This is a genomic window from Acinetobacter sp. AKBS16 (genome assembly GCF_002899995.1).
Lineage (GTDB): Bacteria > Pseudomonadota > Gammaproteobacteria > Pseudomonadales > Moraxellaceae > Acinetobacter > Acinetobacter baumannii.
In genome coordinates this window covers 57,672-115,342 of the sequence record NZ_POYH01000047.1, presented here as the reverse complement: position 1 = coordinate 115,342, position 57,671 = coordinate 57,672, and the positions used below count along the sequence as shown (strand labels likewise).

At 38.1% G+C, this 57,671-nt stretch carries 44 protein-coding genes, 1 tRNA gene and 2 pseudogenes (1 of these 47 only partly in view); 29 read left to right on the top strand and 18 right to left on the bottom strand.

The window, feature by feature from the left end; genetic code table 11:
* Nucleotides 1-2,332 carry the 3' portion of an RNA polymerase-associated protein RapA gene (rapA, locus tag C1642_RS08140; protein WP_025467756.1) on the top strand. The gene continues 506 nt to the left of window position 1, outside the view, so 2,332 of the gene's 2,838 nt are visible here — the last part of the coding sequence; its start codon lies beyond the left edge, outside the window; its stop codon occupies nt 2,330-2,332.
* 56 nt (nt 2,333-2,388) lie between these two features.
* On the opposite strand, the gene C1642_RS08135 is transcribed toward rapA, so the two are convergent.
* Together C1642_RS08135 and fabR are read right to left on the bottom strand one after the other, a co-directional pair.
* The gene (locus C1642_RS08135) at nt 2,389-3,405 is read right to left on the bottom strand and encodes an AI-2E family transporter (protein ID WP_001191208.1); all 1,017 of its coding nucleotides are present in this window, start codon (nt 3,403-3,405) and stop codon (nt 2,389-2,391) included.
* 166 nt (nt 3,406-3,571) lie between these two features.
* The gene (gene fabR / locus C1642_RS08130) at nt 3,572-4,267 is read right to left on the bottom strand and encodes an HTH-type transcriptional repressor FabR (RefSeq protein WP_021511048.1); all 696 of its coding nucleotides are present in this window, start codon (nt 4,265-4,267) and stop codon (nt 3,572-3,574) included.
* Between the two features lie 140 nt (nt 4,268-4,407).
* On the opposite strand from fabR, the gene C1642_RS08125 reads away from it, so the two are divergent.
* Both C1642_RS08125 and C1642_RS08120 read left to right on the top strand, forming a co-directional pair.
* Nucleotides 4,408-5,478 carry a ferredoxin reductase gene (locus C1642_RS08125; RefSeq protein WP_103236176.1) on the top strand — a complete coding sequence of 357 codons (1,071 nt, stop codon included), beginning with the start codon at nt 4,408-4,410 and terminating at the stop codon, nt 5,476-5,478.
* 12 nt (nt 5,479-5,490) lie between these two features.
* On the top strand, nt 5,491-6,585 hold the full coding sequence (locus tag C1642_RS08120) for a fatty acid desaturase family protein (RefSeq protein WP_001057073.1): 1,095 nt from the start codon (nt 5,491-5,493) through the stop codon (nt 6,583-6,585).
* A 32-nt stretch (nt 6,586-6,617) separates the two neighbouring features.
* Here the strand turns inward: C1642_RS08120 and C1642_RS08115 are convergent, their stop codons facing one another.
* Nucleotides 6,618-7,082 carry a hotdog fold domain-containing protein gene (locus C1642_RS08115; protein ID WP_000246245.1) on the bottom strand — a complete coding sequence of 155 codons (465 nt, stop codon included), beginning with the start codon at nt 7,080-7,082 and terminating at the stop codon, nt 6,618-6,620.
* 120 nt (nt 7,083-7,202) lie between these two features.
* On the opposite strand from C1642_RS08115, the gene C1642_RS08110 reads away from it, so the two are divergent.
* Nucleotides 7,203-7,835 (top strand): TetR/AcrR family transcriptional regulator, encoded by a 633-nt coding sequence (locus tag C1642_RS08110; protein WP_000253006.1) that lies wholly within the window; start codon nt 7,203-7,205, stop codon nt 7,833-7,835.
* A gap of 54 nt (nt 7,836-7,889) precedes the next feature.
* Here C1642_RS08110 and C1642_RS08105 read toward each other — a convergent pair whose 3' ends face one another.
* Nucleotides 7,890-8,591 (bottom strand): SIMPL domain-containing protein, encoded by a 702-nt coding sequence (locus C1642_RS08105; RefSeq protein WP_001259423.1) that lies wholly within the window; start codon nt 8,589-8,591, stop codon nt 7,890-7,892.
* Between the two features lie 467 nt (nt 8,592-9,058).
* On the opposite strand from C1642_RS08105, the gene C1642_RS08100 reads away from it, so the two are divergent.
* The 3 genes from C1642_RS08100 to C1642_RS08090 all read left to right on the top strand — a co-directional run bounded on the left by C1642_RS08100 (nt 9,059) and on the right by C1642_RS08090 (nt 13,674).
* Nucleotides 9,059-10,432, top strand: coding sequence for a diaminobutyrate--2-oxoglutarate transaminase (locus C1642_RS08100; protein WP_000117540.1), 1,374 nt, complete (start codon nt 9,059-9,061; stop codon nt 10,430-10,432).
* Between the two features lie 2 nt (nt 10,433-10,434).
* A complete protein-coding gene (locus C1642_RS08095; RefSeq protein ID WP_000227395.1) occupies nt 10,435-11,967 on the top strand; it encodes a pyridoxal phosphate-dependent decarboxylase family protein in 1,533 nt (510 codons plus the stop codon).
* 276 nt (nt 11,968-12,243) lie between these two features.
* Nucleotides 12,244-13,674: an aldehyde dehydrogenase family protein gene (locus C1642_RS08090; RefSeq protein WP_103236175.1), complete on the top strand. Its 1,431-nt coding sequence runs from the start codon at nt 12,244-12,246 to the stop codon at nt 13,672-13,674.
* Nucleotides 13,675-13,746: 72 nt separating this feature from the next.
* On the opposite strand, the gene C1642_RS08085 is transcribed toward C1642_RS08090, so the two are convergent.
* The gene (locus tag C1642_RS08085; protein WP_000357090.1) at nt 13,747-14,232 is read right to left on the bottom strand and encodes an Lrp/AsnC family transcriptional regulator; all 486 of its coding nucleotides are present in this window, start codon (nt 14,230-14,232) and stop codon (nt 13,747-13,749) included.
* Nucleotides 14,233-14,366: 134 nt separating this feature from the next.
* Between C1642_RS08085 and C1642_RS08080 the strand changes: the two genes are divergently transcribed.
* From C1642_RS08080 to blp2, 8 genes and pseudogenes are all read left to right on the top strand, one after another.
* Entirely contained in the window at nt 14,367-16,088 is a 1,722-nt protein-coding gene (locus C1642_RS08080; RefSeq protein ID WP_000469459.1) for an alpha-keto acid decarboxylase family protein, read from the top strand.
* A 140-nt stretch (nt 16,089-16,228) separates the two neighbouring features.
* Nucleotides 16,229-17,608 (top strand): amino acid permease, encoded by a 1,380-nt coding sequence (locus C1642_RS08075; protein WP_000339848.1) that lies wholly within the window; start codon nt 16,229-16,231, stop codon nt 17,606-17,608.
* A gap of 455 nt (nt 17,609-18,063) precedes the next feature.
* Complete coding sequence (locus C1642_RS08070) at nt 18,064-19,095, top strand: substrate-binding domain-containing protein (protein ID WP_001238909.1); 1,032 nt, start codon at nt 18,064-18,066, stop codon at nt 19,093-19,095.
* Nucleotides 19,096-19,195: 100 nt separating this feature from the next.
* A complete protein-coding gene (pstC, locus tag C1642_RS08065; RefSeq protein WP_001050725.1) occupies nt 19,196-20,575 on the top strand; it encodes a phosphate ABC transporter permease subunit PstC in 1,380 nt (459 codons plus the stop codon).
* On the top strand, nt 20,572-21,969 hold the full coding sequence (gene pstA / locus C1642_RS08060) for a phosphate ABC transporter permease PstA (protein ID WP_000107954.1): 1,398 nt from the start codon (nt 20,572-20,574) through the stop codon (nt 21,967-21,969). Before pstC ends, pstA begins: the two co-directional genes overlap by 4 nt.
* Before the next feature lie 13 nt (nt 21,970-21,982).
* Nucleotides 21,983-22,885, top strand: coding sequence for a phosphate ABC transporter ATP-binding protein PstB (pstB, locus tag C1642_RS08055; RefSeq protein ID WP_001091973.1), 903 nt, complete (start codon nt 21,983-21,985; stop codon nt 22,883-22,885).
* A 146-nt stretch (nt 22,886-23,031) separates the two neighbouring features.
* Nucleotides 23,032-23,990 (top strand): annotated as a pseudogene (sohB, locus tag C1642_RS08050) (protease SohB).
* Between the two features lie 275 nt (nt 23,991-24,265).
* On the top strand, nt 24,266-26,452 hold the full coding sequence (gene blp2, locus C1642_RS08045) for an Ig-like repeat protein Blp2 (RefSeq protein ID WP_103236174.1): 2,187 nt from the start codon (nt 24,266-24,268) through the stop codon (nt 26,450-26,452).
* 49 nt (nt 26,453-26,501) lie between these two features.
* On the opposite strand, the gene C1642_RS08040 is transcribed toward blp2, so the two are convergent.
* From C1642_RS08040 to C1642_RS08000, 9 genes are all read right to left on the bottom strand, one after another.
* Nucleotides 26,502-27,143, bottom strand: a complete 642-nt coding sequence (locus C1642_RS08040) for a DUF2238 domain-containing protein (protein WP_103236173.1) — start codon at nt 27,141-27,143, stop codon at nt 26,502-26,504.
* 82 nt (nt 27,144-27,225) lie between these two features.
* Nucleotides 27,226-28,614, bottom strand: coding sequence for an adenylosuccinate lyase (gene purB, locus C1642_RS08035; RefSeq protein WP_000993080.1), 1,389 nt, complete (start codon nt 28,612-28,614; stop codon nt 27,226-27,228).
* A 54-nt stretch (nt 28,615-28,668) separates the two neighbouring features.
* Nucleotides 28,669-29,403 (bottom strand): high frequency lysogenization protein HflD, encoded by a 735-nt coding sequence (hflD, locus tag C1642_RS08030; protein WP_000229973.1) that lies wholly within the window; start codon nt 29,401-29,403, stop codon nt 28,669-28,671.
* A 13-nt stretch (nt 29,404-29,416) separates the two neighbouring features.
* Nucleotides 29,417-30,550: a tRNA 2-thiouridine(34) synthase MnmA gene (gene mnmA / locus C1642_RS08025; protein ID WP_001187604.1), complete on the bottom strand. Its 1,134-nt coding sequence runs from the start codon at nt 30,548-30,550 to the stop codon at nt 29,417-29,419.
* Between the two features lie 4 nt (nt 30,551-30,554).
* Entirely contained in the window at nt 30,555-31,043 is a 489-nt protein-coding gene (locus C1642_RS08020) for an NUDIX hydrolase (protein ID WP_000741964.1), read from the bottom strand.
* A 119-nt stretch (nt 31,044-31,162) separates the two neighbouring features.
* On the bottom strand, nt 31,163-31,708 hold the full coding sequence (locus C1642_RS08015; RefSeq protein WP_001107197.1) for a gamma carbonic anhydrase family protein: 546 nt from the start codon (nt 31,706-31,708) through the stop codon (nt 31,163-31,165).
* Nucleotides 31,709-31,807: 99 nt separating this feature from the next.
* Nucleotides 31,808-32,956 carry a D-alanyl-D-alanine carboxypeptidase PBP5/6 gene (dacC, locus tag C1642_RS08010; protein WP_000197255.1) on the bottom strand — a complete coding sequence of 383 codons (1,149 nt, stop codon included), beginning with the start codon at nt 32,954-32,956 and terminating at the stop codon, nt 31,808-31,810.
* A gap of 126 nt (nt 32,957-33,082) precedes the next feature.
* Nucleotides 33,083-33,505: an MCR_0457 family protein gene (locus C1642_RS08005; RefSeq protein WP_000480886.1), complete on the bottom strand. Its 423-nt coding sequence runs from the start codon at nt 33,503-33,505 to the stop codon at nt 33,083-33,085.
* A 147-nt stretch (nt 33,506-33,652) separates the two neighbouring features.
* On the bottom strand, nt 33,653-34,024 hold the full coding sequence (locus C1642_RS08000; protein ID WP_000846418.1) for an MCR_0457 family protein: 372 nt from the start codon (nt 34,022-34,024) through the stop codon (nt 33,653-33,655).
* Between the two features lie 102 nt (nt 34,025-34,126).
* Between C1642_RS08000 and surE the strand changes: the two genes are divergently transcribed.
* From surE to C1642_RS07985, 3 genes are all read left to right on the top strand, one after another.
* Complete coding sequence (gene surE, locus C1642_RS07995) at nt 34,127-34,894, top strand: 5'/3'-nucleotidase SurE (RefSeq protein ID WP_001023216.1); 768 nt, start codon at nt 34,127-34,129, stop codon at nt 34,892-34,894.
* A gap of 114 nt (nt 34,895-35,008) precedes the next feature.
* Nucleotides 35,009-35,839, top strand: a complete 831-nt coding sequence (locus C1642_RS07990) for a peptidoglycan DD-metalloendopeptidase family protein (protein ID WP_000550750.1) — start codon at nt 35,009-35,011, stop codon at nt 35,837-35,839.
* A 101-nt stretch (nt 35,840-35,940) separates the two neighbouring features.
* Nucleotides 35,941-36,870 carry a LysR family transcriptional regulator gene (locus tag C1642_RS07985; protein ID WP_000886772.1) on the top strand — a complete coding sequence of 310 codons (930 nt, stop codon included), beginning with the start codon at nt 35,941-35,943 and terminating at the stop codon, nt 36,868-36,870.
* Between the two features lie 57 nt (nt 36,871-36,927).
* On the opposite strand, the gene C1642_RS07980 is transcribed toward C1642_RS07985, so the two are convergent.
* Nucleotides 36,928-39,546, bottom strand: coding sequence for a Lon protease family protein (locus C1642_RS07980; protein WP_000192286.1), 2,619 nt, complete (start codon nt 39,544-39,546; stop codon nt 36,928-36,930).
* A gap of 166 nt (nt 39,547-39,712) precedes the next feature.
* Here C1642_RS07980 and C1642_RS07975 point away from each other — a divergent pair, with 166 nt between their 5' ends.
* The 4 genes from C1642_RS07975 (at nt 39,713) to rpmE (ending at nt 43,829) form a co-directional block, all read left to right on the top strand.
* On the top strand, nt 39,713-41,902 hold the full coding sequence (locus tag C1642_RS07975; protein ID WP_103236172.1) for an AmpG family muropeptide MFS transporter: 2,190 nt from the start codon (nt 39,713-39,715) through the stop codon (nt 41,900-41,902).
* A gap of 2 nt (nt 41,903-41,904) precedes the next feature.
* Nucleotides 41,905-42,306, top strand: coding sequence for a lactoylglutathione lyase (gene gloA / locus C1642_RS07970; protein ID WP_001242511.1), 402 nt, complete (start codon nt 41,905-41,907; stop codon nt 42,304-42,306).
* Nucleotides 42,307-42,439: 133 nt separating this feature from the next.
* Nucleotides 42,440-43,411, top strand: coding sequence for a bile acid:sodium symporter family protein (locus C1642_RS07965; protein WP_001984712.1), 972 nt, complete (start codon nt 42,440-42,442; stop codon nt 43,409-43,411).
* 193 nt (nt 43,412-43,604) lie between these two features.
* Entirely contained in the window at nt 43,605-43,829 is a 225-nt protein-coding gene (rpmE, locus tag C1642_RS07960; RefSeq protein WP_001200845.1) for a 50S ribosomal protein L31, read from the top strand.
* 62 nt (nt 43,830-43,891) lie between these two features.
* Here rpmE and C1642_RS07955 read toward each other — a convergent pair whose 3' ends face one another.
* The 3 genes from C1642_RS07955 to epmB are packed head-to-tail and all read right to left on the bottom strand — an operon-like array spanning nt 43,892 to nt 48,774.
* Nucleotides 43,892-46,000, bottom strand: coding sequence for an EAL domain-containing protein (locus C1642_RS07955; protein ID WP_103236193.1), 2,109 nt, complete (start codon nt 45,998-46,000; stop codon nt 43,892-43,894).
* Nucleotides 45,997-47,742: a hypothetical protein gene (locus tag C1642_RS07950; RefSeq protein WP_000981543.1), complete on the bottom strand. Its 1,746-nt coding sequence runs from the start codon at nt 47,740-47,742 to the stop codon at nt 45,997-45,999. Before C1642_RS07950 ends, C1642_RS07955 begins: the two co-directional genes overlap by 4 nt.
* 15 nt (nt 47,743-47,757) lie before the next feature.
* A complete protein-coding gene (gene epmB, locus C1642_RS07945) occupies nt 47,758-48,774 on the bottom strand; it encodes an EF-P beta-lysylation protein EpmB (protein WP_017815815.1) in 1,017 nt (338 codons plus the stop codon).
* 73 nt (nt 48,775-48,847) lie between these two features.
* Between epmB and efp the strand changes: the two genes are divergently transcribed.
* From efp to C1642_RS07910, 7 genes and pseudogenes are all read left to right on the top strand, one after another.
* On the top strand, nt 48,848-49,417 hold the full coding sequence (gene efp, locus C1642_RS07940; RefSeq protein WP_000035083.1) for an elongation factor P: 570 nt from the start codon (nt 48,848-48,850) through the stop codon (nt 49,415-49,417).
* A 166-nt stretch (nt 49,418-49,583) separates the two neighbouring features.
* Nucleotides 49,584-51,676, top strand: a pseudogene (locus C1642_RS07935) (carbon starvation CstA family protein).
* Nucleotides 51,677-51,678: 2 nt separating this feature from the next.
* Entirely contained in the window at nt 51,679-51,981 is a 303-nt protein-coding gene (locus C1642_RS07930) for a YbdD/YjiX family protein (RefSeq protein ID WP_001009533.1), read from the top strand.
* A gap of 167 nt (nt 51,982-52,148) precedes the next feature.
* Nucleotides 52,149-52,225: transfer RNA gene (locus C1642_RS07925), tRNA-Val, on the top strand.
* A 401-nt stretch (nt 52,226-52,626) separates the two neighbouring features.
* Nucleotides 52,627-53,895, top strand: coding sequence for a HEPN domain-containing protein (locus C1642_RS07920; RefSeq protein ID WP_103236171.1), 1,269 nt, complete (start codon nt 52,627-52,629; stop codon nt 53,893-53,895).
* Nucleotides 53,896-53,948: 53 nt separating this feature from the next.
* Entirely contained in the window at nt 53,949-56,324 is a 2,376-nt protein-coding gene (locus tag C1642_RS07915; protein ID WP_103236170.1) for a DUF4238 domain-containing protein, read from the top strand.
* A gap of 83 nt (nt 56,325-56,407) precedes the next feature.
* Nucleotides 56,408-57,403 (top strand): hypothetical protein, encoded by a 996-nt coding sequence (locus C1642_RS07910; protein WP_103236169.1) that lies wholly within the window; start codon nt 56,408-56,410, stop codon nt 57,401-57,403.
* The last annotated feature ends 268 nt before the right edge of the window (nt 57,404-57,671 follow it).

Genomic DNA, 57,671 nt, shown 5'->3' with positions numbered 1-57,671 from the left:
TGAAGTCGGTAAACGTTTCGCACCGCGTGTTTTACTTGCTGATGAAGTAGGTTTAGGTAAAACAATTGAAGCTGGTTTAATTATCCACCAACAGCTTAAAACCGGCCGTTCTGAACGTATCCTGATTTTAGTCCCTGATTCTCTTCAGTATCAGTGGATGATTGAAATGCGACGCCGTTTCAATTTGCAATTTTCTCTGTTTGATTTAACCCGTACTGCATCTATCAAAGAACATGATCCAGAACTTAACCCGTTCTTAACTGAGCAATGCATTATTGCCAGCGTCGACTTGATGGTGGACCATGACGATTTGCGTGAGCAAGCATTAGAAGCTGGTTTCGATTTACTCGTCGTCGATGAAGCACATCACTTGATGTGGAGCGAAGAAGAGGGTGGTAACGATCGTTACGACTTGGTTGAAGAGCTTGCTGAAAATACGGCAGGTGTATTGTTGCTTACTGCAACGCCTGAACAGCTGGGTGTGGAAAGTCACTTTGCGCGTTTACGTTTGTTAGATCCACAGCGCTTTAGCAGTTTAGAGCGTTTCTTGGATGAAGAAGCTCAATATCAGCAAACTGCGCAAGTTGCAGAAGTGCTTATGTCGGATGAGCCTTTAACTCAAGAGCATTTATCTGCTTTAGAAGGTTTGTTAGGTCATTCAATTGAAGACCAACCTGAGCAACGTTTCAGAGCGATTCATGAGTTGTTAGACCGTCACGGTACAGGTCGTATTTTATTCCGTAATACGCGTGAAGCGATTCAAGGCTTCCCTGGCCGTGATTGCCAACCTGCGCCTTTACCTGCGCCAGCAGATTGGTCAAAAGACGGTAAATTACGCGAACAAATGTGGCCAGAAGAAGCACAAATTGATGGCTCATGGATGCAAAATGATCCGCGTGTACCGTGGTTAATGGAAATTCTACGTAAAGAACTTAAGCATAAAAAAGTTCTTTTAATTGCCCGTAGTGGTCCTGTTGTCGAGTCTTTAGAAAGTGCGCTTCGTTTGCATGCAGGTATTCGTACAGCCATGTTCCATGAAGGTATGAGTTTGCTTGAGCGTGACCAAGCGGCTGCTTACTTTGCAGAAGAAAGCTACGGTGCTCAAATCTTACTTTGTTCAGAAATTGGTTCAGAAGGCCGTAACTTCCAGTTTGCGAGTGATTTAATTTTATTTGATTTGCCTGCAAACCCTGACGTTTTAGAACAACGTATTGGTCGTTTAGACCGTATTGGTCAAGAAAACCGTATCCAGATTCATGTACCGTATTTAATGGGCACCGCTCAAGAGCGTATGTTCCGTTGGTATAATGAAGCATTAAATATTTTCAGCAATATTTCTCCAACGGCTCAAACGCTACAAGAAAACTTTATTGTTGAATTAAAAGATTGCTTGCTTGCCGACCAAGGTCAAACATTTGAAGATTTACTTGAAGAAGTTAATGTTCAACGCCAAGCTTTAGAAGCAGAGTTACAAGCTGGTCGAGATCGTCTGCTTGAGTACAATTCATGCCGTCCTATCGTTGCACAAGAAATTGTTCAAGCGTTAGAAGACTATGATGACAACACAACGCTGCCTATGTTTGTGAAGCGTTTCATGTCTTCAACTAATATTGACTTTGATGAGCAAAGTAACGGTACAGTCATTATTCGTCCAACCGACCAGATGCAAGTGCAAGGTTTGGCATTAGACGAAGAAGGTATGACTGCGACTTTCTATCGTGACCAAGCGCAAATGCGTGAAGACGCTCAGTATCTAACTTTGGAACATCCGTTTATTGAAAGTGTCATGGAAATGATCCGCACACAATCATTTGGTAGTACCAATGTTGCTGTGCTTAAGTCCAATGCATTAAAGCAAGGTTCGGTTTTACTTGAAGTCTGGTTTAAAGTTGATGTGGTGGCACCAAAATCCTTGAACTTGCCATCAAGCTTACCAAAACAACTTATTCGCGTATTGTTAAGTGAGAATGGTCAGGACTTATCTGAAAAGATTGATCCAACCATTTTAAAACCTTATTTGCATCACTTAGATGGCAATAGTTGCCGCCAAGTGGTTAAAGCCCGCCGTGAAGTGATTGAAGAGCGTTATAAACAAGCGCTTGATATTGCTAAAGAAGGTTTACCTCAGCTTCAACAGCAGGCAAAAGAGCATTATGGTAATAAATGGCAATATGAGATTGATCGTTTAACTTACTTAAAACAGTTCAACCCGAGCATTCGCCAAGACGAAATTGAGCGCTTACAGAAGTTGCAAAAAGAAGGTTTAAGCTTGCTTGATGGCTTAACCGTAACACCTGAAGCGATTCAAGTGCTTGTAGTAGTTAAACCATAAGCAATAAGTAATAAAAAAGCGCCACACAGGCGCTTTTTTTATTGAGTAAATTTAAGTTAAATCAATCTGGCATCTTTTAATTCTAGTTTTAAATAAGCATAGAAAATCGGTGCTGCAATTAAGCCACTTAAGCCAAAGATTGACTCGAAAATTAACATGGCCAATAAAATTTCCCATGCATTGGCATTAATTTTATGACCAATAATTTTGGCATTAATAAAGTATTCTAACTTGTGAACTAATACGAGGTAGAGTAGAGCAACACCTGCTAGACCGAGTGAAATTGTAAGAGCCGCAATAAAAGTTAAAGTATTTGAAATTAAATTCCCTAAAATTGGAATTAAGCCAAACATAAAGGTAAGAATGGTTAAGGTTTTGGCGAAAGGTAAGTGAACACCCCAGATCGGCAATAGTACAAAAGCAAATAATATAAAGAGTAGCGTATTAATCGCTGAAATTTTAATTTGTGCAAAAACTACATTTCTAAAAGAAATTGATAATTTTTGAATACGTTGGATCAGTAAGGATTTGAAAACAGGTTGGGGTGTACGTCGGTGAAAGCCGTGAATAGCAACCAATATACCGATAATAAGACCCATCACCATAGTCACTAGATTATGCAAAATATCGGAACTGGCATTTTTTAATGTAGTCACGTTATCTTTCATAAACGCGAATATTTCATCTTTCAGTTCTGTAACGCTATCTGGAATATAGCCCGGTAAATATTTCCCAATCTCCGCTTGTAAGTGCAGTAGTGTTTGGTCGACTTTACCGTTAATACTATGTAAACCGACTCCTTTTAAATCATAAACTACAAAGCTAATTAAACTTGTAATGAAAAAGGCAAGAAGAGAAATAGTAATAATACTTAATAAAATACTAATAAAAATGCGGGCTCTTTGACCATCAATATAACGTTCAACAATAGAGCTTAAACTAATAATAATTTCATAAATGAGAAAGCCTGCAAAAAAACTTGCTAAGAGATGCAAGGGGATAACCGAAAGCAAAAAAATGCCCATCAGAATATAGCTTGCAATCAGGCTTTGACGATTACTCAAACTTTGCATGTGAATCCCTGAATAACGTGGGGAAGTATTGATATGTATTGCTAGAATTATTTACTTATACTCTTGCATCTAAGCTGCTTCAATCTATGGTTTATATTTTTATTAATCAGCAGGCACAGGTGTATAAAAAATGGCTTGTAAAATCACAAACCATTTTATGTGGAATCTATCTTATTTTTGCTTCGTCTAGATGACGGGCACCTTCTAAAATCATTCTGATCATAACCATTGTTTGTTCTGCGACTTCCGCACGCTGATCAATAGGAAGGTCAATCACTTTGGCACCCATGTGAAAAACAAGTTGTGTAATTGCTTTTGCAACAAGTTCAGGATGGTATAGATGATTGTTATTGAGGCGTTCTAAGCGAATTAAATCTTCTTGTAGCTCTTGCTGAAAGAAGTTGAGCTGTCGATCTACAGCAGCTTTATAAGAAGCGGAACCTGTAAAACCTTCTCGCAACAATAAACTTAAATTACCTTCATCAGCATCCAGCTGTTGCAGAAAAATTTCTACAGAACTACGAATAATGCTGTCTTGCAAAGATGCACGAAGGCGAGCTTGACGAATAATTTTACGTAAAACGATACCGGCACGGTCAATGAGTGAAATAGCTAACTCATCAATATCTTTAAAGTGACGATAAAAACTGTTTGGGGCAATACCGGCTTCTCTTGCAACTTCTCGTAAGCTGAGTGAGGCAATACTTTTTTGTGGACCAATCAGGTTAAGAGCTGCCTGAAAAAGTTCTTCTTTCGTAATCGTCGCTTTTCTTCCAACAGAACGCGTTACTGTTTTTATTTCAATGACATCTTGTGATGAGGTTGTGTCATTTGGGCTCTGAGAAAGTGAGGTTTGGGTCATGTTTTTCAATATATTCTTAAACTGTCTGGATTATAGCGTTAGACAGGGAACTTGTGAAATTGTAATTAAAAGTACGAGTGTATATACAAATATATATACATGTGTATAATAATTAAAAAAGAGCGACAGAGCCCTCAGTTATGCAAGCAATCGAAAAGAGAAATTCTCTATTCAATTCATTAACACAAGCTGTATTTGACAAAAATATGGCGAACTTCTGGCTACAAAAAATAAATCCTTTATGGTCTGTGCAGCATGGACTAGTTCAAATTGTAAAAAAAGAATTCGTAGCTCATGACACTGTGAGCCTGACATTAAAATGCAACCGCTTGGTGAAAATGGGCGCAGCAGGTCAACATCATCCAGTGATTGTTGAAATCGCGGGCCGTCGCTATGAACGTACTTATAGCTTGACGCAAATTGATGCAGAGCACTTACGTTTAACAGTTAAAAAAGTTGCTGATGGTATTGTCAGTAACTGGTTTATTGCAGAAAGCAAAATTGGTGATGTTTTTGAGCTTGGGCAGCCTTATGGTGACATGCAACAAAACATCCAGACACCGAAATTAATTATGTTGGCTGCTGGTAGTGGTATTACACCAATGTTGAGCTTAATCACAGCAATTAAGCAAAGCCAACAGTTAGAAAAAACGCAGGTTCAGCTTTTATATTGGGTCAAACAACGTTCTGATGCTGCTTTTACAGAGTACTTTGAACAAGTGGCTGAACAAAACCCAAACTTTAGCTATCAGGTGTTTTACACACAAGAAACGCCAAATGATGAACGTTTAAATGCCGAACATCTTGCACTGGTTGAAGGTATTGAAAACAGCACAGTTTATGCATGTGGTCCATCGGGTTTTGTTTCAACTGTTGAACAGCTTTTTGAAAAAGCACTAACTGTACTTACTGAAGCATTTAGTTTAACTAATGAAAGTTCTGCGGATGACATTGGTTATGTGAATGTCACATTAACCCAGTCTAATAAAGTGATTGCAATTCCTAAAGGCCAATCCATTTTGGTCAGCCTTGAGCATGAAGGCCTTAAGCCGACACATGGCTGTCGTATGGGAATTTGTAATAAATGTGTTTGTAGTAAAACGCAAGGTTCTACACGTAATTTACTAAACGGTAGCCAAAATACGGAACCAAGCCAATTACTTAAAATTTGTGTGAACTCAGCACAATCCGATCTAGTTATTGATCTTTAAGAGAGAACTCTTATGAATATGCCAGTGAAAGTCGAATATTTTAAAAATCCTAAAAATCGAGATTTGACTCCAGCAGAACTTGAAGCATTTGCAAAAGAGCTTGATCAGATCAAACAAGAAGTATTGGATGATTTGGGTGAAAAAGACGCTAAATATATCCGCCGTGTCTATGCTGCTATTCGTTATAGTAGCTTTTTAGGCCGGGCTTGTTTATTTGCAGGTTGGTTCCCGCCAGCGTGGATTTTAGGTACGGGTTTATTAGGTTTCTCTAAAATTATGGAGAACATGGAGCTCGGCCATAATGTTATGCACGGTCAATATGACTGGATGAATGACCCGAAATTTAATGGTCAAACTTATGAATGGGATACTGTAGGTACCTCTGATAACTGGCGTCAAACCCATAACTATAAACATCATACTTATACCAATATTAAAGGTATTGATGATGACATTGGTTATGGCTTACTTCGCTTATTCCCTGAGCAACGTTGGAAGCCTGGGTTCTTATTGCAGCCTATTTACAGTATTCCATTTTGCTTATTGTTCCAGTGGGGCGTAGCAATTCAGAATCTTGAAATTGGGCGTGTACTTTACAAGCGTAAAACTAAGGCACAATTTTTAGAAGAGTTAAAACCAGTTAATAAAAAGATTGGCAAGCAACTCTTTAAAGATTATGTTTTCTTCCCTCTTATTGCAGGGCCGGCAGCATTACCAGTATTTACAGGTAACTTGGTCGCAAATGGTCTTCGTAATATCTGGACCTTTAGTATTATTTTCTGTGGTCATTTCACGAAAGATGCAGAAGTGTTTCCAAAATCTGTTTTACAAGAAGAAAGCCGTGGACACTGGTATATGCGCCAAATTCGTGGTTCTTCTAACTTAACAGGTTCAGAAGCATTCCATATTTTGTCTGGTCACTTAAGTCATCAAATTGAACATCACTTATTCCCAGATATTCCTGCTCGTCGTTATCGCCAAATGGCTCCAAAAGTTGAGGCGGTTTGTAAGAAATATGGCTTGAACTATAACAATGCCAGCTTTGTTAAGCAGTTTGGACAAGTGGTTGGACGTATTGTGAAATATGCGTTCCCATTTAAAAAATAAGATAAAAGAGCCCTGAGAATTCAGGGCTTTTTTTATTTCTTTTTAGAAATCCACATGGTAATTGTGGCTTGAAATACTTTATCTTTGTGAGTGTCGTAAATATCTACGTTGACTAAATATTCTCCAGCTTTTTCCCAGTTATAATCAGCTTCCACTGGTGTAGCAATTGCAATTAAGTCTGTTTCAGCTTTTTTTAAATATTCAACAGTCATTCCTTTTGGAATCCAGCGATGGGTAGATGGGACAGTAACTTCTGTCATTGTTCCACCCGCCAGTTCAGCCATATTACACATCGCAATCGCATGGACTGTTCCAATGTGGTTAAGCACAGAACGCTTCTTCTTAATAGAAATTTCGCAATAATTCGGTTTTAACTCAATAAAAAGAGGGGAAATACTGCCGAAATAAGGTGCTTTTAAGCACAGCATACGAGAGAAAGTCCACTTGCCTTTAGGAAAAGCAGTTACTTTATTCCAGAGCTCTAATGTGGTTGCCATAATTTGACTTCCTTTAATTTTAAAAATACAGAATATTATTCTGTTTAAGAATATAGTTCTGTTTACAAATATGCGTCAAGTCATTCAAAATATCTCCGATGACTGGTCAGAGAATACAAAATGGTATCTGCTCAAAATTTATTAGAACGCTTATATCCTGGAAGAAGAGCTGCTTTAAAACGACAAATATTATTAGATGCTTTAGATTGTTTTTTAGAGCAGGGCATTGAAACGACTAGTATTGAAATGATTCGTGCCAAATCAGAAAGTAGCGTTGGGGCGATTTATCATCATTTTAAAAATAAAGAGGGTATAGTTGCGGCCTTATTTTTTTCAGCTTTAGATGATCAAACAGCTCTGAGAGATGAATATTTAAAACAGTCCAAAACATTAAAAGATGTTGTAGAAGCTCTAATTTATAGTTATGTGGACTGGGTAAGTGAGCAACCGGAATTTGCAAAATTCTTAATTACTGCGCGTTTTAACATTATAGAGGGGGAGGAACAGCAACAACTTACACAAAAAAATAAGAGTAGAAACCAAAAGATATTTAGCTTGATTTCAAACTTTGAAGAATTTAAAGCATTTAGTTTAATTCCACATGAACTTTTGCTTTCATTAGTGATTGGTTCTACAGAGAGCTATTGTCGTGCTTGGTTATCACAACGTGTAAAAGCTGACCCCAAAGACTATAGAGAAATTCTGGCAAAAGCAGCTTGGAATTCATTACAGGATTTGCGTTTAGAACATTAATAGCGAGCAATAAAAAAACCGCATGAAGAATGCGGTTTTAGATTGAAAAATGAATTATTTAAACTGGATTGAACCGTTTGCATTTACAGTAATTTTAGACTCACCAGCAGCCATGTCTTGAGCTGGTGCCGCTTCAGCAGCAGCGAACTTAGCTAGGCTGGCACGCATTACAGGTTGAGGAAAATAATTATTCGTGTTCAGGTTTAGAGTGACCAAAGAATATTGGCTTTTATTCCATGCTTGAGTCAACATTTGCGCACGCTGTTGAAAGTTTTTAGATGCTTCTACCATCAATTCATTCTCAACTTTTTTACGTTGCTCATCTGAAACGCTAAAATTAATGGATTGAGTTTGAAAGCTTTGTTGTAACTCATTAATTAATTGGCTAGCAGCTTTAAAATCTTTACTTTCTAGACGAATTTCCGCGCGGCCACGCCATTCTTTTAATTTATTACTGTCATTGTCATAAATTGGATAAGTGCTTTGGGCACCAGTTTCCACTTTCACTTGTGGGTATTTACGCGAAGTTGCGAGTGCTTGGTTCATTAACTGGTTAATTTGGTTTGAAAGTTCTGCAGGCTGCTTATTGCTTTTTTCAATATATAAAGTTGCATGCATTTCATCGTTTGAAACTTGGCGAGAAGCTTCTGCTTGAACATTTACAATATTGTAGTGAAGGGCATTATCATCTTGGGCAAAAACCATAGGGCTGAGTACCGTACCAAGGAGAAGAGTAGATATTGCTAAAGTACGCATAAATTTATCCTTTAAAAATTAATATAAATTTAATTTTTTTCATTAAGAAATGTTAAACATAAGTTATGCATAACTTTTGCAGATTTTGTGGGGTATTTGTAATATTTAAATCAAGTTTTTTAATTTTTGGTAAGAATAAAATTCTTTAAAAATAAAAAACTTAGAATTAAAGTGTTTCAATGTAACTTAAAAAATCACACGAATATAAAAAAAGAATATTTTCTTTAGGTTGTCACATAGTATGATGATAATTCATCATAACTATTGGGATAATACAATTTTTCAATAAGATTAGATGAGTAAAGTACACAAAAGACGTTTTTTTTCTTGCAAAATTAGGTATCATCGCGCTCCTAGTTACAAGATATAAAATATGTGTCTTCGCTAGTTCTATAAAGCACCGAGTCAAAGGACCAAAAGTCACCAGACTTATTTCTTTCTACCCTTATCAGAGATGGTAATCCGATATGAGCGTTACTTCTGTCAACCCTGCCACTAATGCTACCAACGAATATTATTTGACTCGCCAAAGTCAAATGGAATCGAATGTTCGTAGCTATCCACGTAAATTACCGTTAGCGATAGCGAAAGCACAAGGTTGCTGGGTTACTGATGTTGAAGGTACACAGTACCTTGATTGTTTAGCTGGGGCAGGTACATTGGCTTTAGGTCATAATCATCCTGCGGTGATTCAAAGTATTCAAGACACATTGGCAAGTGGTTTGCCATTGCATACTTTAGACTTAACCACACCTTTAAAAGATGCGTTTACTGAAGCGTTGTTAGCATATTTACCAGGTGGTAAAGAAGAATATTGCTTACAGTTCTGTGGTCCTTCTGGTGCAGATGCGACTGAGGCAGCAATTAAACTTGCTAAAACTTACACTGGCCGTAGCTCAGTGATCAGTTTCTCTGGTGGTTACCATGGTATGACTCATGGTTCACTTGCAATGACTGGTAACTTAAGTGCAAAAAATGCAGTGAATGGCTTAATGCCAGGTGTACAATTCATGCCATATCCGCATGAATATCGCTGCCCACTTGGTCTAGGTGGTGAAGCTGGTGTTGACGCTTTAACTTACTATTTCGAAAACTTTATTGAAGATGTTGAAAGCGGTGTAACTAAGCCTGCTGCTGTTATTCTTGAAGCAATTCAAGGTGAAGGCGGTGTTGTTACAGCTCCAGTAAAATGGTTGCAAAAAATCCGTGAAGTGACTGAAAAGCACAACATCGTTTTAATTTTAGACGAAGTTCAAGCAGGCTTTGCTCGTTCAGGCAAAATGTTTGCATTTGAACATGCCGGTATTGAACCTGATGTCGTTGTAATGTCTAAAGCAGTAGGTGGTGGTTTACCACTTGCAGTATTAGGCATTAAGCGTAAATTTGATGCTTGGCAGCCTGCTGGCCACACTGGTACTTTCCGTGGTAACCAACTTGCTATGGGTACAGGTCTTGTTGTATTAGAAACGATCAAGGAACAAAACCTTGCTCAAAATGCACAAGAGCGTGGTGAATTCTTACAAGCTGAATTGAAAAAATTAGCTACTGAATTCCCATGTATCGGTAACGTACGTGGCCGCGGTTTAATGATTGGTGTTGAAATCGTTGACGAGCGTAAACCTGCTGACCGTATCGGTTCTCACCCTGCTGACTCTCAGTTAGCGGCTGCGATCCAGACTGCTTGCTTTAACAACAAGTTATTGCTTGAAAAAGGTGGTCGTAACGGTACAGTAATTCGTTTACTTTGCCCACTCATCATTACTCAAGAAGAGTGTGTAGAAGTAATTGCTCGCTTTAAGAAAGCAGTTGCAGAAGCATTGGTTGCAGTGCGAGGCGCGTAAGTATGGTGGATTTTGCAGAACATCGTAAAGCGTTACTCTGCAATGATGCACAATCCATTGCTGACTATGAGTCAGCAATGGGCGAAGCGGTAAAAGCCGTTTCAGCATGGTTGCAAAATGAAAAAATGTACACAGGCGGTAGCATTAAAGAGTTGCGTTCAGCAATTTCTTTCCAACCTTCAAAAGAAGGTATGGGTGTACAACAATCTCTTCAACGTATGATTGAGCTTTTCTTGAATAAAAGCTTGAAAGTACATCATCCACATTCATTAGCACATTTACACTGCCCAACCATGGTGATGAGCCAGATCGCGGAAGTGTTAATCAATGCAACTAACCAGTCTATGGACTCATGGGATCAAAGCCCGGCAGGTTCATTAATGGAAGTGCAGCTTATTGATTGGTTGCGTCAAAAAGTAGGTTACGGTTCTGGTCAGGCAGGTGTTTTCACTTCTGGCGGTACTCAATCTAACTTGATGGGTGTATTACTTGCTCGTGACTGGTGTATCTCGAAAAACTGGAAAGACGAAAATGGTAACCCATGGTCTGTACAGCGTGATGGTATTCCAGCTGAAGCAATGAAAAACGTCAAAGTCATCTGTTCTGAAAATGCGCATTTCTCTGTGCAAAAGAACATGGCAATGATGGGCATGGGCTTCCAGTCAGTTGTGACTGTTCCTGTGAATGAAAATGCACAGATGGATGTTGATGCTCTTGAAAAAACAATGGCGCATCTTCAAGCTGAAGGTAAAGTTGTTGCTTGTGTCGTTGCGACAGCAGGTACAACCGATGCTGGTGCAATTGATCCATTGAAAAAAATCCGTGAAATTACTAATAAGTATGGTTCATGGATGCATATCGATGCTGCGTGGGGCGGTGCACTGATCTTATCAAATGACTATCGTGCAATGCTTGATGGTATTGAGTTGTCTGATTCGATCACTCTCGACTTCCATAAGCATTACTTCCAAAGCATCAGTTGTGGCGCGTTCTTGTTAAAAGATGAAGCGAACTATCGTTTCATGCATTATGAAGCTGAGTACTTGAACTCTGCTTATGATGAAGAGCATGGCGTACCTAACCTTGTGTCTAAATCATTACAAACGACTCGTCGTTTTGATGCTTTAAAATTGTGGATGACCATTGAATCACTCGGCGAAGAGCTATATGGTTCAATGATTGACCATGGTGTAAAACTGACTCGTGAAGTTGCAGATTACATCAAGGTAACTGAAGGTTTAGAGCTTTTAGTTGAACCACAATTTGCTTCGGTATTGTTCCGTGTTGTTCCGGAAGGTTACCCAGTTGAGTTTATCGATAGCTTGAACCAAAACGTAGCAGATGAATTGTTTGCACGTGGTGAAGCAAATATTGGTGTAACAAAAGTTGGTAATGTACAGTCATTGAAGATGACAACATTAAGCCCTGTAGTAACTGTCGACAACGTTAAGAACCTTTTAGCTCAAGTATTGGCTGAAGCTGAACGCATTAAAGATGCGATTGCTTCTGGTAACTACGTACCACCAATCGACTAATTGAGTTGATACCCTAAAAAGCTCGGTTTATTGCCGGGCTTTTTTATTACATATTATTTTTATTAAAAGTGTGTATCACAAGAAGGGTATATGCACAAAACATGCATATTTTCAAAAAACAAAAATAATTATGCATGATTTATAGTGAGCAAATTTCTTATTGTATTGGTATGTTCCCGATTTTTTGGTCGCATTGATATATCAATACGGCACTTGCTTTAAACCATTTTGCATAAAGTAAGAAGTCGTAATTACAATTAAGACAAGGAAGAAGAAATGCAACAAGCGAATATGCTTAATGAATTTAAACTTATTATTGGCGGTCAACTTTGTTCAGGTGAACAAGGTGAACTGGAAATTATTAATCCTGCTACTGGCTTAACTGCGGCACATTGTGCAAAAGCATCAGTTGCACAAGTGAATCAAGCTGTTAGTGCAGCTAAACAGGCTTCTAAAGCTTGGCAGCTTGTCTCGCATGATGAGCGTAAATCAATTTTAAACAAGATTGCAGACGGTATTGAAAAGCACGCTGAAATGCTTGCAGAGCTGGTGGTGCTTGAACAAGGTAAACCACTAGCACTGGCACAAATGGAAGTGCAAGGTGCAATTGGCTGGACGCGTTATGCGGCTTCTATGGATTTACCGGTAGAAGTAATTGAAGACAGTGAAACTAAGCGTATTGAGCGCCATCGCCAACCACTGGGTGTAGTGGCTTCAATTACGCCATGGAACTGGCCACTCATGATTGCAGTTTGGCATATCATGCCTGCTTTACGTGCAGGTAACGTTGTCATTAGCAAACCTTCGGAATACACACCATTATCGACTTTACGTTTATGTGAAATCATTCAGCAAGAAGTTCCAGCAGGTGTGATCTCAATTGTGGTTGGTGCTGGTGAGATTGGTGAAGCATTATCTTCTCATCCAGATGTGCAAAAAGTCGTGTTTACGGGATCAACTCGAACAGGTCAGCACATTATGGCTGGTGCAGCACAGCAGCTAAAATACTTAACTTTAGAGCTTGGTGGTAATGATGCTGGTATTGTATTACCAGATGCAAATATCGATGAAATTGCTGCTAAGATTTTTAATATGGCGTTCTTGAATGCTGGTCAAACATGTGCGGCGTTAAAGCGTTTATATGTGCATGAAAGCCAATATGAAGCTTTATCTCAAAAGTTAGCTGATATTGCCAACGCTCAAGTTGTGGGGGATGGTATGGCATCTTCTACAACATTTGGACCAGTACAAAACCAAATGCAATATAACAAAGTGAAAGCTCTTATTGCTGAAGCGATTGCACAAGGTGCAAAAGCACTTTCTGGGCAACAACAAGTCCCAGAGCAGGGCTACTTTATTGCGCCAACTATTTTGACTGAAGTCTCTGACTCTTGCCGTGTGGTGCAAGAAGAGCAATTTGGTCCAGTGCTGCCTGTTTTAAAATATACCGATATCAACGATGCTATTGCTCGTGCCAATGACAGTGAGTTTGGTTTGGGTGGTTCAATCTGGTCTTCTGATCTTAAAGCCGCACAGACCTATGCTACACAGCTTCAATGCGGAACGGTCTGGATTAATACCCATGCAGAAGTACTGCCTCATGCACCTTTCGGCGGCTGGAAAATGTCTGGCTTAGGCGCTGAGTTTGGTTTGGAAGGTTTGCTTGAAAATACGATTGGACAAACGGTCCATATTAGTAAAATCTAAATATTAATTTTAAGGCGGATTTAGTATCCGCCTTTTTTATTTTCATTTTTAAGCGTGAAAAGCTGAGTTATTTTATTGAGAGTGATGATAGCTCATGCTTTTAGGCTTGATTAAAAAATGATTCTGTTCTTTAATTTTTTTCAGAACAATGTAAGACTTTATGTGCCCTATAAAATTATAAGAAAGCAATCTTTCAGTCACAAATTGAGAAAGCTGTTCTAAATTTTCAGCAACGACTTTTAAAATAAAATCTGCATCACCACTAATTGAAAATGCATCCTGAATGTTATCTTCAGCTTCAATCAGCTCTTGGAAAGCTTGCTGTGATTTCGCCTCGTGTGTTCTTAAGTTTATGTGAATCATCGCTGTAACTTCCAGCCCTAGCGCCTGTTGCTGGATGCGTGCCGTGTAGCCAAGAATCACGCCCTTTTGCTCAAGCAATTGACGTCGTCTTGAACATTGAGAAGCAGATAAACCGATTAAATCTCCAATTTCCTGATTGGTGAGTCGTCCATTCTTTTGTAGTGCCTGAATGATTTGCCAGTCGAACTTATCCATTGCATAAAATCCTTTTATGATACACAAATCATGTATTTTTATTAAAATGCGTTTTCATTATGCACGAAATCTAAAAGATAGATGAAATATTATTTTTCTATGGAATAAAAATTGGTCTCAAAGGATATAGAGCAATGTTCATAGAAATTGGTGAATTTTTAAATCTTCGTCTAAAACAAATGGGTATCCAACATCTTTTTGGTGTACCTGGTGATTTTAACCTCTCATATCTAGAACAAGTTGAAGCAGACCCACAACTCGAATTTATTGGAAATTGTAATGAATTAAATGCTGCCTATGCAGCAGACGGTTATGCACGAATTAACGGTTTTTCTGCCTTGGCAACCACTTATGGTGTAGGTGACTTAAGTGCTATTAATGGTATTGCGGGTGCCTATGCAGAAAATGTACCTCTTATTCATATCTCAGGTATTCCACCTTTACATGCAGTTCAAAAGGGTACTCTCATACATCATACGTTAGTTGATGGTAACTACGACAATATTATGAACTGTATGAAAGAGTTCACAGTTGCCCAAACTCGTTTAACTCCTGCAAATGCAGCTTCTGAAATTGACCGTGTATTGCGTCAGTGTTTCCTTGAACGCCGTCCTGTACATATCCAACTACCTGGTGATATTACTCACGTTAAAATTGAAGTGTCTGAGCGTCCGCTCGACCTAAGCTACCCAGCTGTTGAACCTGAATTATTGCAAAGTGTGGTAAGCAAACTTTGTGACATTATTGAGAATGCTCAAAGTCCAGCGCTTTTAATTGATAATGAAGCCTCAGTTTTTGGTGTAACTTCACTTTTAAATGATTTATCTCAAAAATGCTCAATTCCATTTGCAGGTATGAATACTGCAAAAAATATTATGGATGAAGGCTCACCTCGTTACATCGGAACTTATGTGGGTGGAGCAAGCCAACCGCATGTAAAAAATATCATTGAACAATCTGACTGTTTAATTGGTGTTGGCGCGCGCTTTACCGATGTAGGCTCAGCTGTATTTACGCATCAAATTGAGACCAAGAACTACATCGAAATTAAATCTTATGGCTTAAATATTTTTGGTCAGGATTTTCCGGGTATTGAAATTGGACAATTACTTGTCGAGCTAAATAAAAAAGTTGCGCCACGTAAATCGTCAATACCTCTTCTTGAAAAACAACCTCAGAAAGTAATTGAAGCGCCAGCTCAACAGAAGCTTAGCCAAGATGTGCTTTGGAACTACATTTCAGGGTTCTTAAAAGAAGATGATGTGATTATTGGTGAAGTAGGGACCTCAAACTCTGCTTTGTCAGGTATCAAACTTCCTGCTACAGCTAAATATATTGCTCAGCCGCTTTGGGGTTCTATTGGTTATACCTTGCCAGCTTTGCTTGGTAGTTTGTTAGCTGCTCCTGAGCGTCGTCAAATTTTGTTTATTGGTGACGGTTCATTCCAGCTTACGGTACAAGAGCTCTCTACGATTATCCGCCATGGTTTAAAACCAATTATTTTCTTGTTGAACAATGGCGGCTACACCATTGAACGTTTAATTATGGGTGAAAACGCTGCCTATAACGACGTGCAAAACTGGAAATACACTGAAATTCCAGCGGTATTTAACGGTAAAAAAGGCCATACAACTTATGTGGTTGAGACTGCTGGACAGCTGAAGAGTGTTTTAGACAACGTTCAGCAAAATGATCAATTAACCTTTATTGAATTGAAACTACCAGCAATGGATGCACCGGTGAGTTTGAAAAAATTTGCTTCTGTGATTGCACGTTTTGACTACGGTGATCGCGGCTACGAAATTTTAAAGGAGCGTTCCCAACCCGTTAAATGTAAGGATGCAATCTCTTTTTAAATAGAAGATAGGACACGTCTTCTCAAAAATTAAATGGACTCATACTAAAGCAACTTATGTCCGAAGGTCGGTTTCTGGTCTTCGGATATGGTGCTGAATAAAGGTGTACAGGAAGTGACACCAACATTGGAGATAATGTTATGGATGCAAACAATAAGCACGAGTTAAAACAAGGCTTATCCAATCGGCATATTCAACTCATCGCACTTGGAGGGGCGATCGGAACAGGGTTATTCTTAGGACTATCACAAACAATTAAACTGGCAGGTCCTTCAATTTTATTGGGATATGCAATTGCAGGAATTATTGCCTTTTTGATTATGCGTCATTTAGGTGAAATGGTTGTTGAAGAACCGGTAAGCGGCTCTTTTAGTTATTTTGCGAACAAATACTGGGGCAAAATGGCTGGTTTTATGTCTGGCTGGAACTACTGGGTTTTGTATGTACTGGTGAGTATGGCCGAACTGAGTGCGATTGGTACTTTTATTCAGTTTTGGTGGCCAGAAATTCCGACATGGCTGACCGCTCTATTTTTCTTTATTTTAATTAACGGCATTAACTTGGTAAATGTCCGCTTTTTTGGGGAATCGGAGTTCTTATTTTCCTGCATTAAAATTGTTGCGATTTTAAGTATGATTGGCTTCGGTGCTTATCTTTTACTTTCAGGCTCAGCAGGTCCGCAAGCGGGTGTTGCAAATTTATGGCAACACGGTGGTTTCTTCCCGCATGGTATTCATGGCTTTATTATGGCTTTGGCTGTCATTATGTTTGCATTCGGTGGTCTAGAACTTATCGGTATTGCTGCGGCTGAAACGAAAAAACCTGAAACAACAATTCCAAAGGCAGTAAACCAGATTGTTTATCGCATCCTGATTTTTTATATCGGTGCAATTGGTATTCTTTTATGTCTTTATCCATGGAATATGGTGGCAGAAGGCGGTAGCCCGTTTGTCTTAATTTTCCAGTCCCTCAATAGTAATGGTGTTGCGAATGTTCTAAACTTTGTGGTCTTGATTGCTGCTATTTCGGTTTATAACAGTTGTATCTATTGTAATAGTCGTATGTTGCATGGTTTGGCAGAGCAGGGTAATGCTCCGGCAATTTTGAAAAAAGTAAACAGCCGCGGTATTCCAGTTCCAGCAGCAGTTGTTTCTGCTTCAATTACAGCCGTCTGTGTAGTGGTCAACTATTTAATTCCAGGTCAAGCTTTTCAGCTCTTTATGATGTTGGTTGTGGCTGCGCTTGTTATTAACTGGCTTATGATCTCAGTCACACATTTGAAATTTACCAAAGCAATGAAATTGCAAAAGCGTCAAACCAAATTCCAAAGCATTATGAGCCCATGGAGTAATTATTTAACTATTAGTTTTGTATGTTTCATTCTCATTATTATGGCGATGACACCAGATATGAGACTCGCTGTTATTTTGGGGCCTATCTGGCTTGCTGTTTTAGCGATTATGTATTTCTTTAAGTATCGTAAAAAAATGGTCGCAATGCCGGAAGTACAATCAAACTAATAAGCTAAATTTACAGTGATATTGCGGTTATCTGACATAAGGCAGGTAACCGTTTTTGTTTTGTCATAATATTTTCATGTTCGGGCGAAATAATTTTTTAAAAATAAAGGTGACACGTAAAAAATTGAGAATTGTGTCAATAAAATAATTTTGTAACATCAATTCATTAAATTACTTAAGTTTTTATAATTTAAGCATAATTATAATTTTATTATTTTGAACGTTTGTCATATTTCCCATTAAATCTAAATAGCAAAGGACTTATAAAATCATCTTAAATAATTGATATAAAATAGATTTAAAAATGTGACAATGAACATTATAAAAATCATGAAAGCGTCATAATACTGTAACTTATTTGTCATATTTTCTATTCACAATGCAGCTATCGAAGAGCGTACAAGCACTCAACAAAAAGTGACGTACAACCTATTGCATTAATGAGAGAGAACAGAATGCGCTTAAATCCACGTCAAATCGCAATTGCATTAGCAGTAACTGGGGCCGCTGTAACAACGACTGCAAATGCAGCTCGTGATACGATTCAAATTGCTGGTTCTTCAACTGTATTACCATTTGCCAGCGTTGTAGCTGAAGAGTTTGGTAATACATTCCCTCAATTTAAAACTCCTGTTGTAGGTTCTGGTGGTTCTTCTGCTGGTTTAAAACAGTTCTGTCAAGGTGTTGGTGACAACACAATCGACGTTGCAAACGCTTCTCGTAAAATTAAAAGCACTGAAATCGAAGCTTGTAACAAAGCTGGTGTAAAACAAATTCAAGAAATCAAAATTGGTTATGACGGTATTGTATTTGCGTCTAGCTCAAGCAAAGCAGCTTATAAATTAAAACCTTACCATGTGTTTGCTGCTTTAGCTGCACAGTTACCTTCAAAAGGTAAATTGGTTCCAAACCCTTATACAAACTGGAACCAAATTGACAAATCACTTCCTAATGAGCCTATTACGCTTGTTATTCCTGCGTCTAACCACGGTACGCGTGAAGTTTTCCAAGAGAAAATGGTTGAAGCTGGTTGCGAAGCGTATGAATACTTCAAGAGCTTAGACAAAGACGCTCAAAAGAAAGCATGTTCTACTTTCCGTAAAGACGGCCGTGTAATTGAAATTGCTGGTGACTATACAGAAACTCTAGCTCGCTTAAAAACTTCTCCAAGTGCAGTAGGCGTATTTGGTTTAAGTTTCTATGACATGAACCGTGACAAGTTACGTGTAGCGACAGTAAACAACGTAGTTCCTTCTGAGAAAACTGTGTTAAATGGTACATACCCTGTATCTCGTCCACTATACTTCTATGTAAAAGGCGAGCACTTAAAATCAGTTAAAGGTTTACCACAATACGTAGAATACTTCCTAAGCAAAAAAGCGACTGGTAAAGGTTCTAAAGCTGAGCGTGATGGTTTAATCGCGATGTCTGATGCAGAACGCGCTAAAGTTTTAGCTGACTTTAAAGCAGGTAAAACTGTTAAATAAGTTAGTTTGAATAGGGGCTGGTGATCTCAAGCGATCATCAGCCTTTTTGTCTAACACGTTTTTCCCAAATTATGACAATTGAGAAAACAGTGGAGAATACATGAATCTGCTACTTATCGGTGTGTTGTTGGCCCTTGTGGCAATTGCATATCAACTTGGGCTGAGAAAGAGCCGCCACCTAGCAGGTAAGGGAAGCAACTCGGCGACATTACATTCTCGTCCTGGTTATTATGGCGCACTGGTTGGGCTTTGGTGCGGTATCCCTGCTTTTTTAATTTTGATCATTTGGAACTTGGTTGAGCCAAGTATTTTAAATCATATTATCTTTAACAACGTACCTGCTTCTGTGACAGCTTCTCTAGATGAAGCAGCAAGAAGTGTACTTGTTGATCGAGTTCAAGCGATCGCTTCTGGTTTTGGGGTAAGTGATCATCCAACGGCTTATGAGTTGGCTGCTGCTCAGCAATATGCAAAATTTCAAACCATTGGCTCTTTTGCCAAATTTGCTGTTGTTGTCTGTGCCGCTTTGTTGGGCTTAGTGTGGGCAAAGAAAAAAATCAGCCAAGAATATCGCGCACGTAACCAAGTTGAGCGTGCAATTAATGTTGGTTTGATCTTATGTTCTGGCGTTGCAATTTTAACCACGATCGGCATTGTAATGTCGATGTTTGGTGAGGCAATGCACTTCTTCCATTTTGTAAGTCCAATCGACTTTTTCTTTGGTACAGAATGGAACCCTGGCTTTAGTACTTCAGGTAATGCAGAAGGTAGTTATGGTTTATTACCATTACTATGGGGCACGCTCATGGTCAGTGGTATTGCCTTATTAGTTGCTGTACCTGTTGGCTTAATGATTGCTATTTATTTAGCTGAGTATGCTTCGCCGTGGTTACGCTCATGGGCAAAACCTACCATTGAAGTTTTAGCGGGTATTCCAACAATTGTTTATGGTGTTTTTGCCATGATGATTATTGGGCCATTCTTTAAAGCTGCTGGTGCGTATGTCGGTATTGAAATTAATGCAACCAGTGCTTTGACTGCCGGTTTTGTAATGGGAATTATGATTATCCCATTCGTTTCATCTTTGTCTGATGACATTATTACTCAAGTTCCTCGTGCACTTCGTGATGGTTCGTTAGGACTGGGCGCAACCAAATCAGAAACGATTCGCCAAGTGGTTTTACCGGCAGCTTTACCGGGTATTACAGGGGCATTTTTATTGGCTGTTTCGCGTGCCGTAGGGGAAACCATGATTGTGGTTTTGGCAGCAGGGAACAGCCCACTTCTACATGCAAATCCGTTTGAAGCTGTTTCGACAGTTACCGTAACCATTGTAAAACAGTTAACGGGTGATACTGATTTTGCGAGCCCACAGGCCTTGGTGGCATTTGCACTGGGTTTAACACTCTTTGTGATCACTTTAGGATTAAACATTGTTGCACTGTACATTGTGCGTAAATACCGTGAGCAATACGAATGAGTACATCAAATACATCGTCTCCTATGGATCAGAACGTATTTGATCCACAAGCCGCTGCTCAGGCACGTGATCGCCGTAAAAAAGTGATTGAAAAATCACTGGCTAAACGTCACCGCAAAGAAAAAGCTTTCCGCTTTGCAGGTTTGTCAGCAGTTGTTATTGGCCTTGCATTCGTTGCGCTACTGTTTGGCAGTATTTTGGCAAAAGGGTTACCGGCATTCTGGCAAACCAGTATGAATGTACCGGTCTACTTCGATCCTAAAGTAATTGATGCAGGTCCAGTGCCGGTACGTACACAAGGTGAAACACCTGCACATTACCAAGAGCGTTATGTCGATTGGCAAACGAAAATGGGTATGGTCGATTGGGATAGCCTGATCGTAAATGGCATGATTGCTAAAGATCCTTCACTTGCATCACAACGCGATTATTTAAGTAGCCTTTATGCAAGTTCTGAAGCTTATCGCTTACGTGATATGGTGTTTGCTGACCCATCACTCATTGGGAAAAAAGAGAACCTAACTTTCTTGGGTGATGCCAATGTAGATGTATGGCTGAAGGGTAATATTGACCGCTCATTACCAGATGACCAGCAGCAACTTGATCCGGAAATCCGCAAGCTGGCAGATGACCTTAAAGCAAAAGGTGTACTTGAAAATACCTTTAATACGACTTTATTTAAGAATCCTGACTCTCGTAGTTCACCAGCGATTAGTGGTCTTGCAGGCGCATTCATGGGTTCATTATTCATGATGCTGATTGTGATCATTATTTCAATTCCAATCGGTGTTGCCAGCGCAATCTATCTTGAAGAGTTTGCTCCAAAGAATGTCATTACAGACATTATTGAAGTCAACATTAATAACCTTGCTGCTGTACCTTCAATCGTGTTTGGTTTGTTGGGCGCTGCAATATTTATTGGTTGGATGCATTTACCGTTGTCAGCTCCTTTTGTCGGTGGTTTAGTATTAAGTTTAATGACACTACCAACAGTCATTATTACAACACGTGCTTCTTTAAAGGCTGTGCCACCTTCAATTCGACAAGCTGCCCTAGGTTTAGGTGCGTCTAAAGTACAAACCGTTTTCCATCATGTTTTACCGTTAGCATTGCCCGGCATCATGACGGGTGCAATTATTGGTGTTGCACACGCACTCGGTGAAACTGCACCTTTACTTTTAATCGGGATGAGTGCATTCGTTGCAAGTGTTCCAACCACCCCATTTGATCAAGCAACTGCTTTACCTGTCCAAGTTTATCTATGGCAGGGTAATGAGTTGCGTAACTTCTTCGAAGGCCGTACTGCTGCTGCGATTATCGTACTTCTTGCATTAATGATTGGTTTAAACAGCCTTGCAATTTGGTTACGTAAAAAGTTCGAAGTGCGTTGGTAATAGAGGATAAATCATGAATACTATTGATATTACGAATTCCTTAGAAAAGGATAAGTTAGTGAATACTGAACAATCTCAACTTACAGATACACAACTGCATCATGGCACTTCGTACGTTTCGCATTTTGAACCACATGCTTCAAAAAAGCCAAACTCAACCGAAATCAAGATCAGTGCACAAGATGCCCATGTTTATTATGGTGACTTTGAAGCGATTAAAGGCATCGATTTAGATATTTATCAAAATGAAGTAATTGCATTTATTGGGCCATCAGGCTGCGGTAAATCGACTTTCCTGCGTACTTTAAACCGTATGAACGACACGATTGATGGCTGTCGTGTGACAGGTAAGATCACTTTAGATAACAAAAATATCTATGATCCAAATCTGGATGTTGTATTACTGCGTGCACAGGTTGGTATGGTGTTCCAAAAGCCAAATCCATTTCCTAAATCTATTTTTGATAACGTGGCATATGGTCCGAAGCTACACGGTTTAGCACGTGACAAATATGACCTAGAAGAAATTGTTGAAAATAGCTTGCGTAAAGCAGGTCTATGGGAAGAAGTGAAGGATCGATTAAACCAACCGGGTACTGGCTTATCTGGTGGTCAGCAACAACGTTTATGTATTGCACGTACAATTGCAGTAAGTCCAGAAGTGATCTTGATGGATGAACCTTGTTCTGCGCTTGACCCAATCGCAACGGCGAAAGTGGAAGAGCTGATTTCTGAACTTTCTGATCAATACACAATCGTTATTGTAACGCACTCTATGCAACAAGCAGCGCGTGTTTCAGACCGTACAGCTTACTTTCATTTAGGTGATTTGATTGAAGTAAACTCTACAGAGAAAGTATTTACTCAGCCTGACCACCAATTGACAGAAGCATATATTACTGGTCGTTTTGGTTAATTGATCGTTGTAAAAGAAAAAGAGCCTAGTGCTCTTTTTTTATTTAATAAATGAAAATGACTCTATTTTGCAAAATCGCTATTGAATTTTAATCAAAAGAACCACATCTTAAGGCTATAAAGACAAACTTATGAGCATAGAATTTTATGTTATTCCATTTGCCTAAACTCCCTGCGGAAATACGTGTTAGTCATTTAAATGCACGTGTAAATGAACAGAGAAAAAAAATTGCACAAACCACAGCAAGTCGTTTAGAGCTTTTACAATTGGCTCAACAACTTGCAAAAGAAGCTAAAATTCGCCGTAAGAACAACCAGAAAATTTTTGTTTTAGATTTTAAAGGTGACATTCAGGCATCTGCGGTTGAAAATCTTCGTGAAGAAATCACCCTTATTTTAGCAACGGCTAAAGCTGGACGTGACCGTGTTGTGGTACGTCTTGAAAGTCCGGGTGGTATGGTTCATGGATATGGATTGGCGGCCAATTGGTTCGTTTGCGTGATGCAGGTTTTCATTTAACGATTTGTGTCGATAAGGTTGCGGCAAGTGGCGGCTACATGATGGCTTGTATTGCAAATGAAATTATTTCTGCACCGTTTGCTGTTGTGGGTTCGATTGGTGTTGTGGCTCAGGTACCAAATTTCAATCGTCTTTTAAAAGAACATAACGTGGACTTCGAACTTTACACAGCAGGGCAATATAAACGTACTGTCACCATGTTTGGTGAGAATACTCCTGAAGGTAAGGCGAAATTTGAAGAAGAGCTACAACAAACGCATGTGTTGTTTAAGCACTTTGTAGAGAAATATCGTCCACAGCTTAATGTAGACAAGGTTGCTACAGGTGAACATTGGTATGGTCAAGATGCACTTGATTTAAACCTTGTAGATAAACTACAAACTTCAGATGAGTATCTATTAGCATTGTTACCTCAGCATGACGTATATGTAATTAATACCCGTAAAAAAGCAACTTTGGGTGAAAAATTAGGTTTACAAGCAGCTCAAATGGCAGATAGCCTGATTCCGGCTGTAATGAATAAAGTGGCTGATACTTTAGCAAAAGCGAATTCAACTTTAGTTCAAATGCGCGATACTAAATTTTAATTAAGATATATTTTCAAATTAAAGAGTGCCTTTTAGGGGTGCTCTTTTTTATGCGAAAGACTAAAAGAATTTAGTTTGAATTGCCGGAATGCCCATTCATTTTTATAAAAAATAGATATTGAATAAAGATTCAAAAAAAATTGTTGATAAATATACTTATTGAATTGTGATAAATAAGTGATTTTGATATTTTAGGCAACAATAAAATAGCTTTTAGATGATCCATTTAAAAGATAAACATTTAAAAATATAACTGAAATTTAGGACAGGAAATAATGACAAGAATAATTGTAGCATCCAAAGAGGGTTTGGACGTTCTGCAAGATGGTCAGCTCAATAAGGTGGTTTTAAACCAACCTACTATTATTCAAATTGGTGTAAGTCAAAAAGATATCGCATCGATGGAAAAGCAGGGTGGAAGTCTAGTCATCCATTTAAAAAATGGAGAAACAATTGTCTTAGAAAATTTCTTTAATGAAGCAACGAATACAACAGAGCATTCACTCGTTTTTCCAACTGAACAAGGAAAATTTGTTGAAGCACAATTTGATGCTCAAGGTAAGGTTATAGATTATAGAGGCTTAAATCATGTTACGGATTTGGCCTATACCAGTACCAGCCCTTCAACTGCAACAATGGCTGTTGATAATGATCCAAGCTTTTCGATGGGTAATGTACTAAAAGCAGGCTTAGCAGTTTTAGCCGCTGAAGGTTTATATCTTTGGGCATTTGATAATGATGACAAAGATGATTCACCCAGTACCCCCGATTTAATAGCACCTGCTGCTCCTACAGCTACGCTTGCTGATGATACTGTGACAGTGACTGGCAAAACTGAAGCAAATGCGAAAATCTACATTAAAGATGCAGCAGGTAATACAGTGGCCTCAGGTGTTGCTGATGCGAGTGGAAATTACACGATTAAATTAGATAAGCCGTTAGTGAATGGGGATAAATTAAATGTTATTGCCCAAGATGCGGCTGGAAATAATTCTAAAGTTACTGTGGTAACAGGAACAAAAGATACAATTGCCCCAGATGTTCCACAAGCTCAATTGAGTGATGATGGTTCCTTAGTGACAGGTAAAGCAGAAGCAAATGCAAAAATCACTGTTTATGATGCCACTGGCAAAGTATTAGGAACTGTTTTTGCGAATAAAGATGGTATTTATTCTTTAAAACTTACTCCACCATTAACCAGTGAAGCGGGCGGTAAAGTGGTTGCCGAAGATGCTGCGGGTAACAAATCTGAGGAAGTTAAAATTATTGCGGGTAAAGATACCATACCACCAGCATCTCCTTTTGTTGAAGTAAATAAAGAAGGATCGGTAATACATGGTAAAACTGAAGCAAATGTAAAAGTTCAAATAAAAGATGCCGATGGTAAAGTGATTGGAAGTGGGACTGCCGATGCTCAAGGTGAATTTCAAATTACACTTTCACCTGCTTTAAAAGAGGCGCAAAAGGGCACAGTGGTTGTGGAAGATGCTGCTGGTAATGTATCTAAACCAGTTGAAATTACGCCAGGCTTTGACTCGATTGCACCAGATAAACCGACTGTTCAAATTAATACAGATGGTACTTCTGTAACCGGTACGGCTGAGGCAAATGCCAAAATTGAAATTAAAGATACAACAGGGAAGGTAATTGGTAGTGGAACAGCAGATGCGAATGGAAAATTTACAATTTCTATTTCACCAGCTTTAACGGATAATAAACATGCTTCGGTATCAGCTATAGATAATGCTGGAAATAAGTCTGAAGTTGTTGATATTGTAGGTACAAAAGATACAACACCACCAGCAAAACCTATATTAAATAGCGTAGATGATGATGTAGGCGCTGTTAAAGGAGCTATAACGGCTGGTTCTGAAACTGACGATGCTAGACCAAAACTTACAGGCTCAGGTGAAGCAAATGCAACTCTTACGATTTATGATAATGGTGTTGCAATTGGAGTTGTGACGGTAACAAGTGGTAGATCTTGGTCATTTACATTTGATAAAGACTTAGCTCTTGGTAAGCATACTATTACTTTGACTCAAACTGATGCGGCAGGCCTTACCAGTGAGGCAAGTTCTCCATTTACCTTTTATGTAGTTGCACCGAAAGCTGCGAGCCTGTCTGAAACTTCAGTAGATACTTTAAGTACAGAAGGGCCATCTTTGGCAGATAGTGTCGGATTGCATACTTTAAAGGTAGCGCAAAATACAACAACTGAGACGAATAACCCGCAGAAATCGGTTGCTTTAGATGATTTATTAAAAAGTTCTACGGCTAGTGAGTCAGACCCAATCGCAAAACTTCTCTCATCAACGGCGTTAAAAACGACTCAGGCATCTGAGCCAATCGAAGTAAATGCATCAGTTGGTCAGACAACATCAAATGCTGATCATCCTTTACCTGATACAACTTCTTCGGTTTTACAAAACCTTTTAGATCAAACTTATCCAGTTGCTTAGGGTATTTGAGACAACATGTAAAAAGCGCTCAATGAGCGCTTTTTTAATTTTAATTTATTGTTTGATTTTTTGTTGTTGTGAGAAGAGCGATTAGCCCATAGAGGATTGCGCCAATTGTAGCGAGTAACATGTCTTTATGTGCATCCCACATATCACCTTGTTGCCCATTATAATTTTCAGCTTGTTCAGGTGATAGCCCGATTGCAATTGCCCATTCGATCAGTTCATAAAAGACACTAGACGCCATCACAAACTGGACTACAAGTAAGAATAAAGAAAAAGGACGTGCAGTGGGTAACCATACTTGGAATACACGATAAATAAGAGGATAGAGCAAAACACCATAGGCAAGATGAACTAAACGATCATACATATTGCGGGACCAGCCCATATATTGATCTAGGTTGAAATGGAACACCTGTTGTATCCAGTCATTGTATGGAACGTAGGAGTAGAGATAGTGAGCACCAATAATATGGATTAATAAAAACAGTAGATAAAAAGTAAAACTTAAGAAATCGAGTCCAGTTTTTTTGAAAATAATAAAAAGCAAAATCACCATAAAAACAGTGCCAGCTTGATGAAGCAAATAAGCCTCAAACTCAAGTGGTTGAATACCTGAAATGATAATGGCAATAAGAAGCAGGCCAAGTGCAATATAGTGTTTAACATTGAATTCTTTTTCGATCATTTTATAAATAAGTCTTTATTCTGATTTGTATGAGTGTAATAAAAAAGCGAAGCCTAAGCTTCGCTTTTTATAACTTTTTTAATTAGATTTTGCTAATTAATTCGTTAATTTGTTTAGCTTGTTCAGCAGCATTACCTGTGTAAGTTGCAGGTGTAAGCTCAGCTAAGCGAGCACGCTCTTCACTTGGTACTTGAGCAAGTTCGTTACCATTTACGAAGTCAACCATCATGTCACGCGTCATTGCTTGACCGCGAGTTAATGCTTTTAACTTCTCATATGGTTTTTCAACGTTATAACGACGCATAACTGTTTGAATTGGCTCTGCAAGAACTTCTTGAGCTTGGTCAAGATCCTCATTTAAGCGGTTTGCATTGAGTTCAAGTTTACCAATACCTTTTAAGCAAGCATCAAAAGCAATTAAGCTTTGAGCAAAACCAACACCCATGTTACGAAGTACAGTTGAGTCAGTTAAGTCACGCTGCCAGCGAGAAATTGGTAATTTTTCGCCTAAGTGAGCCAACACTGCATTTGCAATGCCTAAGTTACCTTCAGAGTTTTCAAAGTCGATTGGGTTAACTTTATGTGGCATAGTTGATGAGCCAACTTCACCTTCTTTAAGTTTTTGCTTGAAGTAACCTAAAGAGATATAACCCCATACGTCACGGTTAAAGTCGATCAATATTGTATTGAAACGACGTAACGCGTCAAATAATTCAGCCATGTAGTCGTGTGGCTCAATTTGAGTTGTATATGGGTTAAATGTTAAACCTAAAGATTCAACAAAAGCTTGTGAATGCGCTGGCCAATCCACATTTGGATAAGCAGAAAGGTGAGCATTGTAGTTACCTACAGCACCATTGATTTTGCCTAGTAATTCAACATTTTCAAATTGTTTGATTTGGCGAGCTAAACGATATGCAACGTTCGCCATTTCTTTACCCAAAGTTGTTGGGCTAGCAGTTTGACCATGTGTACGAGACAACATCGGTTGTTCAGCATGAGTTGTAGCTAAAGCAGAGATTGCATTTAAAATTTGCTTCATGCTTGATACTAAAACTTCACGACCGTTTTTAAGCATAAGTGCATGAGACAAGTTATTGATATCTTCTGATGTACAAGCAAAGTGAATGAACTCACCTGCATTTTGTAATTCAGCAATACCTGCAATTTTCTCTTTCAAGAAGTATTCAACTGCTTTTACGTCATGGTTAGTTGTGCGTTCAATTTCTTTAATGCGGTTCGCATCTTCTTCAGAGAAGTTGCTTACGATTGCATCTAGAGCTGCATTTGTTTCAGCTGAGAAAGGAGCAACTTCAACAATTTCCGGACGGTTAGAAAGCGCTTGTAACCAACGCACTTCCACAGTGACACGAGCATGAATTAAACCAAACTCAGAAAGAAAAGGGCGTAGCGCATCACATTTGCTGGCATAACGTCCATCTAATGGTGATAGTGCGGTTAAAGCGTTCATAACGATTCCTTAATGCTGGAATAAACATAAAACAAAAATAATCTCGTTACAGCCTTAGATAACTTGGTACTGTAAACGAGCAAGTGCTTGAATATCCTGTAGCAATTTACGTTTGCTAAAAATCATGTTCCATGAACTACCGCCGAGTTGTCGCCATAAATGGGCCATTTGTAGCCCCGTAAACAGACAAGCACGAATACGGTTGGTATGGTTGGTATCTTTAAATGCCTCAGCATTACCACGAACAAGAATACGTGGATTAATCTGTCCGGCAGTATCAACATAGGTTTGCGCCAAATTGGCTAAAATACTTGGGTGTAAATAGTTATTATCAAAAAAAGAAAGCTGTTTTAAAATCTTCTGCTGCGCTTTTTCAATAATCGCCACATATTCAGGATTGCTATAGACCTTTTTCTCTAACTGCAAAAGTGACATCGCATAAGACATTGGAAGCTTTGCACTACGCATTTTAGGCAAACGAGATTTAGGCGCATTGGTAAAAGGCTGAGTGATACAATTTTCAAGAGTTTTAAGACCCAACGAAATATCAGCCAATTGATTAAAAAAATCCAACGTCTGAACAGTATTATTATTTGTTGTAGGGCGAATATTTAAACTCGCCTTTATTAATAACTCAAAATAAAAGTTACCACTTTCACCAATACTTTGCTGACCTGTCATGGCGGTCATATGCGTAAGCTGGGTCGCTTGAAATACCCCAGCCAAGGCAAGGGCACGGTTTTGGCGAACATTCAAGGCTTGTGATTGTTGAAAGGGTAACTCCACCATGCCATTCATTCCCTTAAATAAAATTTGGTGTAGGGGCGTTTGTATGGTGAATAACACCCCCGCCTAGGCAAACTTCATCCGAATAAAATACAACACTTTGGCCTGGTGTAACTGCACGTTGAGGTTCATCAAACTCAACACGAACACCATGCTCACTATTTTCATCAATAAACACTGTACAAGCTTGATCAGGCTGGCGATAGCGTGTTTTAGCGGTGCAACGTAATCCTTCAGCCGGAATATTTTGCTCGCCTGCTACCCAGTCAATGGCCTCACTCCAAAGCTGTGTACTTTGCATAAGTGGGTGATCATGTCCTTGGCCGACCACTAAACGGTTATTGGCAACATCTTTATGAAGTACAAACCATGCACCTTCTGATGCACCTTTCATACCGCCTAGACCAATACCGCCACGTTGACCGAGCGTATAGTACATCAGACCGTGATGTTCACCAACTTCTTTGCCGTTATCAAGTACAATTTTACCTGGTTGAGCGGGTAAATATTGTTTAAGGAAGTCATTAAAGCGACGTTCACCGATAAAACATATACCAGTTGAATCTTTTTTCTTCGCAGTTGCTAAGTCCAGTTCTTCAGCAATTCTACGAACTTCCGGTTTTTCAATTTCCCCTACCGGGAAGAGAGTTTTATTAATTTCACGGCCATGCACTGCATGTAAGAAATAAGTTTGGTCTTTATTGTTATCTAAACCACGTAATAAAGGTGCATATGCTTCACCTTTAGAGTTATAAGCAGTTTCAGCACGACGAGCATAATGACCTGTTGCAATAAAATCTGCACCTAAGGTCATGGCATGATCTAAAAATGCGCGAAACTTAATTTCTTTATTACATAAGATATCTGGGTTTGGAGTGCGACCGGCTGCATATTCAGCCAAGAAGTGTTCGAATACGCGGTCCCAATATTCCATAGCAAAGTTTGCAGTATGAAGTTTAATACCGATTTTATCTGCGACTGCTTGAGCATCGGCTAAATCTTCCATTGCCGTACAGTATTCCGTGCCGTCATCTTCCTCCCAGTTTTTCATGAAAAGGCCTTCAACTTGATAACCCTGTTGAAGTAAGAGCGCCGCAGAAACAGAGGAATCTACGCCACCAGACATACCGACGATGACACGTTGTTGCATAGGACTAGGCATCCAAATGAGAAGTTAATGAGGGAGAGAAAGGGTGCTCATAAATAAGAGCTAAAGGATAATGTTGTCCTTTCATGGCGTCTTCAATGGCTTTAATGACAAGAGGACTACGTGCACGGGCAGATTCTTTAAGTTCATCTAGAGTCATCCAGACAGCAGAAACAATACCTGTATCAAGTTTTGGGTCGCTTTCGACGTGGGTCACATGCGCTAAAAAGCAGAAGCGATAATAAGTACGGTCCGGAAACATAGGGGGGGTATAAGTATAAATACCAAGTAGGGCATCTATATCTATATGATGTCCTGTTTCTTCAAGCGTTTCACGGATTGCTGCTTCTGTTAGTGTTTCACCACATTCCACATGACCAGCAGGTTGATTAAACACTGTGTGTACAAAACCTTCGCTATGTTCTTCGACAAAAAGATAGCGTCCATCTTTTTCTACGACTGTAGCGACAGTGACATGAGGAGTCCATGCGGCCATAAAAAAGCACCATGAATTTAAAAGTCGTATGATACGAAATTTAGGGGTTTTTGGCTACGGTCATCTTACAAACGATAGAGCATGCTAAGAACTCTATCGTTTTAAAAACTCGATTTGTTTTAATTTATTTGATTATCTTTATGGTTATTTTGCACTTTTACATAATGTCTTGCTGAGTAAGGTAAAAATGCCAATTCTTTTTCGGTTAGAGGACGTACTTGTTGTACGGGGCTTCCAACATAAAGATAACCACTTTTTAAGACTTTACGAGGCGGAACTAAGCTTCCCGCACCAATCATCACATCATCTTCAATAACAACATCATCTAAAATAACCGTATTGATTCCGACTAGTACGCGGTTACCAATAGTACAGCCATGTAAAGTCACATGATGGCCTACTGTCACATCTTCTCCAATAATAAGAGGTGAACCATTAGGTTTTGCATCATTTTTATGGCTGACATGTAGCATACAGTGGTCTTGTACATTACTGTTTTTGCCAATTTGAATACTGTTTACATCTCCGCGAATGACTGCAAAAGGCCACACCGAAACATTTTCGGCCAATTTAACATCACCTACAATCACAGACATTTCATCAATGTAACAGCTTGGATCAATTTGTGGGTGATGGTCTAAATAAGGACGGATGTTTTTTGCCATGAGAAGTATCAATAGAAAATTTAGTAAAAGTATAAAATAAAAAAGCACTCACGCTAATAGCATGAGTGCTTAATTCAACTATTCTAAAATTATTTAAATTTAGAATAAGTTGCTGAAGAATTGTTTGATATGGTCAATTAAACGTGCGAAGAAACCAGCTTCTTCAACAGGTTTTAAAGCAACCAATGGTTTTTCAGCAATAACTTTACCATCTAAACTAGCAACAAGCTTACCAACGACTTGACCTTTTTGAAGTGGTGCATTTAGGTTCGGTTGAACAACCAACTGAGTTTTAATGCCGTCCGCTTTGCCTTTAGGCATAGTCACATTAAAGTTTTCAGCTAAACCAACCTGAACTTCATTTTCTTTACCAAACCAAACTTTAGCTTTTGCAAGAACTTGGTTTGCAGGTTGTACATTTGCAGTTTCAAAGTTTGCAAAACCCCACGCCAATAATGCACGAGTTTGGTCAGCACGTTCAGACATGCTTGGTGTACCAAAAATAACTGAGATTAAACGCATTGGACCGCGTTTACTTGAAGTCGTTAAGCAGTAACCAGCTTCATCAGTATGGCCTGTTTTTAAGCCATCAACACTTGGGTCAGTGTAAAGTAAAGCATTACGGTTACCTTGTTTGATACCGTTAAATGTAAATTCTTTTTCAGAATAAATTGGGTAGTATTTTGAGCTGTCTTTAATAATATGTTGTGCTAAAACAGCCATATCTTTTGCAGTTGAGTAATGACCTTCAGCTGGCATACCTGTTGAGTTAATAAACTGGGTATTGGTCATTCCGATACGTTTTGCTTCCTGGTTCATCATGTGAGCAAAAGTACCTTCATTCCCAGCAATATGTTCAGCCATTGCTTTTGATGCATCATTACCTGACTGAATAATAATACCGCGAAGCATTTCTAAAACAGTTGCTGTGCCATTTAATGGAACATACATACATGATTCAGAACTACTGCCTTTACACCAAGCAGATTCGTTCATACGAACCTGTTCATTTTCGGTAAGCTCACCTTTTAATAATTTTTGTTCAATGATGTAGCTTGTCATCATTTTAGTCATAGAAGCAGGAGCAAGCTTTTCATTTTCATTTTTAGAAGCGAGAATTTGTCCTGTCTCGTAATCCATTAATACATAAGACTTATTATTTAATTCTGGCGGAGCTGATAAGACAGTTGCTGCATAAGAAAAACTTGGTAAGAGGAGGAGTGCAGCAATAGCGCTTTTTCGAGTCATTCTAGGTAATTCCAATATCTTGTATGAAGCAGAAGAGCCTAGCATTTTAGGATAAAGCAAAGCCGACTTCTATGGGGGAAGTCGGCTTTTTCAAACAGTATTGTAACTAGAGAGTTTTTAACTAATTTAGTTTTGCGATTGATAAGCTTTCACGTCTTGGCAAACTAACGTATTTTGTTCGTTACCAGCAGCTTTTGCATCATTACGTGCTTCTTTTAAGACTTTCTTGAAGCTCTTGTCTTTACTACGTTTTTCTAAAGCTGCAACTGGATCGGCTTCATTTGGCAAATAGTCTTTTACAAGACGCTCATAACCTTGAGCAAATTCGGCATCTTTTTTACCAATTAAACTTGGGCAAATTTCAGAAAGTACTTGAATTGCTGCTAATTCTTCCGGTGTAGTACCTTTGGTCGGTGTAACTTCAACAACATTTTCATTTTCAGTTTTCTTTTCAGCTGTTTTTTTCTTGTCAGCAGCATAACCCACTGTTGCCATTGTCATGAGTAAAACAACAGAAAGTGATTGAACTAAGCTTTTTTTCATAAACATGGATAACCTGAAACAAAAATTTGAAATATGCCGATAGCTTAAACAATTTAAACGCTAAAAAAATGGAAAAAATGTATTGTTATGTAGGTTTTCTGCTTTATCTCAACAGAAAACCCCAAAGATAAGCTTACTGATTGAGCTAAGCTCTTAATCTTTGTAATTTACCACTTCCTCACAAAGTTCATGTTGTTCGTGGTGATCCATTTCTTTGGCAGCCTGACGTGCTTCACTTAACAGGGTTTTATATTCTGAATCATTTTGCAGCGCAGAGAAGGTGATTGATTTATTGGAATAACCACCCAGATACATTGCAATAATCTTTTGGGTATTGGTTTCAAGTTTTTTATTTGCGCCAACAAAATTAGGGCAAATTTCTTGTAAGACTTGAGTCGAGGCAATGTCATCTTTAATTAAGCTGTCAGCTTCTTGTGTTGAGATACCCTCGTCAGCAAAAACCGCTTGAGTACACAATGTGATACTGATCCCCAATACTTGAAAAAAAGGAGCGAAAGTTTTCATTTTTTCACAATTTTATAATGCTATGGAGGCATAAATATATATAATTCAACAAATAATTCAATTGAGAAAACCTCTGGGTTTATTTGTCGAGAAAGATTTTTTGTGAATATTTTAATTGCCAATGATGACGGTGTATTTGCACCAGGTATACAAGCTTTAGCTGACGCGTTAAAACCACTAGGCCGTGTTGTGGTGGTTGCTCCAGAAAGTGAAAGAAGCGGGTTTTCGAGTGCCTTAACTTTAGATCGTCCTTTACGTCCTATTCAAATTGCTGAAGATGTATGGGCTGTTAATGGCACACCAGCCGATTGTGTTTATTTATCCATGAATGGATTATTTGATTTCGAATTTGATTTGGTTGTCAGTGGAATCAATAGTGGCGCAAATTTAGGCGATGACGTTTTATATTCAGGAACTGTTGGCGCTGCCTTTGAAGGTCGTTTAATGAAACAACCTGCAATTGCGGTTTCTTTGGCTGGGCCTGATGTACGTTCATACGACCATAAAGATGATTATGCGCAAGCTGCCAAATGGGTACATGACTTTATCGCAAAAGGACTACCAGCATTGCCACCGCGACATATTTTTAATATTAATATTCCAGATGTACCTCAGCTTAAAGGTACACAAATTACTTACCAAGGCCGCCGTGCCCAATCTAAACCTATCACCAGCCATGTAGACCCTAGAGGAAGACAGGTTTACTGGATTGGTCTTGCTGGTGAGGCGGTAACTGATCCACAGCGTATTGCTAGCCAAATTCAATCTGACTTTTTTGCGGTCGCGAATGGTTTTGTGAGCGTGACGCCAATTCAGATGGATGCAACAAACTATGCGGTTTTAGAAGATTTACAGGCCAGTTTGGGGTAATAAACTGAGCCGAATGTTATAACTTTGTGAATAAAGAAAAAGAGGATCATGTTTCCTCTTACTTTTTTGGTACTCTTAGCCGAAATGATTTGTAGCATTTAGTGAGGGAGATCGATGCATTTAACTGGGCAACAAAGCAGATTGCATATTCAAAGAGACAAAATAATGAAAATTATGATGTTGTCTGTAGCTGTAGGTTTTACTGTTGCAATGGCAGGATGTGCTTCTAAACCACAAATTAATAATAGTTCTCGCTATGCAATGGCTCCTAACTATTACACGGTCCGTTCAGGTGATACTTTAAGTGGTATTGCAATGCGTTATGGTCTGGACTATCTCAGTATTGCAGAGATGAATGGTATTGCACCGCCATATCGTATTTATGTTAATCAATCATTACGATTGAAGAAATCTTCTTCACCAAGAACCGTGTCGACACAAGTCATGGCGCAACCGGAACCGATTAAGCGTCAAACAATTGCTTTACCGACAACTACTGCACCAACCACAACCACTCCGCCACCAGCAACTGTTGCGCCATCAACCAATACAACAGTGGGAGCATCTATTCCAAGCTCAAGCTTACGTTGGGTGAAACCAAATAACGGTCCGGTTATTCAAGGCTTTAATTTGGCGAATAATGTCAAAGGAATCCGTTACGGTGGTAACCAAGGTGACCCGATTTATGCGGCGGCTGATGGTCAAGTTGTATACGCAGCCGATGGTCTGAAAGAATATGGTAACTTAGTTTTAATTAAACATATTGATGGTTACATCAGTGCGTATGCCCACAATAGCAAGATGATGGTCAAGAGTGGTGACAATGTAACCGCAGGCCAAAAGATTGCTGAAATGGGGTCTTCAGGGGCATCTCGCGTTATGCTTGAGTTCCAAATTCGCCTTGACGGTAAACCGATCAACCCTGCAAATCTTTTACCAAATTAGCTAATGCATTAAATATAGGTTTCCTCGTATAATACAATTGGTTGCTTTCATTACAACAATAAGCATTTTTTATAAATTTAGAATTAGATTTGAGGAAACCTATGTTAGATCAGCTTCGTGCGATGGGTGTTTTTGCTTGTGTGGTTGAAAAAAGTTCATTTAGTGGTGCGGCACGTGAATTAGGCATTACAACAAGTGCTGTAAGTCAGCAAATCCGTTCTCTTGAAAATGAAATGGATGTAATTTTATTACATCGTTCTACGCGAAAACTTAGTTTGACTGAAGCAGGGCAGGCTTTTTTCTCAAGTTGCCAAGAAATGTTGGCAGCAGCAGAAAGAGGCAAAATCAGAATCAATGAATTGCGAGATGATTTGATTGGTGACTTGCGTATTGCAACTACCCCTGATTTAGCGGTTCAGCACATTATTCCTGCTTTATCTCACTGGATGTCTGCCCACCGTGGTCTATCTGTTCATTTTGAAGTGGGGCATCGATATATCGATTTAATCGAAGAGCGAATTGATATTGCAGTGCGCATGAGTTCTACAGCGGTAGAAGAGAGCGACTCTGTTATTCCTATGGCTTTTGTCGATCAGATTTTGGTAGCTTCTCCCAGCTATCTCAATCAAACAAGCCCGATCTTGCATCCAAATGATTTAAACAACCATGAGTTGCTTTCTATCAATGCAATGAATGATTCACGTAGTTTTAATTTTCAGCACGCTAAAACTGGTGAAAAATTAAATATCGAGATGACAAGCCGTTTGCAAAGTAATAATTTACAAGTGGCTAAAGCGCTATGCCAGCAAGGGCATGGAATTGCCAGAATTTTATATTTAGATGCTCAAAAAGAACTGAAGAATGGTTCTTTAATTGAAATCCTTCCAGATTGGAAACTCCCAGCTTTCACTTTATATGCAGAGATTGCAAAACACGATCAACAGCCAATGAAAATTCAACGTTGTGTCGAAGCGCTTAAGCAATACTTCAGCCAGTTGGCTGGCGGAAGAGCAATGCAGATTGTTCGTTAACTTTTATCTCATTCATAAAAAAGGGCTTGTTATTACAAGCCCTTTTTTATGTCAGTGTTATTTTTGCTTTAGCGTAGCAACTTCCTCTTGTGTTTCTTGAGGAAGATCATCGGCTGTGAGCTCTTCATGCTTTTTAATTTTTTTCTTATTTTTCTTTTTCTTCTTTGGCTCTTCTTCAACTTCTGCGCCATCTTCGATCGCTTGCCAGTATTCAAGCTGTTCCATTACAGCAGCATAAATAGAGTGTTTGCTGTATTTGCCTTTTTTGTCGAGAGTACCAACAGGGCGAGCCATTAAAATCTCAAGTGCTTGATCAATTGTATCAATTGCATGGATATGGAATTGACCCATTCGCACCGCATCAATCACATCTTGACGTAGCATTAAGTGTTGCATGTTTTGGCGTGGAATAATGACACCTTGTTTGCCAGTTAGACCTTGTAGCTTACATGCATCATAGAAGCCTTCAATTTTTGCATTTACGCCACCAATTGGTTGAACTTGACCTAACTGGTTCATAGAACCAGTAATTGCCCATGACTGATCAATTGGTAACTGACTAATTGCAGAGATTAATGCAGAAAGCTCGGCAACGGTTGCACTGTCACCGTCCACTTGGCCGTAACTTTGTTCAAAAGCCAGAGCAGCAGAAAAATGTAAAATCTGTTCACGGCCAAAGTGAGCTTTTAAGAAGCTAGACATGAGTAACACGCCTTTGGCATGCAATGAACCGCCTAGTTCTACACTACGTTCAATATCAAGAATATCGCCACCGCCTTGATAAACCGAGGCAGTTAAACGTGAAGGTAAACCAAACTCAACATCTGCATAGTGAATGACAGAGAGGGCATTAATTTGACCTAAACGATGGCCAGAAGTTTCAATTAACTGGGTTCCACGCGATAAATCTTGCCAGTAAAGTTCTCTTAAATAGCCTAAGCGATATTGTCGGTGTTGTAGGGCAAGGTTAATGTGCTGGTCGGTTACCATCTTATCATTGGCTTTAAATGCATGATGATGCGCTTCACGAATAAGATCACCCAACGTTGAAGCATGTAACGACAATGAGCTTTGGTCTTCGGCCTGACGGCTTGAGTCTGTCAGTAAAGCCGCTAGAGCACTGCGGTCAAATGGAAGCAGTTTATCGGCTTGTACATAGTCAGCAATCAGCTGCATATAAGCTTGTTCATTTTCGTCATTACGTTGTAATGTATCGGTAAAATCTGCGCGAATTTTAAATACGCTACCAAGCTCTGGTTCTACTTCTAAAATTTCATAATAAATCTCAGGCTCTGCCATCAGTACCACTTTAATATCAAGTGGAATAGCAGCAGGCTCTATCGAGATACTGCCGGTTAAAGTCAACATATGTTCAAGAGAAGAGAGCTTGAGTTGGCCCGATTTTAAGGCACGCTTTAAACCTTGCCATGCATAAGGCTGTTCGAGTAGTTGTTCAGCCTCCAGCATTAAAAAACCACCATTGGCTTGATGTAGGGCACCAGGGCGAATAAGAGTGAAATCTGTAGTAATTGTACCGTTGTGGGTGAGTTGTTCTACATGACCCAGCAAGTTGTAGTGCGTTGGGAAATCTTCAAAAATAACTGGCGCACCACTGTTTGGTTTATTTGAGACAATCACATTTGCTTGATAACGCGCTGGTACGCGATTGAACATAGCAGGAGCAAAGTCATCTTCTTCTTGTTCTAAAATTAACTCAACATTGTCAATGATATCTTGAGCATACTGTTTTAAATAATCTTCAAGGCCTTTCACTTGACCATATTTATTTAAAATTAAGTCCATGCGTGGCATAACCACTTGAGTGGCGATGTCTCGATTTAAAACAGAAACTTTGTCGCGTGCATCATCTTCTAAGTCGCCCAAATGCAAACCAAGACGCTCAAGCTTTTTATCCATATAGCGAATATTGGCTGCAATCTCAGCACGCTGTTTACTATTTAAAGCGTCAATTTCTGTTTGAGTCAGTTCTTGAACCTGATTATCTTTTAACTGTACAGGTACAAAGCCATGTTTCTCATTTCGAGAAATCAATTTTAGATCAAGTTCTTCGCCTTCTTTTGTTAATTCGACAAGTGCTTGTTGCTGTTCATCACCAGTTTCCTGACGGATTCGCTCGATACGGTTATGATAAGTTTCTGCACTAAAACGGCGTTCAAGCTGCTTTAAAATAATTTGCCAAGTTTGATGAAGAGTTTGTTGAAACTTGGTTCCTTGTCCAGCAGGAAAGCGTAGCGCAATAGGCTGACGAGCTTGTTTAAAGTTATAAACATATACCCAATCATCTGGAGTAGGCATTGTTTTAGCATGTTGTTGTAGTAAACGCTTAATCATGGTGCGTTTACCTAAGCCTGCTGTTCCTACCGCAAAAATGTTATAACCAGAGTAGGGTAAGGAAATGCCGGCTTCTACCGAAGCTTTGGCGCGGTCTTGCCCTAAAAAGTTGTTGAGCGGCTTGATGCGTTTTGTTGAGGCTGGAATATTTTCAAAATTTGGAATATGCGTAAGTTGTTCGGGTTTTAACGCTGTTTTATCTAAAGTCATTTTAATATCAGGTTGCTCAAAAGCTGAAGGAAATGCATTTATTGTGACGTTTGTGGTGTTTGTTTTAGCGAGTGATAAAGTTGAAGATGTCACTTGATCAAGTTTTTGTGTCACTGTTGATATCCAGCAAAAGAAAACGAAGGTTGAAGATTAAAGGTATACAGGTTTAGCATAAAATATCAAGCAAACTTGCCGTTTTTATCATCAAAACAAAACTTGATTGCATAAAGAATCTTGAAAGCAATTGTAAGAAGCGATTGAATAGGCGCATTTATAATTTATGGAAAATAAAAAACGAATGACCACACAAACCTCTGGTTGGGTCTCGGCGTTTAAAGCATTTTTAGACCGTCGTGCATTAATTATGCTATTTCTGGGTTTTTCTGCCGGAATACCCATTTTATTGATTTTCTCTAGTCTCTCTTTATGGCTAGGTGAAGCAGGCATTGATAAAAGTGCCGTCACTTTTTTCAGTTGGGCGGCTTTAGGATATTCCTTTAAATTTGTTTGGGCTCCCTTAATTGATGAGTTACCTGTACCAGTTTTGACTAAAGCTTTAGGCCGAAGACGTGCATGGTTGCTTATTGCGCAGTGTTTAATCGTACTTGCGATATGTACAATGGCTTTTGCCGACCCTGCTTTAGGTCATAGTTACCTTGTTCAAATGGCAGCAGGCGCAGTTTTACTTGGCTTCTCGGCTGCAACGCAAGATATTGTGATTGATGCTTATCGTATTGAGCTGGCTGAAACAGAAATGCAGACAGTGTTGGCATCAACTTATAATGCGGGTTACCGGATCGGTATGATTGTAGCTGGTGCTGGTGCATTATTCTTAGCGGCGCATTTGGGGACCGCAAAAGGAAATTATATTTACGAGGCTTGGAAGACGACCTATTTAACGATGGCAGCAGTCATGTTGGTCGGTATTATTACAACTTTACTCGTTCGTGAACCTAAAGTTGATCGTATATATAAAAACTATAAATCAAGTGATTATTACCGTCTGGTTTTAGTATTTTTTATTGCAGTTATTTCATTTGTATTAACCTATATTTACTCAGGCCAAGTTACCGAAGCAATTTCAAAAGCTGGCAATATTCAAGATAGTGCTGCTTTATTTGGTTTAGAAGCTTTAAGGTTCTTAACGGCGACAGGCGTTGCCATTCTAGCTGGTTATCTATTAGTAAAAATAGGTGTGGTGAACCAGCAAATGGCTAAGGAAACTTGGATTGCCCCAATTCTGGATTTCTTTAAACGTTATGGTGTCAAACTTGCCTTAGTACTTCTATTCTTGATTGGGTTCTTCCGTATTTCAGACATTATTGCTGGTGTGATTTCTAATGTCTTTTATCAAGATCTGAACTTTAGCAAAGAACAAATTGCTGAAGCCGTAAAAGTTTATGGTGTTATTTTCAGTTTGGTGGGTGGTTTCTTAGGTGGCTTATTAGCTCAACGTATGAACATCATGAAACTGATGTTCGTTGGTGCTGTATTGGCAAGCTCTACTAATCTCATTTTCATTGGCTTAGTAAAATCTGGAAAACCGCTTGATATGGTGGATGTCCAAATTGGGAATCACCATTATAAAGTGAAGCCAGATGAAGTGGGGTATTGGAAGCTAAAAGTGCCAAGCTCAAGTTTTAATGGCACCCAACAAATTGATGTCAAAGCTGGTTATGCTTTGCAAGATCAACAAGCCGAGACTATCGTTCGGGCTCAACCTCTATTGACAACTCACTCTGAGAGTGTTCCTTTACAAATTTTACCTTTAATGGGAAGTGATCAGATATCGGCTAACTCTTCCGAAGGCAGTGTCGTGATTCGTGGGCAGTATTTTGGTAAAGCCTTATCACCTACTCAAAAGATTGTGGTGAATCTTGATGGACAAAATTTTGATGCAAAAATGACAGATCAAAAGGGTGTGTTTAACGCAGCAATTGATATGCAAAAATTATTGTCATCACCAAGTAAGCAACTTACTGCTTCAATTGTCGATGGAAATCAAAAAATATTATCGATTACTCACCACTATGAAGTCGCTTCAAATTCTGTACCAAAACCTGAATTAGATGTGAATATCGATCCTTTACCGTACATTGATACTCAATCAGGTCAAGAAGTTGAGATTAGTGGTAAAGTCATTAAATCTTATAGCTCACTATGGCTTTATTTTGCCATTGTCGTTGATAACATGGCTTCAGGCTTAGCCGGTGCGGCATTTATTGCGTTCCTTTCAAGTTTGACCAGTGTGTCATTTACTGCTGTTCAATATGCGATCTTTAGCTCACTTATGACCCTTACCCCAAAACTTTTAGGTGGATATTCGGGTACCATAGTGAGTAATATTGGATACCCAAACTTCTTTTTGATGACCACAATGATCGGGATTCCAATCTTAATTTTAGTTGTTTGGGTTGGAAAACTGCTTAAAGATCATCAAACACATGACATAGAAAAGGCAGGTGAATAAACATGCGAATGCTTCATACAATGTTGCGAGTAGGCAATTTAGAACAATCTTTAAAGTTCTATACCGAAGTATTAGGGATGAAGTTACTTCGTAAGCGTGATTATGAAGAAGGTCGCTTTACACTGGCATTTGTTGGTTATGGCGATGAAGAAAATAATACCGTGCTTGAACTTACTCATAACTGGGATACCTCAAGTTATGATTTAGGAAATGGCTATGGTCACATTGCGATTGGTGTTGAAGATGCTTATAAAGCATGTGAAGAAATCAAAGCACGTGGCGGTAAAGTCGTTCGTGAAGCTGGCCCAATGAAGGGTGGTGTAACGGTGATTGCATTTGTTGAAGATCCGGATGGCTACAAAGTCGAGCTTATTCAACAAGACGCAAATGCTAGAAATAATTAAATAAATGACTCAGGCGCTTTAAGATTTAGGTCTTAAAAGTCTAGCTTTATTTTTATAGCCCAGTATGATGAAGGCTTGACCAAATGGTCAATTTATCAACTGGGCTTTTCTTTATCTAAAATAATCATAGGATGTGAACATGCTGAAGTTCTTGGCACTTGATCGATTTACAATTTTGTTGGTTGGCATGGTACTACTAGCAACTTTTTTTCCAGTCAGTGGTCAAGCTGCGCAGTATTTCAATACATTAACTACAGTCGCGATTGCTATTTTATTTTTCTTGCATGGTGCCAAGCTGTCTCGTGAGGCAGTCATTGAAGGTATTTTGCATTGGAAAATGCACTTACTGGTATTTGCAATTACGTTCTTTATTTTTCCTGCTATTGGTTTATTGGCTAAACCTATTCTTTTACCTTTATTAGGGCAGCAGCTCTATTGGGGTTTTTTGTTTATGTGTTTCTTGCCATCTACTGTTCAGTCTTCTATTGCATTTACTTCGGTTGCAAAAGGGAATGTGGCAGGGGCGGTATGTAGCGCATCTTTCTCAAATTTGGTAGGTATGTTTATTACGCCAGTTTTAGTCAGTTTCTTTATTTTAGGACAAAGTCAGCACGGATTTGATCCTACATCTTCAATTATACAAATTACTTTGTTGCTATTAGTGCCTTTTGTTTTAGGGCAATTACTTCGTCCCTATGTTTTTCCATATATGGCAAAAGTACCAAGTATTGTAAAAGCATTTGACCAAGGTTCAATTTTGATGGTGGTCTATGGCGCATTTAGTGGGGCTGTGGTTGCGGGGCTTTGGCATCAGGTGAGTTGGAAAACCTTACTGCTTTTGACCATTGCTTGTTCTGTTTTACTCACCATTATTATGCTGCTTGCACTTTATTTACCGCGCGCTTTTGGTTTTAACCGAGCTGATCAAATTACAGTGTTCTTTTGTGGTTCAAAAAAGACCTTGGCCAGTGGTGTACCTATGGCACAAATCTTATTTATTGGCCAACCTTTAGGTATGATTGTTTTACCAATTATGATCTTTCACCAAATCCAGTTAATGGTCTGTGGGGTAATTGCAAATTACTTGGCTAAATCCCAAGATTAATTCGCAAAAAAAATTTATATGGCGTATAATACTGCCCACTTGTTGTGCTTAGCTCTAACCCTTGAGGTTTCGGTGGGCCAAAAGAATGGTCTGTTGTGGTGTTGATCTGCTTGTAAAAGCTTTCCTCAATTTAATTGAGAGTGATCAATTGCGATGACAGCTTAAGCCTTTCTTCAATTAGGAGTAATCGACGATGCGCGCCGATATTCACCCAAAATATGAAAAATTAGTTGCAACTTGTTCTTGCGGTAACGTAATCGAAACTCGTTCTGCTTTAGGTAAAGAAACTATTTACCTTGACGTATGTTCAGCTTGCCACCCTTTCTACACTGGTAAACAAAAGAATGTAGACACTGGTGGTCGTATCGACAAATTCAAACAACGTTTTGCTGGTATGTCTCGCTCTATCAAGCGTTAATACTTCAAAACGAAACAAAAAACGGGCTTATGCCCGTTTTTTGTTTTTAATATACAAGACCATTATTGGTCTTGTACGTCTGTTAAGCGGTCAAGTTTTTTCTGAAAATAATCACCTTGTAGAAAGCGCGCTTCTACATTCCATGCATTGGCAAACAGGTTCATATCATTCAAGTGAGCTAATAAAATTCCAATCGGTTTTACAGTCAAATAGTTCAATATTTTTTCTTGTAAGTTATTAAGCCCTTGGTCTGAGCTTAATAGATCAGTTTTGCTGGACTGTAATTTTACAAGTTGAATATCAAGCTGCTGTAATATTGAATCGCTATACATAGAAGAAGCAAAATCTCGAATTGAAATTTCTGCACCATGTTGGCGTAAGCGAGCAATGTGTTGTTGAGCAATTGGAAGATAAGGCTGAAGAGCTTGTTCTGAAAATTGCAAAATCAGTGGGCTTTCAATTTTACTTCCGATAATAGTCAGTAGTTTGGAAATCAGCTCAGGGAATGTTTTATCTTTCAGCAAAATATCAATATTAAGGTTAATAATGAGTTTCGCTTTAGGATACTGAGCAATGAAATTATGAAGCTGTTTACACGCTTCTACCAATATCCAGCGGTCTAACTGAATTGAAAGTTCTGCATCTTCTTTAAGATCACTTAAATCATTTAAGTCATACCATTGTTCACCCGCAATAAAACCACTTGTCACTTCATAGTTGTGAGTTTCTTGGTCATGCTTATCGTAAATTTGCTGGTACTTCAGATGTATTTCGCCCTGAGCTAGTTTTTGTCTTAACTGCTGGAGCAAAGAGGACTGAGGCGTATGGTCAAAATGTTCAATTGTTAAATCAAGAGGAACAGCTTCAATGCTCGGTGAAACCGTTTTGTCTACGGTTGGCATTACTTCAAGTTGAGGTGTAACCTGAGGTAAGCCTTGCTTTTCCGCCTCATTCAATAATGAGCTAAAAGAGTTCTCAGTTAAGGGCTGGTTGAGAAAAGCATAACCAAGCTTTAACTGCACTGAAAAGTTTTGCTCATTTACTTTTAACAAATGTTCTTTTTGCAAAGTTTGTAAACTCGTTAGCTGTGAGTTTAAAACTGAACTATTTTCGGCTTGTAAAATCCCGACATAACTACCCAAGTCGACTTGGAAAATTGGCATCTGTGCATGGTCTTTTAAAAAACCATGGAGCTGATTGAAATATTGTCCTAAAGTTTGCCAACCCTGTTGAAAAAGTCGTTCTGGGCACTGTGCAAGTCTAAATAAAACAACGGCGTTTGCTTGGGCAGGGTGGGTCGATAAATGACGATTAATCTGCGGCCAAGCTGCACTCAACCCAACACTTTTTTCGGACGGAGTACTATTTGCTGGAGTAGTTAAATCAACTTGATAGTCGATGGTGAGTTGTACCGCGTCTTCTTCTTGGCTTGGAATAAACTCGAGTTTTAGCGCATTATTACCCGAAATAGCCTGATGCTGACTCTGAATTTCAAAGCGTGCTTGATCGAACTGGCCTAAAGAAATTTTCTTAAACCGCTGCTTAAAAACATTTAAATCGTTGGGTTGTAAGACATCTAAAATCGGTAATCCAATAATATCTTCTTCTTGCTGGAAACCAAAAAGATTCAAATATTCGGTATTAGCCTTAATGTGGATACCTTCTTGGAAAATAGCAACGGCTTTATGGCTGTTGTCGACCAGTGTTTGCGTATGCGTATGAATGGTATCAAGCTCGGCCAAAAGACGTTGTTCCGTCTGTAAAAGGCGGCTGTATGACAGTGCCCGAACCAAGGTAATATAGAAATAATCTAGCGGTTCTAATGGGACTACATCATAAATCCCTTTTTGAATATAGCTTTGATATTGCTGCGCTTGGTAATCATCTGGCTGTAAAAGTAATATTGGAAGCTGCGGCTGTTCTGAGGCTTGAACAAGGGAGAGAGTTTGTTCAATTTTCAAATCATAGGCGCGACCAAAAATAATGACATCCCAAGATGTATTGAGCTGCTTTTCAAAACTTTTTAAATCATCAAGTAATAAGGCATTAACTTGATAATCATTCCCCGATAATAAATTTAAAATTTGGTTATAACGTAACTGGTTATCATCAATAATGAGTAAACGTATTTCAGTACGTTTTAACCTTTTAGATAGTAAAGAGTTTCTCACTTTAATGCTTCCCATAAATCTTGGCTATTCACGGTGTTATTCTTTTTCAGCATGAACTGATCAAGCAGGTACTGTTGCTGCTCATTCAGAAGCTCAAATTGAAATTGAATAAAACTTTGAGTAATGAGTTGTGCTTTGAGTAGATACACTTTGATTTCTTCTGTCCCCAATCGTAAATGAATTGTTTGTTGCTCTCTAAAAATTTGAGACCCCGGTAAAATAAGCGTGTTTTGTATTTCTTCTAGGTTTTGAGTTTGTAGTAATAGTGCAGGGTGATAATTACGCGTATGACGCTCTGCCTGAATATGTACAGCGCAAGGGAACATGGCCTGTGAAAGAATTTCTAAACCCAGTTCCAGACTTTTTTCTGTAGATTGCTTAATCCAGCGAATTACACCGCCACGCCACTGACCATGTAGCGTTTCCTTCACCAAAATATATTCGCCGGTTCTTAAGTTTTTAGGTGCTTCGCCGGACCATTTAATACGATAGCCATTAACACTAATATCAAGCACGGTAGTTTGATAAATGGTTTTACTCTCACGGCTTAAGCGTTGATAAGACGAGGTTTGTTGTTCTTTTTTCTCTAAATTGGATAAAACTTTCGATTCACTTTGTAAATTATAGTTATTACTCAGTTGTAGCGTTTCTTCAAAGTTTTTGGCTTTAGACAAATAGAAATGTGCCGTACTTAAGCCAAAACAAATTTGTAAAGCTGCATTATATTCATAACGCTCATGACGGCGCTGTGCTGTGGTGCCCAAAATCGTTTGAACGTGAAACTTTAATGCGGGACTTAAATAAATCTTTTCATTTTTAGACATATATTGAGCATTTTTATGCATGGTGGCAGTAACATGCTCAAGCAAAGCTTGCGTGCTAATAAAAATACTTGGATTGAAATTTGAGCTTTGTTTCTTGTTATATACAGGCGGATGATCTTTAGTTGGGTCGACCACATACTTTGTTGAAGCAGTGTCTTTCGGCAAGATCTGAATCATGCGTGCCCAGTCAAAACTACATTGAAACAGGGCCTGTATTTCTGACTGGCGAATCTGATTGGTGTTAAAAATATCTAATAAAATAAGCTGCGCATACGCCTGCGTAATATTGGCTAACGGGTGCTGTACACCTTGAATATGATTAATATTGGTTAAATGATATTTGTATTGAACTGCTGTTTCGTAAAGCTGGTGAGCAATTAACCATTGACCTTTGACAGGTTCGCTATAAAGCATATGCTGTTGATATAAAAGATTGGTCAACTGCTGCAATGCGTGGAATGTCGCCAGAATTCGTGCGGTTTGTAAGTTTTTCTTTTGTTTAAAAGAGAACAAAGAAAACTTCTGCTTTTGTAGCTGTTCGTGGCTTGTTTGCGCAATATTTAAATAAATACTGGCAAAATAACAGCGCAGAAGCATGGCCAGTTCAATAATGTGCTCGTTACGGTCGGTACTAATGACACCTTGGTTAAAGAAGTTTTTTTCTAAACTCGCCAATACATTATTAATGGTGGGGTGAAGTGTCTGAATTAAGTCAAAGCGTAAGGTTTCACTACAATTTAACTCATTCAGTTCCAAAATTGCTGTAAATAGCGCTTTTGAAGTATCACCCAATTGCATAATAGAAAGGGTAGTGACCCACTCATTAAGATCTTTAATGTTGGCTTCACAAAAGCTTAACCGTTCACGAGTAAGTGCGGTTTGATTGTGAAAAATGTCCGAAAGTGCATTATTCATCATCACTTATTATATAACTCAAAAAGTTGTAGCCCCAAAAAGCGGTGTTTTATTCTTTTCGCCCGCAATTTCCCTGACGAGTTTAGGAACCAAATATCCTGGTAGGCTCGCTAACACGTCTTGATATATCGCATCTATTTCAGATGGTATTAAATCAAAATGTTGTGCGCCTTTTACTTTATCTAATACATGTAAGTAATATGGCATAACGCGAGCTTCAAATAGACGATAACTTAAATCCGTTAAAATTTGAGCAGAATCATTCACCCCTTTAAGCAATACTGCCTGATTTAGAACAGTAATGTGGTGTTCAGATAGCTGCAACAATTTTGAACAAGTAAAGTCATCGAGTTCAGAAGCATGGTTTGAGTGTACCACCAGAATAATACGCAGCCTACTGTTTTTTAATAAAGAAATAAGCTCTTCATCGATACGGTTTGGAATGACAATTGGAACGCGTGAATGAATTCTCAGAATCTTCACTTGTTTGAGAGATGATAAACGTTCTAGCCAAAGCGCTAATTTACGGTTAGAAAGCGTAAGAGGGTCACCTCCGCTTAAAATCACTTCGTTAATATCGGGGTTCGACTCGATATAATTTTTAATGTTTAGCCAATCTTCATTTTTAGGTAAATTTTCCTGATAAGGAAAGTGACGGCGGAAGCAGTAACGGCAATGGACCGCACATGCACCGGTCAAAGTCAGTAAAAAACGAGATTTATATTTATGTAAAACACCCGGTAACTGATTGGCTGCTTCCTCACCTAAAGGGTCGGTGACAAACTCAGGATGTTCCTCAAGTTCTAAATGATGTGGCAACACTTGGAGTAAAAGCGGATCAAGAGGATCTTTAGCGTTCATTTTTCCGACGAACGCACGCGGAACACGCAATTTAAACTTTTCAGAAGCCAGAATCGCCCCTGATAATAGCTGATCAGTGGATAACTCGAGCAGGTTCAACAACTCTAAAGGATCGGTAATAAGGTCACTGAGTTGTGATTGCCAGTTTTGCTCTTGGTGTAAATAGTTTATCATGCGACACGATTAAGATAATGCAACAGCGCATTATATCGCATAGTTGACTTGTTAAGTTTGGAGTGTGCCAGTCATGGCCAATTATTCTACAAATGATTTCAAGCCAGGCCTTAAGGTCATGCTTGATAGTAACCCATGTTCAATCATGGAAAACGAATACGTAAAACCGGGTAAAGGCCAAGCGTTCAACCGTGTAAAATTACGTAACCTTAAAACTGGTAAAGTTTTAGAAAAAACTTTTAAATCTGGTGATACTTTAGAAGCTGCTGACATCGTAGAAGTAGAAATGAACTACCTATACAACGATGGCGAAATGTGGCACTTCATGGACCCAGAAAGCTTCGAACAAATTGCAGCTGACAAAACTGCAATGGGTGATGCTGCTAAATGGTTAAAAGACGACTCAAATGAAACATGTACAATCATGTTATTCAACGGCGTTCCTTTAAACGTAAATGCACCTAACTTCGTTGTGTTGAAAGTTGTTGAAACTGATCCGGGCGTACGTGGTGATACTTCTGGCGGTGGCGGTAAGCCAGCTAAGCTTGAAACAGGTGCGGTTGTTCGTGTTCCGTTATTTGTTCAGCAAGAAGAAAGCGTTCGTGTAGATACTCGTACTGGTGAGTATTTAGAGCGTGCATAATAGTTAAAAAATAAACTATTATCGAAGGGATGATGTCAATCATCCCTTTTTTTATGCGAAAGTATAAGAGGAAAAAGAACAAAGGAGGAGTAGAGTCACAAGGATTGAGCAGAGAACAGTACATAACAATATAAAACTGCTGTAATTATTTATTGAGAGGTTAAGAATGGACACAATGCAAGCGAAATCTACGCTTCCCTCCAAACTGGTCTGGAGCCTAGTAGCAATTATAGGTGCTATTTCTTTCGGGATGCTGGCGCTAAGTCGTGGTGAACATGTTAATGCAGTATGGTTGGTACTGGCAGCTGCATGTGTGTATAGCATCGCATATCGATTTTATAGTCTATTTATTGCAACTAAAGTATTTGAATTAAACCCGAGACGGTTAACTCCTGCACATCGTTTAGCCGATGGCTTAGACTATGTGCCAACAAGTATGTACTGTTTGGACACCACTTTGCCGCGATTGCCGGCGCAGGGCCATTAGTCGGGCCGATTTTGGCTGCACAAATGGGCTTTTTACCGGGCACCATCTGGTTATTGGTTGGTGTCGTTTTGGCGGGTGCAGTACAAGACTTTCTAGTTTTATTTATATCAACACGCCGTGATGGCCGTTCACTGGGTGAAATGGCAAAGCAGGAGCTTGGTCCTTTTGCCGGTATTGTGGTCATGTTGGGCGCACTTGGGGTAATGATTATTATCCTTGCAGTATTGGCTTTAGTTGTTGTGAAAGCACTTGCACATAGTCCGTGGGGTGTCTTTAGTATTGCAGCCACTATTCCAATTGCATTGTTCATGGGCGTTTACATGCGCTTTATTCGTCCGGGACGTATTGCAGAAGTTTCAATTATTGGCTTCGTTTTAATGATGCTGGCAATTGTGTATGGTGGACATGTTGCCGCAGATCCATATTGGGGTGAGTTCTTCACTTTAACTGGAACACAGCTCACTTGGTGTCTCATCATTTATGGTTTTATCGCATCGGTACTACCGGTTTGGTTGCTATTAGCACCACGTGATTATTTATCTACTTTCCTTAAAATCGGGGTTATTCTTGGTTTGGCAGTCGGTATTGTGATTGCATTGCCTGACCTTAAAATGCCTGCTGTTACCCATTTTATTGATGGTACAGGTCCGGTTTTCTCAGGTAGCTTATTCCCGTTCTTATTTATTACCATTGCCTGTGGTGCCATTTCAGGTTTCCATGCGCTGGTATCGAGTGGTACGACACCAAAACTTGTTGATAACGAAGTTAATATCCGCATGATTGGTTACGGCGGTATGCTTATGGAGTCTTTTGTCGGGATCATGGCGATGATCTGTGCGACAGTATTAGATCCAGGTGTGTACTTCGCGATTAATGCGCCAGCAGCAGTGCTCGGTACAACCGTAGAATCTGCAGCGGAAGCTGTACGTAATTTAGGCTTTGTTGTTACGCCTGAAATGTTGACAGTTTTAGCTCAAGAAGTGGGTGAAAGCTCAATCCTTTCACGTACAGGTGGTGCGCCTACCTTTGCTATTGGTATGGCTCATATCATTTCTGAAATCTTTAACAGCCGTGCCATGATGGCATTCTGGTATCACTTTGCGATTTTATTTGAAGCATTGTTCATTTTAACTGCGGTAGATGCAGGAACACGTGCTTGTCGTTTTATGGTGCAAGACACGGTTGGTATTGTTATTCCGGCGGTTAAATCTTCAGGTTCATTCTTTGGTAACTTGTTAGGTACGGCCGTTGCGGTAGGTGGATGGGGCTTCTTCGTCTATCAAGGTGTGATTGACCCACTTGGCGGCGTCAACTCATTATGGCCTTTATTTGGTGTGGGTAACCAAATGCTGGCTTCGATGGCACTCATTTTGGGTACAGTGATTCTGTTCAAAATGAAAAAAGAGAAGTATGTGTGGGTGACGATCATTCCAACCATTTTCTTGTTCATTACCTGTATGACAGCAGGGTGGCAGAAGATTTTCCACGAAAACCCGAAAATCGGTTTCTTGGCTCAAGCACATAAATTCTCCGATGCGATTGCTCGTGGTGAAATTCTTAAGCCTGCAAAAACCATTGCTGAAATGCAAACTATTGTGATGTCGAACCAGATTAATGCTGCACTTTGTGGCTTCTTTATGATTGTATCGATTGTCATGATTATTGCCTCAATTGGTATTGTTCGCCGTGCTTTAGCAAGTCCAACACCGACTGTAAATGAAGCGCCTGCGGTATATACCGATCCTGAAGTGGTTACCACTCGAGGAGAATAAAGATGAATTTTAAATTTGCAAAAAATGGTACTGTCATTATTGCGAAAATCATCAAAATGACCGTGCTTTCGCAAAAAGAGATATTGCTCTCTCCAAAGAACTGGTCACGTATCGCAACTTTGTGGCAGCGTTTACAGCAAAGCTTCCGACTCATGGTTGGTGTGCCGGACTATCAAACGTATCTGGAGCATATGAAAGCCCATCATCCAGATTTAACGCCTATGGATGCACAAACTTTCTATCGACATTGTGTTGATGCAAGATACCCATCTGCAGGTGGTACTTTGAAGAAGTGCCCTTGTTAAGTTGACCTTGATATTTGGCTAAACAAAGACGGTATGTGGTTGAACCATGTACCGTTTTACTTTTTGGGAAATGAAAAAGAGTTTGCTCAAAGTCTGCTCATTTGTATTTTTTCACTGGTAAATCACTTGTTTTGCTTTTGAAAAATGAATATGATGCTTTCCATCTTAGGCGTATAGCTCAGTTGGTTAGAGCGCTACGTTGACATCGTAGAGGTCTCCAGTTCGAGTCTGGATATGCCTACCAAGATTTAAAGTCATATAAACTCGAATAGCTTTATATGACTGAAAAAGCCCTAAACTATAATGGTTTAGGGCTTTTTTATTAGTTTTTAAATTAATTTAATTTTTATAATAGTACTTTTACTCTTGTTTAAGAAAATTACTCGATATCTACTAAATGATTACTTACTTTATTACTAAAAAACTAAGAATAAGAAGGTATTCTACCTCTAATTAAATTATATTTAGTTGTTAGGGGCGGTAAGTATCTGTGAAAGAATTTTTTTCTATTCTTATTTAAGTAATTTTTGAAATTAATAATTATTATAACTATAGTTTTATTCTTATTAGATATTTAATTTTTCTTGAAATAATTATTTTAAAATTTATATTATATAGGTATATTTGAAAAAATAATGGATTGAAATGGTTTCTGCAATAAAAGTTAAGTGGGATAAAGAATCAAGTATTAATAAAGCATTTGATGAGTTATTTAATGTAAGATCTTTTCCTAGCCAAAAAATGTATCCTATGCATTATTTGGGAGTGGATTGGATTTTCTCTTCAGAACAATGGGAGAATTTTTGTAGTTTAATATCTGATTTTATTGTTTTTTATGAATTAAAAAAAACACATAAATTCCAGACTATTCAACAACTATTTAATAATATAGTTTCTAAATGGTTAGAGTGTAATAAAATAGAATATAGTGTGTTTTCTGATTTAATTCGGGATACATTGAATTCAAGGCAGCAAGAACATATTTTTATTTTTGTTGTTGAAAATTTATTTACTGATAAATCATATACTTTTGGAAATATTACTTTATGTAATGGAAGTCAAGTATGTGATGAAATCGGAAAGACTATTCCTAATCACGTTCTTGAGTTATTAAATAGCTTTGAATCTACTAAAAATGGTGGTGATGTAGTTGAATTAAATGATTATTTAACTCAACTTCAGAGTAAAACAATTATACAAGTTAAAGAGGTTGGAGATAAGGAGTTTTCAAAAGAAAGAGCTCTTATTAATGCAAGAAAATTTTTGAATAAAATATTATTTTTTAGTTCAATTTCATTTCATTTTGAGGTGTTACCATGTTTGGAAATTGATGGTAAGAGAGAAGCTCAATATCTTAAAATACATGCCTGTAATCAAAAAATTAGTTTTGGCCATCTTGACAGTATGCCTATTATAAAATTTTGCTTCCGTTCTACTGATATTTTATCTGAAAACTTAGATAAATTTCATTTCAATGAATTAGTCTTGAATAGTTCTGATGATATTTCTAATAGAATTTCAACAGCAATTGATTGGTATGCTAGTGCTATACGTTCTAATGAGCAACATTTGAAATTTTTATACTATTGTATCGGTTTAGAATCTTTGTTTTCTTTTAATAATAATGGACCAGTTTCAGAGACTTTAGCTGATAATTGTGCTTTTTTACTAGAGGAAAACATAAAAAATAGAATGAAATTAAAAAGAGAAGTCAAAAATCTATATACACATAGATCTGGTTTGGCCCATGGAAGAAATGCTGAATTGATAGATGATGATTTGAATAAGGCAAGAAATATTCTGTGTTATTCAATAATCGATTTTATTAAGTTAAGATATCAAAATGAAATTCTAAAAAATAATGATTTAATTGATTATTTTGAAAGGTGTAAGTTTGATTCTTCAAAATACTAAATTGTAGCGATGCAAGTCATTTAAAGAAACAAATTGAATTTTCAGGGAAAAGTATGTCAGTAACTATAGACAATCATTATGTTCCTCAATGGCATCAAAAATGCTTTACTGAAACATATGAAAATAAATTATGTTTTCAGAAAATTAAAGTTATTAAATTACCTAATCAAACTGAAAAAAAGATTGAATCAAGAAAGTGGTGTACGCCAGCGCAACGCTTTTATGAAAAGCATCTTTATTCTATTTTTTTTGGTACTCAACCAAGTGATGAAATTGAGAAGAAGCTTTTTGGGCCTATAGATGAATATGGTTCTAAAGCTATAAAAGCATTTCTTACAAATGATGAATCATTGTGGCATGAAAATTTTATAGCATTATTTAGATATTTAGATGCTCAGAAACTTCGAACGCCTAAAGGGCTTGATTGGATTAAAAGTAAATTTTCAAATTTAAATCAAAGCCAGTTAATGACAGAGATGCAAGCATTGAATGATATACATACTACAATTTGGACTGAAGGGGTTAGAGAATTTGTATCCGCTGAGCACTCACAAGTTAAATTTATACTCTCTGATCATCCTATAACAATTTATAATTATGCTTTATCACCAACGCATAAAGATTGTATATACCCAAATGATCCTGATATATCATTAAAGGGTTCACAAACTATATTTCCTCTTAGTAAAGATCGTTGTTTAATACTAACAAACTTAGAGTATGCAAAAGATCCAGATGGTACAGACCCTCTTGAGCAAAGGACTAATGCAACCAGAATTAGAGAGAGTTTAGTTAGTACAATAAATTTTATTAATACTCGTAAATTAACTGATGAAGAAGTCACAAAAATTAATTATATAATTAAATCTTGTGCAAAAGACACTATTGCTGCTGGTAGTGAAGCTTGGTTATCACCCGAAGAAAAAATACAATGTAAATGGGAAGACTTAAGATATGTTTTACTTCCACCCGCTAATAAGGTTTATGGCTTCGATACCCAAATATATGCACAATATAGTAATGGTCATGTACATTATCAAGATGCATTAGGCAGGACTGTGCAACAAACAGATTTTTTGAAAAAAAATATTGCTGAGAAAGATATAAAAATTAATCAACTTTGTGGGTGCGGTAGTGGAAAAAAATACAAAAAATGTTGTGAATCGATAAAAGTTGAATTTAGAACTTCTTGGAAAGAGTTAAGTATAAGGGAAAGGAACCTTGCTTTCTTTCATTGTATAGCAGATGTTCTAGGATTGGAGAATGGAAAATCTTGGCTAGATATTAGGTATGATCTTACAGAGACTCAAATAAAAAGTATTTATAGTTTTTATAAAGTATTATGGCCAAGAGAGACAGATATTTATTCACTCTTACCTAAGCGTGATGGTAAGTTTAGAGGCCTATATACAGGCTTTTTAGATGTAAGAGTTATTGATAATTTTGCTTTGCCAATGGCATCAATATTTGATGAATATTTGATACAAAGCCCAATTATGAATCCCAATAATGTTAAATCTGAGTTCAATCCAATTACATCAAGTAGTAATTATAAGTATCAAGCTCTAAAAGATTTTTTATTTATAATTAAAATGGCACCTTATATTGAACAAGGTTTAGTAAATCTTATACCAGATCCAGGAGATTTTGATCTCAATTTAATGAAAGCAATGTTCAGTATGGCGGGGGATAGAAAGTTATCTTTGAAAAATCCTAGTACAAAAGATGCTATTCTTAATCTTGAATTAGTTATAAATGATACTCTTAATTCTATAGCCTTGGCACCGTTACATATTAAAGTTCAGGCTTTAAGCGAATTGGGATTAAAAGGTCAAAATGCTTATCAAATTATAGAAAAATTTGAAAAAAATATCGCGCATTCACCTTTTGCACTTTTACAAAATAATTCTGAGAGAAGAGGACAATTTTTTCAATATTGTATGGGACCTAATTATGAAATGTCTTTATTCATTGCTCAAATAACAGGATCAGTTTTAGTTACAGATAGCAATTCAAGATGGAGGGAGTTTGAAAAAGCGCAGCACAGCGAAGGAAATGTTATTAAATACCCTTGGGATGATGTTTTAAAAAATTTAAAAAATATACCTTTAGACTATCATATTGTTGAAAATTTTAGGAAATCTCAAAAAAGTATTGATCGTGTTACTAGAGGGCTTCTAAAATCTATAGATAAACTAATTTTAGAAAAAAACTGTGATAACAGTATTTTAAATAAAATAAATATGAAAGTGGATTATCTTAATAATCAATTAAGATGGGCTAGTAAAAGTGAAATTAAATTAAGTTCATTAAATATTTTGAGTCCGCAAGGAGGTATATATGATTCGAATGTTCATCGGCTATTAGTACGTTCAAGTTGTACAACTTATGATAAACAAGTACGTTCAATATATGGTTTAAATCTGTGAAGTGGTAAAAGAATGAGTTGAACAACAGAGTAAATAGGTAAAATACAATATTTTTTAAATTATTAAGAGCTTAATAAATAATTATGAATGGCATTTTTTATAAAAATACATATACGAAAATACCCGGATGTATTGACACATTGCATGAAACTAATCCATTAGGATATGCATATGAATCAGATGATCATTTTATCCACCTTTATGGAAAAAATAGAGGGATAAATGTAATTTCTGTAGGTTTGACTGTTATTGAAAAAAAACAAGGAACACTAGAGGATTGGGTTGTACGAGTTTTTGGTGCAAAAGATATTAATCCCCTTAATTTATCTATTGGTCATAGTGTGAAGGGAGTTTGGAGACCAGCACTTTATTATGCAAATGATATTAATAATGCTTTAAAAATTGATACTTATCAACAGCGTTCTACTGAACAAGCGTTGCGAATACTGATTGAAAAATTAGATGATATTTTTCTGTATGTAGAACCTGATCAAAATGGCCTTTGTTCTTATGGTCATAAATCACGTGAACTATTAATTTTAGCGTGTACTGAAGTTGAAAATATGTGGACTTCAACATTGCAAGATGCACAAGTAATTCCATCTAATGGTCGAGTTTTTACAACAAATGACTATGTAAAACTTCTTCCTAAATTATTTCTAAGGGAATACCAAATTAGTTTTAAAAACTATAGCGTAAGAAAATTCCAACCTTTTATTAACTGGGATACTACAAGGCCAACTCAATCTTTGGCTTGGTATGATGCTTATAATAAAACTAAGCATGATCGTAATAATGCATTTTCTTATGCAACATTAGAAAATGTAATGGATGCAATTGCAGCCAATATTATCATGTTTTGTGTTAAATATAGCCCATATAGCCTATTTGAGAGTAATACCTCGTTGTCATCATTAATAAATCAACATTTCGAAATTAAATTAATTAATAGTGATCTATCTAGCTATTACATCCCAAAATTTCTTTTTCCATCTAATATAAGAAATGATTTATTTATTTTTGATCCTTATAGCTCAGGCTATGCGGTGCCTTGGAATGTACAAAACTTAATTATTTAATCAAATAGAATTTGTACACCAAGGTGTATACTAAATATTAATCTTTATTATAAAGTTATAATTATCAGTTGCTTATTTTTTGGTATTGGATATGCCTACTAAGATTTAAAGTAATATAAACTCGAATAGCATTATACGACTAAAAAAGCCTTGAACTATAATAATTTAGGGATTTTTATTGCTTTTTTATAAGCTAATAGAAAAGATATATTCTCAATGCGATATCTTTAATGAGTTAGATATTATTCTTCTAAAAAGATAGAAAAAT

What these genes read in the sequence shown, in the direction of transcription:
- C1642_RS08020 (WP_000741964.1), bottom strand. Translation starts at nt 31,043, where the DNA reads ATGGCCGCATGGACTCCTCATGTCACTGTCGCTACAGTCGTAGAAAAA.
- pstB (WP_001091973.1), top strand. Translation starts at nt 21,983, where the DNA reads ATGAATACTATTGATATTACGAATTCCTTAGAAAAGGATAAGTTAGTG.
- dacC (WP_000197255.1), bottom strand. Translation starts at nt 32,956, where the DNA reads ATGACTCGAAAAAGCGCTATTGCTGCACTCCTCCTCTTACCAAGTTTT.
- hflD (WP_000229973.1), bottom strand. Translation starts at nt 29,403, where the DNA reads ATGGTGGAGTTACCCTTTCAACAATCACAAGCCTTGAATGTTCGCCAA.
- rpmE (WP_001200845.1), top strand. Translation starts at nt 43,605, where the DNA reads ATGCGCGCCGATATTCACCCAAAATATGAAAAATTAGTTGCAACTTGT.
- C1642_RS08005 (WP_000480886.1), bottom strand. Translation starts at nt 33,505, where the DNA reads ATGTTTATGAAAAAAAGCTTAGTTCAATCACTTTCTGTTGTTTTACTC.
- blp2 (WP_103236174.1), top strand. Translation starts at nt 24,266, where the DNA reads ATGACAAGAATAATTGTAGCATCCAAAGAGGGTTTGGACGTTCTGCAA.
- C1642_RS07920 (WP_103236171.1), top strand. Translation starts at nt 52,627, where the DNA reads ATGGTTTCTGCAATAAAAGTTAAGTGGGATAAAGAATCAAGTATTAAT.
- C1642_RS08110 (WP_000253006.1), top strand. Translation starts at nt 7,203, where the DNA reads ATGGTATCTGCTCAAAATTTATTAGAACGCTTATATCCTGGAAGAAGA.
- fabR (WP_021511048.1), bottom strand. Translation starts at nt 4,267, where the DNA reads ATGACCCAAACCTCACTTTCTCAGAGCCCAAATGACACAACCTCATCA.
- C1642_RS08090 (WP_103236175.1), top strand. Translation starts at nt 12,244, where the DNA reads ATGCAACAAGCGAATATGCTTAATGAATTTAAACTTATTATTGGCGGT.
- C1642_RS08070 (WP_001238909.1), top strand. Translation starts at nt 18,064, where the DNA reads ATGCGCTTAAATCCACGTCAAATCGCAATTGCATTAGCAGTAACTGGG.
- C1642_RS07990 (WP_000550750.1), top strand. Translation starts at nt 35,009, where the DNA reads ATGCATTTAACTGGGCAACAAAGCAGATTGCATATTCAAAGAGACAAA.
- gloA (WP_001242511.1), top strand. Translation starts at nt 41,905, where the DNA reads ATGCGAATGCTTCATACAATGTTGCGAGTAGGCAATTTAGAACAATCT.
- C1642_RS07915 (WP_103236170.1), top strand. Translation starts at nt 53,949, where the DNA reads ATGTCAGTAACTATAGACAATCATTATGTTCCTCAATGGCATCAAAAA.
- C1642_RS08100 (WP_000117540.1), top strand. Translation starts at nt 9,059, where the DNA reads ATGAGCGTTACTTCTGTCAACCCTGCCACTAATGCTACCAACGAATAT.
- C1642_RS07985 (WP_000886772.1), top strand. Translation starts at nt 35,941, where the DNA reads ATGTTAGATCAGCTTCGTGCGATGGGTGTTTTTGCTTGTGTGGTTGAA.
- mnmA (WP_001187604.1), bottom strand. Translation starts at nt 30,550, where the DNA reads ATGCAACAACGTGTCATCGTCGGTATGTCTGGTGGCGTAGATTCCTCT.
- C1642_RS08075 (WP_000339848.1), top strand. Translation starts at nt 16,229, where the DNA reads ATGGATGCAAACAATAAGCACGAGTTAAAACAAGGCTTATCCAATCGG.
- C1642_RS08040 (WP_103236173.1), bottom strand. Translation starts at nt 27,143, where the DNA reads ATGATCGAAAAAGAATTCAATGTTAAACACTATATTGCACTTGGCCTG.
- C1642_RS08085 (WP_000357090.1), bottom strand. Translation starts at nt 14,232, where the DNA reads ATGGATAAGTTCGACTGGCAAATCATTCAGGCACTACAAAAGAATGGA.
- pstC (WP_001050725.1), top strand. Translation starts at nt 19,196, where the DNA reads ATGAATCTGCTACTTATCGGTGTGTTGTTGGCCCTTGTGGCAATTGCA.
- purB (WP_000993080.1), bottom strand. Translation starts at nt 28,614, where the DNA reads ATGAACGCTTTAACCGCACTATCACCATTAGATGGACGTTATGCCAGC.
- epmB (WP_017815815.1), bottom strand. Translation starts at nt 48,774, where the DNA reads ATGATAAACTATTTACACCAAGAGCAAAACTGGCAATCACAACTCAGT.
- C1642_RS08115 (WP_000246245.1), bottom strand. Translation starts at nt 7,082, where the DNA reads ATGGCAACCACATTAGAGCTCTGGAATAAAGTAACTGCTTTTCCTAAA.
- pstA (WP_000107954.1), top strand. Translation starts at nt 20,572, where the DNA reads ATGAGTACATCAAATACATCGTCTCCTATGGATCAGAACGTATTTGAT.
- C1642_RS08000 (WP_000846418.1), bottom strand. Translation starts at nt 34,024, where the DNA reads ATGAAAACTTTCGCTCCTTTTTTTCAAGTATTGGGGATCAGTATCACA.
- efp (WP_000035083.1), top strand. Translation starts at nt 48,848, where the DNA reads ATGGCCAATTATTCTACAAATGATTTCAAGCCAGGCCTTAAGGTCATG.
- C1642_RS08105 (WP_001259423.1), bottom strand. Translation starts at nt 8,591, where the DNA reads ATGCGTACTTTAGCAATATCTACTCTTCTCCTTGGTACGGTACTCAGC.
- C1642_RS07950 (WP_000981543.1), bottom strand. Translation starts at nt 47,742, where the DNA reads ATGATGAATAATGCACTTTCGGACATTTTTCACAATCAAACCGCACTT.
- C1642_RS08080 (WP_000469459.1), top strand. Translation starts at nt 14,367, where the DNA reads ATGTTCATAGAAATTGGTGAATTTTTAAATCTTCGTCTAAAACAAATG.
- C1642_RS08095 (WP_000227395.1), top strand. Translation starts at nt 10,435, where the DNA reads ATGGTGGATTTTGCAGAACATCGTAAAGCGTTACTCTGCAATGATGCA.
- C1642_RS07910 (WP_103236169.1), top strand. Translation starts at nt 56,408, where the DNA reads ATGAATGGCATTTTTTATAAAAATACATATACGAAAATACCCGGATGT.
- C1642_RS08135 (WP_001191208.1), bottom strand. Translation starts at nt 3,405, where the DNA reads ATGCAAAGTTTGAGTAATCGTCAAAGCCTGATTGCAAGCTATATTCTG.
- C1642_RS08120 (WP_001057073.1), top strand. Translation starts at nt 5,491, where the DNA reads ATGAATATGCCAGTGAAAGTCGAATATTTTAAAAATCCTAAAAATCGA.
- C1642_RS08125 (WP_103236176.1), top strand. Translation starts at nt 4,408, where the DNA reads ATGCAAGCAATCGAAAAGAGAAATTCTCTATTCAATTCATTAACACAA.
- C1642_RS07975 (WP_103236172.1), top strand. Translation starts at nt 39,713, where the DNA reads ATGGAAAATAAAAAACGAATGACCACACAAACCTCTGGTTGGGTCTCG.
- C1642_RS07930 (WP_001009533.1), top strand. Translation starts at nt 51,679, where the DNA reads ATGAATTTTAAATTTGCAAAAAATGGTACTGTCATTATTGCGAAAATC.
- C1642_RS08015 (WP_001107197.1), bottom strand. Translation starts at nt 31,708, where the DNA reads ATGGCAAAAAACATCCGTCCTTATTTAGACCATCACCCACAAATTGAT.